General features: G+C 70.9%; 26 protein-coding genes, 1 tRNA gene and 1 pseudogene. 9 read left to right on the top strand and 19 right to left on the bottom strand.

The features are described 5' to 3' along the window. Nucleotides 1–842 (top strand): class I SAM-dependent methyltransferase (locus VF542_RS07665; RefSeq protein WP_408651103.1); only part of this gene is annotated, 842 nt, incomplete at its 5' end. Here the strand turns inward: VF542_RS07665 and VF542_RS07660 are convergent. Continuing rightward, nucleotides 823–1,773 (bottom strand): DUF3068 domain-containing protein, encoded by a 951-nt coding sequence (locus VF542_RS07660; protein WP_408651102.1) that lies wholly within the window; start codon nt 1,771–1,773, stop codon nt 823–825. The two genes, VF542_RS07665 and VF542_RS07660, sit on opposite strands and share 20 nt — an antisense overlap. A 214-nt stretch (nt 1,774–1,987) precedes the next feature. Here VF542_RS07660 and VF542_RS07655 point away from each other — a divergent pair, with 214 nt between their 5' ends. Together VF542_RS07655 and VF542_RS07650 are read left to right on the top strand one after the other, a co-directional pair. Beyond that, complete coding sequence (locus VF542_RS07655) at nt 1,988–3,898, top strand: hypothetical protein (protein WP_408651101.1); 1,911 nt, start codon at nt 1,988–1,990, stop codon at nt 3,896–3,898. Then, nucleotides 3,895–4,950 (top strand): annotated as a pseudogene (locus VF542_RS07650) (acyltransferase family protein); the annotation flags it as partial. The gene VF542_RS07655 and the pseudogene VF542_RS07650, both read left to right, overlap by 4 nt. Before the next feature lie 17 nt (nt 4,951–4,967). On the opposite strand, the gene VF542_RS07645 reads toward VF542_RS07650, so the two are convergent. Next, on the bottom strand, nt 4,968–9,200 hold the full coding sequence (locus VF542_RS07645; protein WP_408651100.1) for an alpha-(1->3)-arabinofuranosyltransferase domain-containing protein: 4,233 nt from the start codon (nt 9,198–9,200) through the stop codon (nt 4,968–4,970). Continuing rightward, nucleotides 9,197–9,883: a class I SAM-dependent methyltransferase gene (locus tag VF542_RS07640; protein ID WP_408651105.1), complete on the bottom strand. Its 687-nt coding sequence runs from the start codon at nt 9,881–9,883 to the stop codon at nt 9,197–9,199. The genes VF542_RS07645 and VF542_RS07640 overlap by 4 nt, the downstream gene beginning before the upstream one ends. A 185-nt stretch (nt 9,884–10,068) precedes the next feature. Here VF542_RS07640 and VF542_RS07635 point away from each other — a divergent pair, with 185 nt between their 5' ends. Then, entirely contained in the window at nt 10,069–11,199 is a 1,131-nt protein-coding gene (locus VF542_RS07635; RefSeq protein WP_408651099.1) for a glycosyltransferase family 4 protein, read from the top strand. On the opposite strand, the gene VF542_RS07630 is transcribed toward VF542_RS07635, so the two are convergent. Both VF542_RS07630 and VF542_RS07625 read right to left on the bottom strand, forming a co-directional pair. After that, on the bottom strand, nt 11,184–11,333 hold the full coding sequence (locus tag VF542_RS07630; RefSeq protein WP_408651098.1) for a DUF2613 family protein: 150 nt from the start codon (nt 11,331–11,333) through the stop codon (nt 11,184–11,186). The genes VF542_RS07635 and VF542_RS07630 overlap by 16 nt on opposite strands. Beyond that, complete coding sequence (locus VF542_RS07625) at nt 11,333–13,153, bottom strand: hypothetical protein (protein ID WP_408651097.1); 1,821 nt, start codon at nt 13,151–13,153, stop codon at nt 11,333–11,335. Before VF542_RS07625 ends, VF542_RS07630 begins: the two co-directional genes overlap by 1 nt. Nucleotides 13,154–13,259: 106 nt before the next feature. Here VF542_RS07625 and VF542_RS07620 point away from each other — a divergent pair, with 106 nt between their 5' ends. Continuing rightward, nucleotides 13,260–14,720, top strand: coding sequence for a hypothetical protein (locus VF542_RS07620; protein WP_408651096.1), 1,461 nt, complete (start codon nt 13,260–13,262; stop codon nt 14,718–14,720). On the opposite strand, the gene VF542_RS07615 is transcribed toward VF542_RS07620, so the two are convergent. Then, a complete protein-coding gene (locus VF542_RS07615; RefSeq protein WP_408651095.1) occupies nt 14,693–16,147 on the bottom strand; it encodes a hypothetical protein in 1,455 nt (484 codons plus the stop codon). The two genes, VF542_RS07620 and VF542_RS07615, sit on opposite strands and share 28 nt — an antisense overlap. Before the next feature lie 90 nt (nt 16,148–16,237). Between VF542_RS07615 and VF542_RS07610 the strand changes: the two genes are divergently transcribed. Beyond that, the gene (locus tag VF542_RS07610) at nt 16,238–16,981 is read left to right on the top strand and encodes a class I SAM-dependent methyltransferase (protein ID WP_408651094.1); all 744 of its coding nucleotides are present in this window, start codon (nt 16,238–16,240) and stop codon (nt 16,979–16,981) included. 57 nt (nt 16,982–17,038) lie between these two features. On the opposite strand, the gene polA is transcribed toward VF542_RS07610, so the two are convergent. The 9 genes from polA to VF542_RS07565 form a co-directional block, all read right to left on the bottom strand. Then, nucleotides 17,039–19,759 (bottom strand): DNA polymerase I, encoded by a 2,721-nt coding sequence (gene polA, locus VF542_RS07605; RefSeq protein WP_408651093.1) that lies wholly within the window; start codon nt 19,757–19,759, stop codon nt 17,039–17,041. Nucleotides 19,760–19,802: 43 nt separating this feature from the next. Continuing rightward, the gene (locus VF542_RS07600) at nt 19,803–20,255 is read right to left on the bottom strand and encodes a PaaI family thioesterase (RefSeq protein ID WP_408651092.1); all 453 of its coding nucleotides are present in this window, start codon (nt 20,253–20,255) and stop codon (nt 19,803–19,805) included. Beyond that, the gene (locus tag VF542_RS07595) at nt 20,252–20,836 is read right to left on the bottom strand and encodes a GNAT family N-acetyltransferase (protein WP_408651091.1); all 585 of its coding nucleotides are present in this window, start codon (nt 20,834–20,836) and stop codon (nt 20,252–20,254) included. Before VF542_RS07595 ends, VF542_RS07600 begins: the two co-directional genes overlap by 4 nt. A gap of 240 nt (nt 20,837–21,076) precedes the next feature. Further along, entirely contained in the window at nt 21,077–21,799 is a 723-nt protein-coding gene (locus tag VF542_RS07590) for an ABC transporter ATP-binding protein (protein ID WP_408651090.1), read from the bottom strand. Then, nucleotides 21,796–22,770, bottom strand: a complete 975-nt coding sequence (locus VF542_RS07585; RefSeq protein WP_408651089.1) for an ABC transporter ATP-binding protein — start codon at nt 22,768–22,770, stop codon at nt 21,796–21,798. Before VF542_RS07585 ends, VF542_RS07590 begins: the two co-directional genes overlap by 4 nt. A 1-nt stretch (nt 22,771) precedes the next feature. Next, on the bottom strand, nt 22,772–25,003 hold the full coding sequence (locus tag VF542_RS07580) for a branched-chain amino acid ABC transporter permease (protein ID WP_408651088.1): 2,232 nt from the start codon (nt 25,001–25,003) through the stop codon (nt 22,772–22,774). After that, on the bottom strand, nt 25,000–25,917 hold the full coding sequence (locus VF542_RS07575; RefSeq protein ID WP_408651104.1) for a branched-chain amino acid ABC transporter permease: 918 nt from the start codon (nt 25,915–25,917) through the stop codon (nt 25,000–25,002). The genes VF542_RS07580 and VF542_RS07575 overlap by 4 nt, the downstream gene beginning before the upstream one ends. A gap of 139 nt (nt 25,918–26,056) precedes the next feature. Continuing rightward, nucleotides 26,057–27,265 (bottom strand): branched-chain amino acid ABC transporter substrate-binding protein, encoded by a 1,209-nt coding sequence (locus VF542_RS07570; protein ID WP_408651087.1) that lies wholly within the window; start codon nt 27,263–27,265, stop codon nt 26,057–26,059. 271 nt (nt 27,266–27,536) lie between these two features. Then, on the bottom strand, nt 27,537–28,145 hold the full coding sequence (locus VF542_RS07565; RefSeq protein ID WP_408651086.1) for an ANTAR domain-containing response regulator: 609 nt from the start codon (nt 28,143–28,145) through the stop codon (nt 27,537–27,539). A gap of 96 nt (nt 28,146–28,241) precedes the next feature. Between VF542_RS07565 and VF542_RS07560 the strand changes: the two genes are divergently transcribed. From VF542_RS07560 to VF542_RS07550, 3 genes are all read left to right on the top strand, one after another. Further along, a tRNA-Leu gene (locus tag VF542_RS07560) sits at nt 28,242–28,322 on the top strand. A gap of 67 nt (nt 28,323–28,389) precedes the next feature. Continuing rightward, entirely contained in the window at nt 28,390–29,814 is a 1,425-nt protein-coding gene (locus VF542_RS07555) for an aminotransferase class V-fold PLP-dependent enzyme (protein ID WP_408651085.1), read from the top strand. Between the two features lie 150 nt (nt 29,815–29,964). Next, complete coding sequence (locus VF542_RS07550; protein ID WP_408651084.1) at nt 29,965–30,387, top strand: nuclear transport factor 2 family protein; 423 nt, start codon at nt 29,965–29,967, stop codon at nt 30,385–30,387. Between the two features lie 128 nt (nt 30,388–30,515). On the opposite strand, the gene tesB is transcribed toward VF542_RS07550, so the two are convergent. The 4 genes from tesB to gltB form a co-directional block, all read right to left on the bottom strand. Then, nucleotides 30,516–31,427: an acyl-CoA thioesterase II gene (gene tesB, locus VF542_RS07545; RefSeq protein WP_408651083.1), complete on the bottom strand. Its 912-nt coding sequence runs from the start codon at nt 31,425–31,427 to the stop codon at nt 30,516–30,518. Next, the gene (gene pyk / locus VF542_RS07540) at nt 31,417–32,847 is read right to left on the bottom strand and encodes a pyruvate kinase (RefSeq protein ID WP_408651082.1); all 1,431 of its coding nucleotides are present in this window, start codon (nt 32,845–32,847) and stop codon (nt 31,417–31,419) included. The genes tesB and pyk overlap by 11 nt, the downstream gene beginning before the upstream one ends. 82 nt (nt 32,848–32,929) lie before the next feature. Continuing rightward, complete coding sequence (locus tag VF542_RS07535) at nt 32,930–37,276, bottom strand: MSCRAMM family protein (protein WP_408651081.1); 4,347 nt, start codon at nt 37,274–37,276, stop codon at nt 32,930–32,932. 124 nt (nt 37,277–37,400) lie between these two features. Next, nucleotides 37,401–41,385 (bottom strand): glutamate synthase large subunit (gene gltB / locus VF542_RS07530; RefSeq protein WP_408651080.1); only part of this gene is annotated, 3,985 nt, incomplete at its 5' end.

The following is a 41,385-nucleotide window of genomic DNA, read 5'->3' as shown; positions in this document are numbered from 1 at the left end:
GGGCCAACCGGCGCTGGTGGGACGCCGACGCCGACAACTACCACGCCGAGCACGGCGACTTCCTGGGCACCTCGGACTTCGTCTGGTGCCCGGAGGGCTTGCGCGAGGAACAGGCCCGGCTGCTCGGCCCGGCCGGTTCGCTGGCCGGTGCCAGGGTGCTGGAGGTCGGCGCCGGCTCGGCGATGTGCTCGCGCTGGCTGGCCGGCCAGGGAGCGCGTCCGGTGGCCTTCGACGTCTCCGGCGGCATGCTGCGGCATGCCATCAAGGCCGGCACCGCGGTCGGAGCCGCGACCGGGACCGGGGCCGAGGCTGGCAGCGCGGTCGGGGCTGAGACCGGCACCGCGACCGGGACCGAGACCGCGGCCGACAGGGCGGTCGCGCTGGTGCAGGCCGACGCCCAGTGCATGCCGTTCCTGGACGGCTCCTTCGACCTGGCCTTCACCGCCTTCGGCGCGATCCCGTTCGTCGCCGACTCCGCAGCGGTGATGGCCGAGGTCGCCCGGGTGCTGCGTCCGGGTGGGCGCTGGGTGTTCTCCGTCAGCCACCCGATCCGGTGGGCCTTTCCCGACTCCCCCGGCCCGGACGGGCTCACCGCGACGATGTCCTACTTCGACCGCAGCCCGTACGTGGAGTTCGACTCGGCCGGGCAGGCCACCTACGTCGAGCAGCACCGGACCCTGGGCGACCGGATCCGGGAGCTGGTGGGCGCCGGCTTCCGGCTACTGGACCTGATCGAACCGGAATGGCCTCAAGACCTGGAGCGCGAGTGGGGCCAGTGGTCGCCGCTGCGGGGCCGGTTGTTGCCCGGCACCGCGATCTTCGTCAGCGAGGCGGCGCGGTAGCGCTGAACGACGGCTCACCGGCCCGGGCCCGGTGCCCGTCGCCGCCGGTGCGCCGCCGGTACAGCAGGAACGCGCCGGCGAAGGCCAGCAGCGCCACCAGCAGCAGGGTCAGCGGCCCGAACACGGTCAGCAGCCTGAGCTTGGACAGCCCGTCCTTGGCCAGCTTGGACTGGTGGTCGATGGTGGCATCGGTGAACGCCAGGTCGGCCTCGAACACCAGGGTCCCGGCGGTCGTGGTGCGCACCTGATGCTGGGTGCCCTTGACGATCGCGCCGGTCCTCGGCTCGACCCAGACCGTGCGGGTGTCGGAGTAGACGCCGGGAACACCGCCGGCGACCTCGAGCGGAACCTTGTCGATCACGGCCTCGTACTTGTAGGTGTTCAGGCCCTTGACCTTGTCGGTGCCGATGAAGCGGGCGTCGGCGGCCAGCTTGGAGTTCACGTCGAAGAACTTGTAGGTGGTCTTCTTGGAGTGGAAGGGGAACTTGTAGGTCAGGCCGACGTGCTTGATCGGCGCGCCGTCGATGTTCTCGCCGTACTTCGAGCCGTTGACCGCGAGGCCGGTCTTGCGGTCAGCGGGGGCCCGGTCGACGATGACCCGGACGATCCGGGGATCCTTCGGGCCGTCGCCGCAGAAGGGCGGGTCGTCGATCACCTTGACGATGCACAGCGTCACCTGCAGCACCGCAACCTTGGAGTCCGACGCGGCCGAGTCGGTCACCACCTGGCGGGTCGCCTTCAGCTGGACGTCTTCCAGCTTTCCGGCCTGGACGTTGTAGACCTTGGCGGGCCCGGTCGCGGCCTGCTGGGGGACCAGCAGGTCCAGCGGAGCCTTCTCCACCCGGGACGGGGCATAGAAACGCAGCAGTCCTGCGAGCACCAGGCTGAAGATGCCCAGCGCTACCAGGACCGGAACAAGGATCTTGCGCACAGCTAGATTCCCCTTCTGTCTGCGATCGGTTGGCCGGACGCTACCAGCGAGTAGGTCCGGTCCGTAACATCTGCGCGAAACAATCCAGCAACGTCGTTCTCGACCTCGGTCCTACACAGCTGGTCGAGACGGCTGGTCGACACAGCTGGTCGACATAACATTCACCGGCGCGGCCATCCGGAGGCGCCCGCGTACGAGCGGCAGAAAGGAGCGTATGAGCACGACGGCTCTACTCCCCGCGTCCGAGCACGCGGCCCTGCCGCGCTCGATCGGCTACCCGTCGGGCATCGGCCTGATCGTGCTCGCTCAGGCCGGCTGGTTCGGCTACCTGGCCAGCCGTGGCTGGTTCTACGGCGATGACCTGAGCTACCTGGGCGCCGCCAGCGGCGAGGACCTGGACTGGCAGTACCTGTCGGCTCCGGTGAACGACCACTTCGTCCCCGGCCTCCGGCTGCTCTTCTGGCTGATGAACCGCGGGACCGGCCTGAACTACGACATCACGATCGTCGTCCGGATGGCTCTGCAAGCGCTGGCGACCGTCCTGGTCTACCGGCTGATCGTGATGCTGGCCGGCCGGCGGCCGGGCGCGGTCGTGCTGACCGGCTGGTATGCCTTCGGGACCCTGCTGCTGCCCGGCTCGCTCTGGCTGACCACCTCGGTCGACCTGCTCTGCTCGCAGCTGCTGGTGATCCTCGCGATCGACCTGCACGTCCGCTACACCGTGACCGGCCGGATCCGGCTGGCGCTGGCGACCGCGATCGCCCTGCTCGGCGCGCTGTCGTTCTGGGAGCTGTCCGGGATCACCGCACTGCTGCTTGCGATCCTGTCGCTCGGATTCCTCCATACGGGCACCACCGGCCAACGCCTGCGGGCCGCGCTGCGGCGCTGGCCGGGCTGGCTGATCCTCGCTGGCGCCCTGGCCGGGTGGTTGGCCTACTTCCTGTCCGGCCCGTACGGCGGCGCCGCCCATACCCTCGATCCCGGTTCGGCGCTGCACGTGCTGGGAGTCGGCTGGCTGGACGCGCTGGGCCCGGCCCTGCTGGGCGGTCCGTGGCGGTGGTTCTACCGGGGCGAGGTGTACTTCCCGATCGCCGATCCGCCGTTGGCCGCGGTGCTGTTGGGCCAGGCCTGCATCCTCGCCGCCATCCTGGTGGCGTGGCGCCGATCCGGAATCAGGAGCCTGCTGGCCTGGTCGCTGCCCGTTCTGACCTTCGTCCTGGGCACCCTGGTGGTGGCGCTCGGCCGTTTCCAGGTGTTCGGCGACCTGACGCCCCGCTCGTTCAACTATGCCTTTCCGATCGCGGTGCCGCTGACGGTGGCGGCCGCGCTGGCGCTGCTGCCGAGCGCCGCGGCCGAGGTGGCGAACCGGGTCACCGGCCGCGGTCAGCCCGACGCCCAGGCCGCGGCGCCGGCGCGGTGGCGGCAGATGGCCGCGGCGCCGGCGCGGCGGCGGCAGATCGCCACGGCGACGCTCGGCACGCTGTTCCTGGTGTCCAGCGGGCTCTCTGCTGTCACCTTCACCCATCGCTGGGCGCAGAACCCGTCGGAGTCCTATGTCGACCGCCTCACCACCTCGGTACGCAACGCGGGACCCGAGGTCAACCTGTGGGACAGCCGGGTGCCACCTTCGGTGCTGGCCTTCTTCTCCGAGCACAACCACGTCTCGGACGTGCTGCGGCTGGCCCAGCTGCCCGCCCACTTCCAGGACGCGGCGACCGAGCCGATGCTGGTGAAGGATGACGGCAGCCTGGCGCCGGCCGCCCTGTTCCCGCTCGCCACCCAGATCGGGCAGGCCAAGGGCTCCTGCACCCGGCTGGTGCAGGGCCAGGGCAGCTGGACCATCCCGCTGTCGAAGAGGCTCGGCTCCAACGAGTACTTCCTCCAGATCAGCTATCTCCAGCAGAAGGGGTCGGTGCTCTACTTCTCGGTCCGCGACCAGGCCGGCAAGACGGTCGCACCCGAAGCGGGTCAGCGCCGGGAACTGCCCTACCAGCTGGCCAACCTCTACCTGCGGCTGCCGTTGACGACGGTGGAATCGTTGGTGTTACGGAGCGAGAGCTTGGACACCAACATCTGCATCGGCGCCATCGTGGTGGGCGTGCCCTATGCGTTGGCAGCGAAATGACCGGCCCGAGCACCGCCGGCCCGAGCGCCGCCGGCCCGAGCGCCGCCCGCACCGATCCGTCCCGGCACTTCGACGCGCTGGACGGGATGCGGGCCATCGCCTGCTACGCGGTCATCCTGACCCACGTCGGTTTCCAGTCCGGTCGGTCCTTCGGGACCGGACCGCAGGCACCCTGGCTGTCCCGGCTGGACACCGCGGTACCGATCTTCCTGATGCTGTCGGGGTTCCTGCTCTACCGACCGTTCGTGGCGCAGGCCTACCGCCGGTCGCCGGTCCCGCGAGCCGCCGGGTTCTACTGGCGACGGGCGGTGCGGGTGTTGCCGGCCTACTGGGTTACGGCCATCCTCACGTTGGGATGGCTGAGCAGCCGGCGGGCGAGCTTGGGCGACTGGCTCTCCTACCTCAGCCTGACCGAGATCTACAACGGTCACGACCTCGACCCGTCGCTGACCCATATCTGGACACTGGTCGCCGAGGTGTCGCTGTACGCGGCGGTTCCAGTGCTGGCGCTGTCCCTGCGTGGCCGCCGGAGCTCCGAACAGATCCTGGTAAGCCAGTGCGTGCTGGTGGGTGCGCTGCTGATCGCCAGCGTCACCTGGCAGATCGCCGCGTTCCACGTGCACTCCCTGGGCTACGTGGCGACCAAATGGCTGCCCGGCACGATCGATTGGTTCGCACTCGGCATGCTGCTTGCCGTGCTGTCCGCCGCGCCGGCCGGATCGACCGCCCTGCTCAGGACCCGCGAAGTGCTGAGCCAGTGGGCCGGATCTCCCGTGCTGTGCTGGACGCTGGCCGTGTTGTTGTACTGGTTCCTGACACTGCCACTGGCCGGCCCGATCGATCTGGCGGTGCCCGCCGCCGGTGAGCACCTGGCCAAGAACCTGCTGCAGGGCGCTGTGGTCTTCTTCCTGATGCTGCCGCTGACCCTCGGCGATGGCGGGGTGATCGGCCGGGTGCTGGGCAACCGGGTGTCGCGATTCCTGGGCCAGATCTCCTACGGCGTCTACCTGTGGCACCTACCGGTGCTGCTGTTCCTCCACCGGGGGCTGGACATCCCGATCTGGCAGGGTCACTTCTGGAAGCTGCTGGTGCTCACCACCGTGTCGTCGTCCGTGCTGGGGGCGCTGTCCTGGTACCTGCTGGAGCGGCCGCTGCTGCGCAGGTTCTCCCGCCCGTCCTGGCGCAACCTGGGCGAACCCAGCGCCGCCAGGCAGAGTCCGATCACGCAGAGCGCCTGAACCCCGGCCGACCCGGCCAGCGGGTGCGGACCACCGCTGGGCCGGATCGCTTCCGCGCAGCCCGCCAGCAGGATCGCCACCGCCGCGGCCCAGGCCGGCAGCCCGCCCCGCCACCGCCCGGCCGCCCAGCTGAGTGCGGCCACCCCTGCGGCCACTGCCAATCCGAGCACCCCGGCGAGCACGAAGGAGGCCGCCAGGCACAGCGGCACCGTCCAGTTCCGCGGCACCGACCGCTCACCGGCCGGCGGTGCGGCAGAGGGGCGCCGCGCCGTGCCGGCCAGCACGAGCAGCCCCACCACGGCAAGCAGCCCGAGCAGCAGGGCGGCCCGGAAACTTGTCTGCGGGGCATAGCGGAGTGACACCACTCCGGTGGCGCCGGCCGGCAGTTGCCAGGCCTGCTGCCAGCCGTCGAGCTGGACGGCCGGCAGCCGGTGACCGTTCAGGCTGGCCTGCCAGCCGGCGTTGAAGTTCTCCCGGACGACCAGCATCGCAGCTGCCGTGACGTCGACCCGGACCGTCCGGCTGGTGGCGTGCCAGCTCAGCGGCACGGCAGTCCCGGCGGGCGCAGCCCCGGCGGGCGCAGTCCCGGCGGGCAGCTCCAGGCCCGGCCGCCGCAGGGTCAGGCTCAGCGGGGTGGCCAGCGGGCTCGCCGCCAACCGGAGATGCTGAGGGCCCGCCTCCAAGGTGGTGGGCGCCGGATCACAGGTACGCGTCACCACCGGCTCGCCGGACAGCAGTTGCTCGCGGGTGGCCTCGGCCCGCAGCGGCAGCGGGATGCCGTCGATGAGAACCGCGAGTCCGGACGAGCAGCTGATCGCGACCGGATCTGTCGAGCGCCGGTTGGCCACCCCGTTGACGGCCACCTCGGTGATGCCCGCGGGCAGCAGCCGGGGCGCGCCGTAGCGGGTGCTGGTGGTGGAGCGGAGTTCGGCGCGCAGCACCGTGATCGTCAGGGTGCGGGTGAGCACCGGTGCCGGCAGCCTCAGGATGCCGTCGGCGGGCACCTCGAAGGTCCAGCTGCCCCGGTCCGCGGCGATGGCGACCTGCTGCGGCCGGGCCAGCGGCGTGTCCTGGTCGAGCTGGAGCCGCAGGGTGGACACCGCCCGCCGGTTCTTGAGATCCAGCGTCAGGACCGGCGCCCGATCACCTGGGGCAGCCACCCAGCTGGTTGTCGGGTCCCCGTCCACCGCCGCGCCGGGGCGCTCGCGCGGATCGGCGTCATCGACCGAGGACGCCGTCGTGGCGATCGCGGCACCGGCGTCCAGCAGCGCGTCCAGGGCCGCCCCGGGCCGGGACGCCACGGTGGCCGTGATGTCGTAGCGCTGGCCGGCCGGCATCGTAAAGGTCCGATCCAGCACGCCGTCGCTCTCCCCGCTGCTGGCGAAGGTCGCGTCGCAGGCGGCCCGGCCGGCCACCGTCAGGCAGCTGGACCGGCCGCCGAGCTCGGTGGCGAAACTCAGCACGTCCGGGGCCACCTCGGTGGTCGGCACCATCAGCGTGCGGGTCGGGGTGAGCCCGGCGATCGTGAACGTCGAGATGCCGACCGAGCTGGTGCCGGGCGAGGCATCCAGCACGGTGAGGCGCAGCTGCCGGGTCGGCCCGGGCGGCAGCGCCAGCTGCTGCGGGAACGGGCCCGGCGACACGTCGGAGTCACGCGTCCCCGAGTCGGTGGAGATCCGGACCCGGTTGGGGTAGCCGCCGAGAGTGGCGGCGAAGGCGACCTCGACCGCGGGCTGGGACGTCGGCACGGCCAGTGTCACTGACAGCCACTGGCCCTTCGCGCTGGCCAGCGCGCCGCTGCGCCAGGACGTCGCGGGGTCACCGTCCACCGCCGACCACGGCCCGTAGCCGGCGCCGCGGTTCACCAGCGCTCCGGCATCGGCCCCGGACGAGGACGCCCGGATGTCGGTGATACCACCGCCGTAGGCGACGGTGGAGAGCGTTCCCGGCGACGGCGGAAGGTAGTCCTGAGCCGCTCGGGACTGGTGATAGGGCTGGTTCGCGGTCAGGGTCGCCGAGGTCGCGCCGGTCTGGCCGATCGTCGCCTCCCGGCGCCTGATGCCGTCGGTGACCACGGTGACGCCGGCGGCGCCCCCCGCCCTGGCATCGGCCCCGAACAGCACCGGGGTGTCCGCACCGATCCCGGCCTCGACCAGCGATCCGAGCGAATCCGCCGATCCGGTGGCGAGCACCGTGCCCGAGGCAGGCAGCAGGCCTACCGCGCCGGACCACCCCGGCACCTGGTAGATCTCGATCGCCGGCCGGACGACGGTGGCGCCGACATCGACCAGCCGGCCCCGGTCGGAGGGGAACTGCGGGCTGCTGCCGAACGAGGTCACTGCCGAGAAGCCCGGCGTGGCTCGAAGCGTCGCATGCACGAAGGCCAGGTGGGTGGCCGCGGACGCTCTGGTGTCCAGGTCGTTGCGCACCACGAGGTAGCGGATCCCCGCGCGGGCCAGCAACGGCGCCAGCGCATCGTCGCGATGGCCCGAGGCGACCCGCAGCGACAGGTCGTCCAGCAGCCGGATGTACCCGGCGGGGGTCAGCGGGATCCCGTCCCGGACCGTCCACGGCGCGGTGGCCACCGGTTGCAGGGCGTCATCGACGGTGGCTCCCCAGACGTAGGTCGGCCGGGACGCGCCAGGGACCACCAGCGACCGGCCGGCGCCGGAGTGGCTGCCCAGCCAGGAACCGGCCTGGCGCCACCAGGGGGCCTCGGTCATCGATCGCGGTTGCGGAATCACGTCGTTCACGATCGCCGGAGCCGCGGCCAGGGCGCCGATGGTGACGGCCAGCGCCGCCGCCATCAACCGGGGGCGCAGGTCGAGGGTCAGGCCCAGCCAGCGCGGCTGCCAGCGCGCGGGCAGCCGCAGCCGGCTGAGCAGCCATCCGACCCCCAGTGCCAGCGGCAGCCGAATCAGCGGATCGAACTTGTGGACGTTGCGGAAGGCGTTGAGCGGCCCGTCCAACCAGGCTCGGAACCATCCCCCGGTCGGCGGCCCGGCCGGTGCGACGTAGCCCATCGTGACCAGCGCGAGCCCCAGCAGCAGGCAGCTGATCGCGAACAGCCGGTGGGGCTTGGCGCGCCGGCCCAACCCGGCCAGCCCCGCCGCGGCCACCGCGGTGGTGGCCAGCACCACGGCAGGAACGGCGACCAGGATCCAGCCGCCCGGCCAGATCGAGGCACCGAGATATGCCTGCCAGTGATCAGCCCCGCGCAGCGATGCGATCAGGCTGGTGATCCCGGTGGTGACGCTGCTCGGCTCGATCCAATCCAGGAAGGGTGGGCTGTACCGGCCGAGCAGTACCAGCGGCAGCAGCCACCAGGCGCTGGCCAGGATCACCGCCAGGCTGAACCACAGCATCAGCTCCCTGCGCCGGCGGCCGGGCTGGCGGGTGAGCAGCCACAGCGCGGGTGCGGGCAGTACCGCCAGGGTCGCCGAGGCGTTGACGCCACCAGCGAACAACAGGGCGAGCCCGGCAAGCGCCCCGGCGCGCCGGGTGGAACCGCGCTCGGCACCGATCACCAGCGGAATGAGAACCCACGGCAGGACCGCCATCGGCATCAGCTCGGAGGAGATCGAGCCCAGCTCGCTGAGCATCCTCGGAGCCAAGGCATAACTCAGACCCGCGGCGACCTTGGGCCAGAACCCGGTGGCACCCAGCAGCCTGGCCAGCCGCACCATGCCCAGGAAGGCCGCGACCACCAACGCCGACTCCCAGCCGCGCTGCACCACCCAGGCGGGCAGGCCCGCCAGCTTGCCCAGGACGAAGAACGGCCCCATCGGAAAGAGGTAGCCGTACGCCTGGTTCTGCAGCTGGCCAGCGGCTCCCAGCGGATCCCAGAGCGTCAGGGACCGGCGCAGGAACCGCACCGGGTTCACCACCAGGTCCAGCTTGGTGTCCGGAGCCGTCCGGCCGGCACTCTGCAGGAACACGAGCAGGATCAGCCCGAAGCAGAGGGTGATCAGGCGCAATCGCTGGACCGCCAGCGGTGGCGAGGGCGCACGGTCGGGCTGGTCAGCCGCCGCGCCACCCGTTCTTGCCCGCAACGTGGTCGTCATCGCTTGCGCAGCACCATCGCGAGATTCCAGAGTGCCACCTCTCGAAGGACCGGAACCCGGACCAGCCAGGATGCCCACCACGGATGGTAACGAGGAAAGGCGGCTACCAGCTCGGCATCCGGATGGCTGCGGGCCCAGGCCAGCGCCTGGCCGACCCGATAGTCGAACAGCGACTCCCCGAACACGTTCTTCGGCTGGCGGCCGGTCTTACTGACATACCGCCGCCGGGCATACCCGCCACCGAGAAAGTGCCACGGCGCCGTCTCATGCCCTCCCCAGGGCGAGAACCACGGCGTGAAGGAGAGGAAGACCGTGCCACCGGTCTTGGTGACCCGCAGCAACTCATCAGCCATCACCCAAGGCCGTCGGAGGTGTTCCACCACATTGGAGCTGTAGGCCACGTCGACCGACTGGGAACGGATCGGCAACGCCTCACCCGAGGCGCACAGCCCGATGATCTCGGCGGGCTGGTCGGTGGCGATGTCGAGTTCCACTCCGATGTAGCGGGCCCCGGCCTGCTGGAAGGCTCGTCCGAAGTACCCGGGCCCGCCGCCGACATCAAGCACCAGGGCCCCGGGCAACGCGACCCATTCGGCCAGCTGCCGAACCGCGTCCTCAGCCAGGGCTGAATAGAAGTCCGCTGGCCGGGTCTGTTCGACCAGGAACAGCCGGAACAGCCGGATCGAGCGGCTCAGGGTTGCCTGGCGGCCGCTGCGGTGGTGGGGGCGCACCGGCGAACCGTACCTGTCTCACCGGCGCCGCACGAGCCCGAAGCCCGACGGGGGGGTCATGGATCCGCCAATCGCCTTCTCGGCGCTCGGAGCATCGGCTACTCTCCAGTAACTATTCCAAGGTCGGTCGGGGAGCGATGGAGTTCTCAGCGACGCCACGCCGCATCACCTTCCTGGTGTGGCGCGACACTGCCCACCCCGACGGCGGCGGCTCCGAGGTCTACGTCGAGCACATGGCCCGCTGGCTGGCCGGCCGTGGCCACCAGGTGACCATCTGCTGCGCCGCGCACCCCAACGCCCCCGCCGACGAGGTGCGCGACGGCGTCCGGTTCCGCCGCCGCGGCGGCTGGCTCAGCGTCTACCCCCGCGGGCTGGCCTACCTGCTCAGCCCGGCGGGCCGGCGTTGCGACCTCGTCGTCGACGTCCACAACGGCATCCCGTTCGCCGCCCCGCTGGTCCGCCGCCGCCAGCTGCACGTGCTGGTGCACCACGTGCACCGCGAGCAGTGGCAGATCATCTACCCCGGTGTCCGGGGGCGGATCGGCTGGTGGGTGGAATCCTGGCTGGCGCCCCGGCTCTACCGGCGCAACCCCTACATCACGGTCTCGGAGTCCAGCAAGCACGACCTGGCCGGACTGGGCATCGCCGCCGAGCGGATCTCGGTGGTCCGCAACGGGATCGACGTCCCGCACCCGTCCCGGCTGCAGCCGCGCTCGCCGAGCCCGCGGATCTGCGTGCTGGGCCGGCTGGTGCCGCACAAGCAGTTCGAGCACGCCCTGCAGCTGATGGCCAGGCTGCGGGTGAGCATGCCTGAGCTGCGGCTGGACGTGATCGGTTCGGGATGGTGGTCGGCGGAGCTGGTCGCCGCGGCCGAGGAGCTCGGCGTCAGCGACCTGGTCACCTTCCACGGCCACGTCAGCGACACCGAGCGCGACGCCCTGCTCGATGCCAGCTGGCTGATGCTGGTGCCCTCGATCAAGGAGGGCTGGGGCATCGCCATCATGGAGGCGGCCGCGCGGTCGGTGCCGGCCATCGCCTACTCCTTCGCCGGCGGCGTGACCGAGTCGATCGTCGACGGCGAGACCGGCGTCCTGGTGGCCGACCTGGACGAGCTGGTCAGCCAGTGCCAGGCGCTGCTGAGCGACACCGAGGCACGGCTGGCGATGGGAAAGAAGGCTCGGACCCGTGCTCAGAGCTTCGGCTGGCAGCGCTCAGCGGAGGCCTTCGAGCAGCTGCTGATGGACCAGCAGGATCAGCGGTTGCCGTAAGGGATGACCTCGACGGTGTCGACCGGGTTCTTCTTCGGCGCCGCGGTGGTGGACGACACCACTCCCCAGACCGCCGTTCCGGCCAGCAACACGCCAATGACGCCGGCGACCGCGGCCGAGATGAGCTTGCCCACTAGGAACCCTCCGAGCTCGATGTTACCGGCGAGTGTAGCAACCCTGGCCGGGTAGACCGGGCCATCCCGGCAATCGCCACGACGGCGGCTGCCAGGATCAACGCGCTGACCAGGAGGTCCGCCAGCAGCACCGACCAGCGCCGGCCGGCCGGGTCCGCGGCGGCCCGGACCGGCCCGGGAACCCGGTACAGCTCGACGGCGCCGCCGGTCAGCACCGGCTGCAGGCCGGACAGGTCGGGCGCCGCCGGTCCCGGCGTGCCGGACTCCCGCAGCACCCAGCCGATCCCCTGGCCGGCCAACGCCTGCCCCAGCGCCGCCGGAGCGAGCCGGGAGTCCAGCAGCGCGGCCATCCGGCGGGCGACCGGGTCCTCGCCGCCCAGCACGGTGCCCGACACCGCCAACCGGTCATCGACCACCGTCTCGGCGGGCAACCAGCGTGGCGCCGGGTCCAGGACGGTGCGGCCCGGCGCCCAGCCGAAAGCGCGGTAGGAGCCGAACGGCAGCACCAGCACCGCCGAGTCCGAGCCGCGCAGCTGCTCGGCGGCCTGCCGCCACCCCGCCGGGTAGTGCACCGGGGTCAGTGGCGCCTTCAGGGTTGCCGGAGCGTCGGGCAGCAGCACCAGCGGCAGCGCCAGCGCGGCCAGCACCGCCGGCCAGCCCGGCAGCCGGCCGGTGAGCCGGTCGGTGAGCCGCTGCACGGCGGCGCCGGTGCTCAGCACCGCCAGCAGGACGAAGGGCATCAGCCACTTCTGGCCGTCCCGCAGCAGCCCGGCACCGGGCAGCTCCCGCACCGCCCAGCGCAGCAGCGCGTCCAGCCCGGGAACGGTGCCGGCCATCGCCAGCACCAGCCCGGTGAGCCCCAGCAGCACCAGCCGCCGGGTCAGCCCCCGGCCCAGCCGGGCGCGCAGTCCCGGCAGGCCGAACACCAGCGCGGCGAGCACCGCCGCGGTGCCCAGGTAACCGAGCAGGCCGGCGCGACTGGCCGGGGTGACGTCGGAGTTCCAGATGCCGCCGAGTCCCAGCAGGCTCGCCCAGGCGCCACCGGGGCGTTCCGAGCGGGCCGCGAAGGCCGCCACCCCGCGCGGATCGCTGGTGGCACCGGCGGCCGAGGTGAGGGCGGGCACCAGCCAGGGCAGCTGCACCAGGACGGCGGCGGCCAGCACCGGCGCCCACCGGCTCAGCTTGCGGGACCCGGCCACCGCGACCGCCACGCCGGCCCCGATCAGCGCCCCGGTGGGAGTGATCGCGCAGCACGCCAGCCAGCACAGCAGCGGCGCCGCCGGCCGGAGCCAGCCGTCCCGGCCGGCCCAGTGGCCCCAGCTGGCGCCGCGCGGCCCGCGGGCCGGCCGGTCGCGGAAGCGCCCGGCTGCCCGGACCAGCCAGGGCAACGCCCCGTAGGCCCACAGCAAGGCCCACTGCCCGAGCGCCAGCCGCTCGACGACGAACGGGTTCCAGACCGCGAAGCCGGCCACCGCGAGCATCGCGGGCAGCGAGCCGGGCTGCGGGCCGGGCAGTGTGCCGGCCCGCAGCAGCCGGGCGCAGCCGCAGCCGGCCAGCAGTAACGGCACCAGCAGCGCGATCCGGCCCAGCACCGTGCCGTCGATCACCCGGCTCGCCAAGCCCACCACGGCGTCCAGCGGCACCGCCCGGGGCGCGGACGTCCCCAGCCCCAGGGATTGCCGGGTGAGCGGCTGGTGGGGGGTGAAGACCATGTCGTGTCCCAGGCCGTACCCGGCCAGCCGCTGCGGCCACAGCAGCACGATGCTCAATCCGAGCACCCAGCAGTCGGCCAGCAGTACCGATCGGGTTCGCAGGCGCACGCCGCTCCTCTCGCCGGCCGGTCCGGGCCGTTAGGCTCGAACCCGGCTGACGCCGGGTCGTTGCGGGCCGAGCCAGACTGTAACTGTTAACTGTCGAGAAGGGCTGGTGAGCGTGGCCAAGCGGGTGCGGCCATTGCGGGCACTGCCCTTTCCGAGACTGCCCTTTCGAAGGCCTTCCTTTCGAGGACGGCCGTCTCGAGCGCTGCCGGGTCAGCCACTGCCGGGTCAGCCACTGCCAGTACAGCCACTGCCAGTACAGCCACTGCCGGGTCAGCCGTCGGTCACCGATGCCGATCCGGCACACCCGGAGGCAGCCGCCGAGCCGGGCTCCCCGCTGGCTCGCGGCCTGCTCGGGGTGACCGTGGCCGGCTGGCTGGGCAACGCGCTGAGCTACCTGCTGCTGCTGGCCGCCGCCCGCCGGCTGGGCACCGCCGACTACGCCGAGCTGGTCACGCTGCTCAACCTGTTGCTGATCGGTTCGGTGCCCTCGTTCGCGCTGCAGGCGGTCGCCGCTCGCCGGGTCGCCACCGGCTCGGCGGACGGCCTGCTCGAAGCCGGCGCCGTGATCGGGCTGGCGGCGGCGTTGCTGATCGCTGCCCTGTCCCCGGCGCTGGTGGCCTTCCTGCACCTGCCGGGGCTGACCGGTCCGCTGCTGGTGGCACTGTCCATGCCTGGAACCGCCGTGCAGGGACTGTGCCAGGGCGTCTGGCAGGGCGAGCAGCGGCTGACCGGACTTGCCGTGGCCACCTTCGTCGGGACCGCCGGACGATCCGGAGCGGGCCTGATCGGGCTGCTGGCCGGCGGCACCAGCACCTGGGCCGTCGCCGCCCTGGCGGTCGGGGTGAGCGTGCCGGCCGCCGGCTGCGTGCTGGCGCTGCCGGAGCTGCGCCGTGACGGGCGGCACGCGCTGCTGTCACTGGTCGCCGAGGCCGGCCATGCCTCGCACGCCTACGGGGTGTTCCTGCTGCTCAGTGTCAGCGACGTGCTGCTGGCCCGGCACGTGCTCAGCACCTCGGCCGCTGCCGTCTATGCCGCGGGCTCAGTGCTGACCAAGGCCAGCCTGTGGTTTCCGCAGTCGGTGGCCAACGTGCTGTTCGCGTCACTGACCGACGAGGACCGCCACCACCGGGTCTTCGCCCGGGCAGCCGCCGGGCTCGCCGCCCTGGGGCTGGTCGTGGTCACCGGCACCTGGCTGCTCAGCGCCCTGGTGACCGAGGTGGTCGGCGGCGGCCGGTATCCGCAACTGCGCGGCGATGCCTGGCTGTTCGCGCTGCTCGGCTGCTGCCTGGCCGTCCTGCAGTTCACCCTGGTCGCGGGGCTCGCCGTGCGCAGCCTGGCGGTCACCGTCCTGATCTGGGCCACCGTGGCCGGTGAGGCGGTGCTGGCGCTGAACCTGGGCCCGCACCCGTCGGTGCGGCTGGTGATCGGGCTGATGGCGGGACTGAACCTGCTGACAGCGACGGCCGGGGTGCTGTTGCGGCTGGCGCCCGGCTACCGGCGCGGACGGCGCGGGCCCGGGCGGCAGCCGGCAGCCGCGGCTCAGCTGGATTCAGCGACCGGCCACTGACCCGGCTGGTAGGCCGGGTCGACGCCCTCGCCGAGCTGGCCGGCCGAACCGGACGGGCTCGGAAAGATCGAGTGCCGCACCCAACCGTCCAGGACGTTGATCAGACCCAGCCGCTGGCCGTCGGAGAACCTGCAGTGCCCGGCGCCGTAGGGGGCCTTCTCGGTCTCGGAGTAGGTCTTGGGCGGCGCGATGTAGAACTGCACCAGCTTGGCCGAGCGCTTCGCGGCTGCCGCCCGGGCCGCGAACACGGTCTCGTTCTGCACCAGCACCAACGGGTCCTGCTCGGTGTGCATGGTCACCGTCGGGGCCGTCAGCTTGCCGGTCGGGTCACCGAGCTTCTCGAAGGCGGAGCGGGCGGTGGCGTCAGCGGTGATCGTCGACTCGGCTGCCAGCTGCTGCTGCAGCTTGTCGACGTTCCCGCCGACCGTGCTGATCAGGCTGGCCTCGGCGGTGTCGATCCGGCTGGCGTAGTCGGCGTTGGAGTTGTCCGAGGGATTTCCGCCGATCCGCTGCTCCAGCTCGTAGCGGCCGCTGGTGCCGAACGCCAGCGCGGTCAGTACCGCCTCGACCCGGGCCTTGACCTGGGACGGCAGGTCATGGCCGTCATAGGTCTGGGTCGCGGTCGGGGCGTCCACCAGCGAGCCGATGAACAGTGCCTTGGCGGTACCGCCACCGGCCACGTCGGCAGCAGCGGTCTGCACCGCCGCGGACGCGTGCTGCCAGTTGGCGCTGGCGTCCTCCTGACTCGTGTAGCCGGTCAGCTTCAGCTGCGGGTCGATGAGGGCCTTGACCGCGAAGGCGACGTCCAGGGCGGCGTCGAAGTTGTAGTTGGGCCCGGCCAGCACGCCGCACATCGGGGCGGCGCCGTCCACCCAGTCCGGATGGGCCTCGGCAAGCAGCTCGGTGACCAGCCCTCCCAGCGAATCACCCCACACATAGGTCCGCTTCGGGGTGCCGACCAGCTTCACGAACTGGGCGTGCAGGTCGGTGCCGGCCTTCACCCCGTCGGCCGCGGCCCAGCCGTTGGACTTGTAGGAGGATCCCGCCAGCGCGTAACCGGCCTCGAGCAGGTTGATGCTCAGCGGGTCCGAGCCGGTGCCGTCATTGTCGGTGGAACTGACCTGGGCATTGGTGTTCACCGGGTCGAAGTTCGGCGGCGCGGGGGCGGCGAACCGGTAGCCGTGCGAGTACAGCAGCAAGGTGCCGTTCCATTTCGCCGGCAGCTTGATGGCGTACTTGGCGCCGTCGAGCTCGCCGGTGCACTCGGAGGCGCAGTCGGTCATCTTGACGTTGCTGTCGGTCGAGCGCACGTTCTGCTGCCGGTCCGACAGCGCCGTGGAGGCGTCGCCGCAACCGGACAGCAGCAACGCCAGGGCGGCACCGGAGGCCACGACCGCGCCGCCGCGAGTGAGAGGGGGTACAGGCATGCCGGTTATCCAACACCACTGGCAGCCGACAGAGACACGCAATACCGGCACGTGGCTACATCGTGATCTGTCCTGCCGTACTGTCCAGCGGTGCCCACCCCACCGCAGCAGCCCGCCATGCCGGGCCACCCGGAGTTCCAGACGGCGTTCGGCCAGGCCCGCGAGATCGGCGGCTGGCTGACCGAGGCCCAGGCCCGGGCCTTGTGGGACGAGGCGCGCCAGGTACCCGACGGTGGGCTGATCGTGGAGATCGGCAGCCACCAGGGCCGCTCCACGGTGGTGCTGGCCGCCGCCGCGCCGCAGGCGAAGGTGGTCGCCGTCGATCCGTTCGTCGGCGGGGCGATGTTCGGCGGCCTGGCGACCCGGGAGAAGTTCCTGGCGAACCTGGTACGCGCGGAGCTGGTGGAACGGGTCGACCTGCGGCAGGCCAAGAGCACCGAGCTCCGGCCGTCCTGGACGGAGCCGATCAGCTTCCTCTACATCGACGGCAAGCACGACTACTGGACGCTGTCGGACGATCTGCGGTGGACGGAGTTCCTGCCCGAGGGCGCTCGGGTCTGCATCCACGACGCCTACTCCTCGATCGGCGTCACACTGGGGCTGTTGCGGCACGTGCTGCCCAGCCGGCGGCTGCGCTACCTGGACCGGACCGGTTCGCTGGCCCGGTTCGAGATCGCGGCGGCAGCCGCTCCGGTGTCGGCGGCCGACCGGCTGCGGATCCTGGCCGAGCTGCCGTGGTGGCTGCGCAACGTGGGCATCAAGGTGCTGCTGCGGCTGCGGCTCTACCCGCTGGCCCGGCTGGCCGGCCACCACGACCGGGCCGACCCGTACTGAGCCGACCCGTACTGAGCCGATTCACCGAGCCCGATCCCCCGTACTGAGCAAGTGCGCTCAGTGCGCGGCGGCATCCCAGTTCGGGCCCACCCCGACGCTGACGTCAAGTTCCACGGTGAGCTTCACCGCGCCCGCCATCTCGCGTCGTACCAGGGCCTCGACCTCGTCCCGCTCGCCGGTGGCGATCTCGAGGACCAGCTCGTCGTGCACCTGCAGCAGCAGCCGCGAGGACAGCCCGGCGTCGGCCAGCGAGCGCCGCACCCCCAGCATCGCCACCTTGATGATGTCGGCGGCGCTGCCCTGGATCGGGGCGTTGAGCGCCATCCGCTCGGCCATCTCACGGCGCTGCCGGTTGTCGGAGTTCAGGTCGGGCAGGTAACGCCGGCGTCCCATGATCGTCTCGGTGTAGCCGGTCCGGCGCGCCTCGTCGACCACCGAGTAGAGGTAGTCCCGAACGCCGCCGAACCGCGCGAAGTATGCCTCCATCTGGCCCTTGGCCTCGTCCGGGGTGATCTTGAGCTGCTGCGCCAGGCCGTAGGCCGACAGGCCGTAGGCCAGGCCGTAGCTCATCGCCTTCACCCGGCGGCGCAGGTCGGCGTCGACCGCCTCGGGCGGCACGTCGAAGGCGCGGGCGGCCACGAAGGTGTGCAGGTCCTCGCCGGAGCTGAACGCCTCGATCAGGCCGGCGTCACACGACAGGTGCGCCATGATGCGCATCTCGATCTGGCTGTAGTCGGCGGTCATCAGCGACTCGAACGCGCCGGGAGGGCGCTGCGCGACGATGAAGGCCTGCCGGATCCGGCGGCCCTCGGCAGTGCGGACCGGGATGTTCTGCAGGTTCGGGTCGACGCTGGACAGCCGGCCGGTGGCCGCGATCGTCTGGTTGAAGGTCGTGTGCACCCGGCCCAGCTCGTCGATCATCGGCAGCAGTGAGTCGACCACCGACTTCAACCTGGTGACCTCACGGTGGCGCAGCAGGAAGGGCAGCAGCGGGTTGTCGCTGGCCTCCGCCAGCCAGGCCAGGGCATCGGCGTCGGTGGTGTAGCCGGTCTTGGTCCGCTTCGTCTTGGGCAGGTTCAGCTCGTCGAACAGGATCTGCTGCAACTGCTTGGGCGAGCCGAGGTTGAACCGGCGGCCGACGAGCGCGTGCGCCTCGGCCTCCACGTCCTGAACGGCGGCGCCGAGTTCGGACTGCAGCTCGGTGAGGTGGTCGACGTCGACGGCGATTCCGGTCGCTTCGATGTCGGCCAGTACGAACGTCAACGGCAGCTCCAGGTCGCGCAGCAGGGCGACACCGCCCCGGTTGGCCAGCTCCGCGTCGAGCGCGTCCGCCAGGTCCCGGATCGCCGAGGCCCGGACCGCTTCGGCCTGCGCCCGGGCGTTGTCGGACTCCTCCAGCCCGCCGTCGAGGGTCAGCTGGCCGGTCTCGGGACCTGACTCGTCGCGCAGCTCGCGCTTGAGGTAGCGCAACGCCAGGTCGGCCAGGTCGAAGGCACGCTGGCCCGGCTGCACCAGGTAGGCGGCCAGTTGGGTGTCCGACGTGACGCCGGCCAGCCGCCAGCCCTGCTGGGCCAGCGCCAGCACCGGGCCCTTGATGTCATGGCAGGCCTTCGGACGCTCCGGGTCGGCCAGCCAGCCGGCCAGTGCCTTGTCGTCTGACTCGGTCAGCTCGGCGGCCTCGACCCAGCCGGCGGCGCCGTCGGCGCAGGCCAGCGTCACCGAGTTCAGGGTGCCGGTCCCCCGGCCCCAGGTGCCGCCGAAGGACAGCCCGACCCGGCGGCCGTCAGCGGCGTGCGCGGCGAGGAAGCCGGCCACCGCGTCCGGCCCCAACCGTTCCACGTTGACGTCGAAGCCCTCCGACGCCTCCGGCTCGGGAGCGGACAGGGTGGCGAACAGGCGCTCGCGCAGCACCCGGAACTCCAGGTTGTCGAACAGCTGGTGCACCTCGTCGCGGTCCCACTGCTGGCGGCTGAGCTCGCTGACGCCCAGGTCGAGGTCGAGGTCGCGCACCAGCCTGGTCAGCTTGGCATTGCGCAGCACCGACCCGAGGTTCTCCCGGAGCGCGTCGCCGACCTTGCCCTTGACCTCGTCGACCCGCTGCACCAGATCCTCCAGCGAGCCGAAGTCCCTGATCCACTTGGCGGCGGTCTTCTCCCCCACTCCGGCGATGCCGGGCAGGTTGTCGCTGGGGTCGCCCCGCAGCGCGGCGAAGTCGGGGTACTGGACCGGGCTCAGGTCGTACTTGGCCTGCACCTCCTCCGGGGTGAACCGGGTGAGCTCGGAGACGCCCTTCCTCGGGTACAGCACGGTGACCTGGGGATTGACCAGCTGCAGCGCGTCCCGGTCACCGGTGCAGATGAGCACCTGCATGCCGTGCTGGGCGGCCTCCTCGGTGAGGGTGGCGATCACGTCGTCGGCCTCGTAGCCGGGCACCGACAGCATCGGGATGCGCAGGGCCGTCAGCACCTCCTGGATCAGCGAGACCTGTCCCTGGAACGGCTGGGGGGTGCTGGTCCGGTTGGCCTTGTACTCGGGATAGGACTCGCTGCGAAAGGTCTGCCGGCTGACGTCGAAGGCGACCGCGAGGTGGGTGGGCTGCTCGTCGCGGAGCAGGTTGATCAGCATCGAGGTGAAGCCGAACACCGCGTTGGTGGGCTGGCCGGCCTTGGTGTTGAAGTTCTCGACCGGCAGCGCGTAGAAGGCCCGGTAGGCGATCGAATGGCCGTCGACGAGGAGCAGTTTGGGCGCGGTGTCGATAGCGGTGTCAGTGGCTGTCACGGTGGCTCAGTCTAGGCCCAGGGTCAGACAGCTCCGCCTGCGCTCAGGTGGTGCTGGACAGGCCGGCATGGTGGGCCGGCCGGATGGCACAGGTCAGCCGCGCGGTGCAGGTCCGGCGGCCCTTCTCATCCGTGATCACGATCTCGAACATCGAGAGGGTGCGCCCGACGTGGATCGGTGTGCAGACGGCGGTGACCACGCCCTGGCTGGCCGAGCGGCTGTGGCTGCAGCTGAGTTCGATGCCGACCGCGATGTGGTCCGGCCCGGCCAGCAGCGCCGCCGAGTACGAGCCGACGGTCTCGGCCAGGACCGCCGACGCGCCGCCGTGCAACAGCCCGTACGGCTGGCGGTTACCGGTCACCGGCATCGTCGCGACGAGGTGGTTCGGGTCGTTGTCGACGATCTCGATGCCCATCCGGTCGGCAAGTTGCTCGCCGGTGCCGTCCCAGCGTGCGCGCAGATCGTCCAGAATGGCCTGTTGTGCCGGTGTGATCATGCCCCTCTGCCTACCACACGGCTCGGGATCACCCCGCGCACGGTGCGGCGGCGGCGCAGCGCGACCCGGTCCATGGTGTCGATGATTCCCAGGCTGCGGCGCAGTGCGGCGACCGAGGCGATCCGGCGGACCACCAGCGGCGCGAAGCCCAACCGGGCCAGGTAACGGTTGGCGTCGCGGGCACCGGCCTGCACCCCGACCACCAGATGGCTGATCTCGCGGTCCTCGGCGTGCCGGACCGCTCCGGTGAGCAGCGCCCGGCCGGCACCGCGCCTGCGGAAGGAGGGCGCGACCAGGAGGTGGGAGATGTAGAGCGTGTTGGTGGGCGCCAGCACCCCGATGTGCTCCTCGAGCAGCACCGCGAAGCCGACCAGTTGCTGGCTGGCCTCGTCGACCGCGACCAGCACCAACCGGTCAAGGTCGGACAGCAGCGAGCGGTAACGGTCGGCGAGGGAGTTCGGATCCCCCTTGCGGGCCCGGCGCCCGATGTGCTCGGTGACGCCGTTGTCGACGGTGAGGGAGATCAATTCGTTGACGTCGGAGGTCACGGCCGGCCTGACCCGCAGGTTGCCCTTCGACACATCCGCTCCCGACTTCGACGTGATTACCGACGTGGGGCCGGCTTGTTCAGTTGTCCGACCCAAGAACGCACCCTAGCGTGCGCGAGCCCAGCACGACAGGGCAATACCGGGTATTGCCCGCTACGAAACTGCCTGTCACCGAGGGCGTTACCGACGGTGATCAGACCAGTCTGTGAGCAGCCACTAGCGGCCTGCCGAGTGGTGGTAGCGGGTGATTATGACGGACGGTTCAGCCCGGGTCTAGACCGCGATCTCCTCACCGAGGTAGGCGGCCCGCACCCGGTCGTCGGCCAGCAACTCGTGGCCGGTGCCGGTGAGCACGATCTCACCGGTCTCCAGGACGTAGCCGCGGTTGGCCAGCGCCAGCGCCTGCGCCGCGTTCTGCTCGACGATCAACACCGTCACCCCGCTGGTGTTGATCTCGCGGACGATGTCGAAGATCTGCTTCACGATCAGCGGGGCCAGGCCCATCGAGGGCTCGTCCAGCAGCAGCAGCCGGGGCTTGCCCATCAACGCGCGGCCGATCGCCAGCATCTGCTGCTCACCGCCGGACAGCGTGCCGGCCTGCTGCTTGATCCGCTCGCGCAGCCGCGGGAAGAGTTCCAGGACGTGCTCGAGCAGCTGCAGGTCCGGCCGCTTGAACCGGAACGCGCCCATCTCCAGGTTCTCGTGCACCGTCATCCGCGGGAAGACCCGGCGGCCCTCGGGCACGTGGCAGATTCCCATGCTGATCAGCCGGTGGGCGGGTATGCCGTCGATCCGCTCGCCGTCGAACACGATCTGCCCGATCGCCGGTTGCAGCATGCCCGACACCGTCTTCTGGGTGGTCGTCTTGCCGGCCCCGTTGGCGCCGAGCAGGGCGACCACCTCGCCCTCGTGGACTTCGAAGCTGACGCCCTTGAGCGCCCTGATCGCGCCGTAGCGCACCTCGATGTCCTCGACCTGCAGCAGCGCCTCGCTCATCTGGGCGTCCCTCCGTCGTGTTCGGTGGCCCCGTGCTCAGCCTCGCTCGACTGCCCGACCAGCTCGTCCAGCGATACCCCGGTGTCGATCCGGTGCAGTTCGGGCTGGCTCAGGTCGAGGTCGGCGACCTCGTCGGCCGGCGTCCCCAGGTAGGCCGCGACCACCTCCGGGTTGCGCTGGATCTGCTCAGGGGTGCCCTCGGCGATCTTCTGCCCGAAGTTGAGCACGATGATCCGGTGCGCGATCGACATCACCAGCTTCATGTCGTGTTCGATCAGCAGCACGCTGACACCGTCGTCGACGTTGATGCTCTGGATCAGGGTCGCCAGCTCGCGCTTCTCCACCGGGTTGGTACCGGCGGCCGGCTCGTCCAGCAGGATCACCCCGGGCGAGGTCCCGAGTGCCCGGGCGATCTCGAGCCGGCGCTGCTCGCCGTAGGCCAGCGAGCCCGCGATGTCGTTGGCCCGCCGTTCCAGGCCGACCCGGTGCAGCAGCTGGTACGCGGCCTCGGTGCTCTCCCGCTCCTCCCGGCGCTGGCGCGGCAGCCCCAGCATCGCTGAGATCGGCCCGGCCTTCTGGCGGGTCTCGATGCCGACCTTGACGTTCTCCAGCGCGGTCAGCGCCGGGAACAGCCGGATGTTCTGGAAGGTGCGGGCCACTCCCAGCCGGTTCACCACGTGCGTCTTCAGACCGATCACGCTGGTCGGTGAGTCACCGGCCCGGGCCCGGACCTCGATGCTGCCCTCCTGCGGTGTGTAGACACCGGTCAGGGAGTTGAACAGCGAGGTCTTGCCCGCCCCGTTCGGCCCGATCACGGCCAGGATCTCGCCGCGGTACATCTGCAGCGAGACGTTGTTGAGGCTGGTGACGCCACCGAAGCGCAGCGTCACGTCCCGGACGTCGAAGACCGTGTCCCCGCCGCCGGTGATCGGATGCTCGGAGGTGGCCGAGTCGTTCAGCGTGGAGGTCATCTCACATCCCCTCCCCGGCCGGCACAGCCACCGGTTCCAGCCTGGTGCTCCTGGGTTGCAGCCCGGCCAGCTCCACCGCCCGGCGCCGGGCCGGCAGCAGGCCGCCGGGACGGAAGATCATCATGGCCAGCACCACGGCGCCGATCCACATCTGCCGGTCCGCCGCGGGCACCTGGTCCTTGAGGAACTCCGGCATCCAGGTCAGCAGCGCCGCGCCCGCGATGGCGCCGGGCAGCGAGCCCATGCCGCCGAAGACCACGTAGGCCACCACCAGGATCGAGTTGTTCAGCACGAAGTTGTCCGGGGTGAAGAACCCGACCTGGCTGGCGAAGAACACCCCGGCCACGCCGGAGGTCGAGGCGCCGATCGCGAAGGCCAGCAGCTTGACCCGGAAGGTGTTGATCCCGGTTGCCTGCGCGGCCACCTCGTCCTCGCGGATCGCGGCCCAGGACCGGCCGATCCGGGAGTCCTCCAGCCGCCGGAACGCCAGCAGCACCACCAACACGAACACCAGCAGCAGGTACCAGTACTGCAACTGGTTCAGGCCCCAGGTGATCGACACCGGCCCCAGGTCGATGACCGGGTGCGGCACCTGGGTCGACGGGCCCTGGCTGCCGTTGGTCACCTGGTCGGCGTTGACGGCGACGATCCGGATGATCTCACCGAAGCCGAGGGTCACGATCGCCAGGTAGTCACCGCGCAACCTCAGCGTCGGCGCGCCCAGCGCGAGACCGGCCAGCAGGCAGATCAGCACCGCGAACGGGATCGCCAGCAGCGGGCTCATCTGCAGCCAGGACGGCGGCTTCACCGGCAGCGAGCCCACCAGGTAGGCGGTGGTGTAGGAGCCGATGGCGTAGAAGGCGATGAACCCGAGGTCCAGCAGGCCGGCCCAGCCGACCACCACGTTCAGGCCGACCGCCAGCAGCACGTAGATGCCGATCTCGGACACCAGCACCGACTGCCAGAAGCCGTTGGCGGTCGGCGGGTAGAACAGGGCCACCGCGATCGCGATCATGATGCCGCTGCGCGCCGCGCCCGGTGCGGTGAGGAAGGCCGAGCTTGCCGACCGGCCGGAGGCCACCGCGTCGGAATCGGTCTCGGCCGTGCGCTCGGCGTAGCGCGGGGCGATGGCGGCGATGTAACCGCCGGAGCCGATCAGGAACAGTGCCGCGCAGGCCATCCAGCCGCCCGCGCCGAGGTTCTGCCACGGCCCGGTGGCCGCGTCCTGGCCCTTGTCGGCGCCGAGGTCGCTGATCCGGTACAGGGTCAGCACGGTCAGCAGCACGCCCAGCCAGCCCACCGCGGCGCCGGCCCAGCCCAGCGGCCGGATCCGCCGGTAGCTGGCGACCCCGCTGAGCACCACGCTGACCGCGAGCAGTGCCCAGCCGAGCCACGCCAGGTACTGCACGGCTATGGGTGCCAACCCGGTTCCCCGGAACCGGGAGCGGGTGTCGGCCAGGGTGGAGTTCAGGTTCGCCGGTGAGAACCAGGTCGAGGAAGCCATCGCGATGATGCCGAGCACCGCGCCGATGACCACCAGCGGCAGGCCCGGACGCCAGCCGAGCGCCCGGTTGACCGCCAGCCGGGTGTTGGCCACCTGCTGGTGCGACATCGCCGTCACCAGGCCCGCGACCAGAAGTACCAGGTACCCGATGATGCAGACGTACACGCCCAGCGAGTGGTCCGGGCCCAGGTACCGGGCCTTGTCCGCCACGGCGGCGTGCGCGAGGTAGGCGATCACGGCGGCGACGACGCTGAGCGCCGCGGCGGCCCAGCCGAAGTTGCGCAGCCCGCCGATGACCGCGGTGCCGACCAGCAGGATGATCACGACCAGCTGCGCCCAGCACAGCCCACCGAAGAAGGCCGAGGCCACCGGCGATATGCCGTTGGTGTCGGCCACCGCGCTGGCCACGGTGCCGAACTTGGCGTCGCCGAGCTGATCGGCCCAGTGCATCAGGGTCTGGGACGCGATCACCGTCAGGGTGCCGGCCGCCAGTGGCCAGACGCCCGGCCGGGTCAGGTACGGAATCACCTTCGGCCAGAACGTCATCGCCAGGAACACGACCACGCCGAGCGCCAGGAACACCAGCACCCGGGGTCTGAAGATCGACTGGTTGATGGCGAACCAGAAGTCGCCGAAGTTGCCTTCCTGGGGCCCCCACATCAGGGCTACCACCAGGGCACCGCCCAGGCACGCCAACAACCTGCCCAGCAGGTCCGACGGGCGGGTCATGCCGCACGCCCCAGGCGCTCGCCGAGGATGCCGGTCGGCCGGAACATCAGGACCAGCACGAGTACCACGAATGCCACCACGTCAGTCCACCTCGTATCGATGTTGACCACCGGCACCAGGTTCTCGACGATACCCAGCAGCAGGCCACCGATCATGGCCCCCCGGATATTGCCGATCCCGCCTAGGACGGCGGCGGCGAATGCCTTGACGCCCGGGATGAACCCCATCGTGTTGCCGAAGCTGAAGTTCAGCCCGAACAGGAAGCCGGCGGCGCCGCCGAGCAGGCCGCCGATGACGAAGGTGCGCGAGATGGTCTTGTCGATGTCGATGCCCATCAGCGCCGCGGTCGGGGCGTCCTCGGAGATCGCCCGGATGCTGCGACCGAGCTTGGTGACCGAGACCAGCCGGTCGAGGAAGATCATCATGGCCACCGCGGAGACGATGATGACCAGTTGCAGGATTCGGACCTCGGCGCCGAAAGGCTTGAACACCACGGCGTTCTGTTCCCAGAATGCCGGGAAGCTGTTGGAGGTCAACCGGCCGAACAGCTTGCCGGCCAGTTGGGAGAGGAAGAACGACGCCCCGATCGCGCTGATCAGGAACGCCAGCTTCGGTGCGCCCCGCTTGCGCAGCGGCCGGTACGCCACCCGCTCCAGCCCCCAGGCGATGACCGCGGCGGTGAGCGCACCGGACACGATTCCCGCGATCAGGATGAACGGCACCGCCCAGGACGGGGTTGCCTTGCCGTCGCCCACGAGCAGATGGACGATCGCGTAACTGCCGAAGGCGCCCGACATGAACACCTCGCTGTGCGCGAAGTTGATCAGTTGCAGCACTCCGTACACCAGCGTGTAGCCCAGCGCGATGAGGGCGTACATCGATCCGCGGGTGAGTCCGAGGATCAGGTAGTTCATGAAGTCGGTCACGCTTCATACCTTCCGACAGGACGACGGGACGAATCGTGCGAACTCACAGATGAGGGGCGCGCCTTCCGGCAGGGCCGGAACTCTCGCGCCCCTCATCCGGGGTCACTGCTTCACAGGGCTAGCTGGTTCAGGGCTGGTCCTGGATCTTGCCGAGCATGACGATCTTGCCTTCCTTCTGCTGGTACAGGTTCACCGTCGCGTTGGCAACCTCGCCGTTGGGGGCGAACTTGACCTGGGTGGTGATGCCCTTGTAGTCGAGGGCGTTGATGGCCTCGGCCACGCTCTGCCGGGTCGGGGTACCCTTGGCCGCCGCGGCCTTGATCGCCTCGATCATCGCGTTGGTGGCGTCGAAGCACTCCGGGGAGTAGGTCGAGGGCGGGGTGTTGAACTTCTTCTGGTAGGCGTCGGCGAAGTCCTTGGCCTCGGGAGCGGTGGTGGCGTCCTGGCAGCCGCAGGAGAAGTACCAGCCGTTACCGGCAGCGCCGGCGCCGCTGGTGAACACCGAGGACTTGCCACCGTTGCCGGTCATCTTCAGGCCCTTGAAGCCGGAAGCGACCAGGGCCTTGGCGAACAGCGCCGCCTGAGCGTCGTAACCACCGTAGAACAGCGCCTGGGCACCGGAGGCGGTCACCTTCTGGGCGATCGCGCCGTAGTCCTGGGTGTTCTGCGGAACACTCTGGCGGATCACGGTGCTGCCCTTGGCCTTGATCTCCTTGTCGACGACGTCGCCGACACCCTTGCCGTAGGTGGTGGTGTCATCGACGACGAAGATCTTCTTGAACTTCTTGGCCAGCCAGTCCGCGGCCTGGGTGCCTTCCACGCCGTCAGTCGGGACGACCCGGTGGAAGGTGGTGAAGCCGGAGGAGGTCAGGGTGGCGTTGGTGGCCGAGCCGCTGATCATGCCCATGTTGGCGGCGGCGTAGGTCTTGCCGGTGGCCGAGGTGGGGCCGGAGAAGGCCGGGCCGATCACGCCGAGGATTGCGGGATCCTGGAGCAACTTCGCGGCGGCGGCAGGAGCCTTCGCGGCGTCACCACCGTCATCGGACTCCACCAGCACCAGCTTGAAGCCGAGATCGCCCTTGGCATTGGCCTGCTCGACCGCCAGCTTCGAGCCGTTGATCTCGTTGATGCCGAGCTGCTGGTTGTCACCCGACAGCGGGCCCTGCCAGCCGATCTTGTACGTCTTGTTGGCGTTGTTGTTGCTGGCCGAGCCACTGCCACCGTTGCCGATGCCGTTGCCGCTCTTGTTGTCATTGCTGTCGTTGGAGCAGGCACTGAGTGCCATGACCCCCACTACGCCGATAACGGCGACCTTCGCCAGGGAACTGGTCCGCACTGACGTCTCCTCCTCATTCCTCGTGCCTCGATTAGGCCGTGATGTGTTCGTCTGGACCTTTCGAACCCGAATACAACGCCAGGCGCGCTGTGGTAGTACAGGCCCGTGACGCTGCACGCTAGCCTGAGTTTTATCGCCGATGGATGGCATCGGGATTAACAGCGGTAGGTCGTAATCAAATCGCGTCCCGGCGGGTTCCAGCATTCAACGAAACTTCGGACATTCGCCACGGGCCCCTGACAGACCGGCCATACGCCAACCGCCGCGCCGGTCAGCGGTGCCCGGTCTCGGTCAGTACCACTTCCGCGACGGTGCGCATCGAGGTGCGCTTGTCCATCGCGGCCCGCTGGATCCAGCGGAAGGCCTCCGGCTCGGACAGCCGGTGCTCGGCCATCAGGACGCCCTTGGCCCGCTCGATCAGCTTGCGCGCCTCCAGCCGGTCCTGCAGCCCGGAAACCTCGGCCTCCAGGGCCTTGATCTCGGCGAACCGGCTGGTGGCCATCTCGATCGCGGGCAGCAGGTCGCGCTTGTGGAAGGGCTTGACCAGGTAGGCCATCGCCCCGGCGTCGCGGGCCCGCTCGATCAGGTCGCGCTGGCTGAAGGCGGTGAGGATGACCACCGGGGCGATCCGGGCGGCGGCGATCTGGCCGGCGGCGGTGATGCCGTCCATCTTCGGCATCTTGACGTCGCAGATCACCACGTCCGGACGCAGTTCGGTGGCCAGCTGCACCGCCTTCTCGCCGTCGGCGGCCTCCCCGACGACGTCGAAGCCCTCTTCCTGCAGCATCTCGCGCAGGTCGAGCCGGATCAGCGCCTCGTCCTCGGCGATCAGCACCCGGCGGGCGCCGGGCTGTTCACGCGGTGGTGCCTGCTCGCTCACGACAAACGTCCAACCTTCCCACCGGTTCGCCCCAGGCAGCCGCCGCCGCGGCTGCACAGTGCTGAGCCTATCCGGCTAGACTTCCGTCCGGCTCAAGCCCCTGTGATGGAATGGCAGACATGGTGGACTCAAAATCCATTGCCGCAAGGCGTGTGGGTTCAAATCCCACCGGGGGCACCGATCCGCGGCCCGGTTCAGGTCGCCGCAGCAGGTCTGGCCGGGTACCCGCCCGGTGACCGGGCACATGAGCCCGGAGCAGTTCCGCCGGCACGGCCGCGAGGTGATCGACTGGATCGCCGACTACTACGAGCGGCTGGAATCCCTGCCGGTGCTTTCCCGGGTCGCCCCGGGTGAGGTCCGCGGCGGGCTGCCCGCCGAGCCGCCGGCGGTGGGCCAGGGCTTCGACGGGGTGCTTGCCGACCTGGACCGGGTGATCGTGCCGGGGCTGACGCACTGGCAGCACCCGTCCTTCTTCGCCTTCTTCCCGGCCAGCGCCACCGGCCCCTCGATCCTGGGAGACCTGCTGGCCTCCGGCCTGGGTGTGCAGGGCATGCTGTGGGCGACCTCGCCGGCCGCCACCGAGCTCGAGACCCAGATGATGGACTGGCTGGCGCAGCTCCTGGACCTCCCGGCGGGCTTCCGGTCGGACTCGGCCGGCGGCGGCGTTCTCCAGCACTCGGCCTCCGATGCCGCGCTGGTCGCCCTGGTGGCCGCCCTGCACCGGGTCAGCGGCGGCGCCACCGAGACCGCGGGGGTCGCGACCGGGCAGTTCTGCGTCTACACCTCCGGCCAGACCCATTCCTCGGTCGAGAAGGCCTGCCGGATCGCCGGCATCGGCACCGCGGCGCTGCGCAAGCTCGACGTCGACCCGCACACCCAGGCCGCCCGGCCGGCCCACCTGGCCGAGCTGCTGGCCGCCGACGTCGCGGCCGGCCGGACACCGGCGCTGGTGGTGGCCTCGGTCGGAGCCACCGGCACCGGCGCGCTGGACCCGGTCGCCGAACTGGCGGAGTTGGCGCACCGCTACGGCGCCTGGCTGCACGTCGACGCGGCCTGGGCCGGGGTGGCCGCGGTCTGTGCGGAGCTGCGCTGGATCAACGCCGGCGTCGAACAGGCCGATTCCTACTGCACAAACCCGCACAAGTGGCTGCTGACCAACTTCGACTGCACCGCGTTCTGGGTCGCCGACCGGGCCGCCCTGATCGGGGCGTTGTCGATCCTGCCGGAATACCTGCGCAACACCGCCACCGAGTCCGGAGAGGTGTTCGACTACCGCGACTGGCAGGTTCCGCTCGGCCGGCGGTTCCGCGCGCTGAAGCTCTGGACGGTGCTGCGCTGGTACGGCGCGGAGGGCCTGCAGGCCCACATCCGCGGCCACGTGGAGCTGGCGCGGGAGTTCGCGTCCTGGGTGGCGGCCGACGACCGGTTCGAGCTGCTGGCCCCGCACCCGCTGGCGCTGGTCACCTTCACGTTGCGCGCCGGTGACGATGCCGACAGCGCCACCCGGGAGCTGCTGGCGGCGGTGAACGCCTCCGGCGCGGCGTACCTGACCCACACCCTGGTCAACGGACGGTTCGCGATCCGGATGGCGATCGGCTCGGTGCTCACCGAGCGCCGGCACGTCCGGGCGGCCTGGCAGTTGATCTGCGAGCAGCTGCCCGAGGCCTGAGAAATCGCTGCGAACAGGGCCGGGAGTGGTCCTCCCGCAGCCGCCCCATAGTGTTGGTTCACGCCGACCCGCGAGTCCAGGCCGCCGTCCCGAAGGGGTGACGCTGCGGCAGCGACCGACCGTCCAGTTCCACCTGAGAGGACATCCGCCATGGTGACCCCCGAGATCATCGCCGTCCGCGAGAAGACGCTTGCCGCACACCTGGATGGCGAGAGCCGCAAGGATGTCGACGCGGTCCTGGCCACCTTCAGCGGCGTGCCCCGGTACGAGCTCATGAGCGTGGACAAGGTCATCGACGGCCACGACGAGGTGCGCAGGTTCCTGCAGGTGTTCTTCGACTCGATGGGCCCGAACGAGCACATCGGTGAGGCCTTCTACCACTCACCCAGCGCGACGGCCGTGGAAGTACTGACCGTCTTCCCCCATGGTTTCGACGGCAACCAGACGGGTCAGGTCATCAGGGTCCGCTCCGTCGGCGTCTTCACGTTCGAGGGCGACAAGATGCTCGCGGAGAAGCTCTACGCCGACGTCTCGCCGCTCGTGCCGTTCATGCCCTGGCTCGCCGACGCGTAGTCCGCGGAACGCGACCAACCTGGGTCGGGGCGACGAACCTGGAGTCGGGGCGACGAACCTGGGGTCGGGGCGACGAACCTGGGGTCGGGACAGCGCGAAAACGGTCTCCGGGTCGGGCAGGAGACGGCTCAGCCGTTCGGCAGCCGGATCATGCCTTCCTGGGTGACGCTGGCCACCAGCCGGCCGTCCCGGGAGTAGAACTGCCCGGTGGCCAGTCCGCGACCACCGGAGGCCGACGGCGAGGACGAGACGTAGAGCAGCCAGTCATCGGCGCGGAACGGGCGGTGGAACCACATCGCGTGATCCAGTGACGCCATGCTGATCGGGTCCAGCCGGGCGGCCAGGCCATGGTGGATGAGCACCGAGTCCAGCAGGTTCATGTCCGAGGCGAAGGTCACCGTGCAGATGTGCAGCAGCGGGTCGTCGGGCAGCTTGCCGTCGGCCTTGAGCCAGATCCGGTGCGGCTGGTTCTCCCGTGGCCCCTGCGCCCGCTGCACCCACGGCGGGTCATCGACGTAGCGGACGTCGAAGGCCTGCGGGATCTGGCGCATCACCGACCACAGGTCCTCGAACCCCTCGTAGCGTTCGGCCAGCGTCGGCAGCGAATCCGGCGGTGGCACCGGTGGCATCCCGGCCTGGTGGTCGATGCCGCCCTGGGGCAGCTGGAAGGAGGCCGACAGCGTGAAGATCGGCTCGCCGTGCTGGATGGCCAGCACCCGGCGCACCGAGAAGGACCGGCCGTCCCGGATCCGCTCGACGGTGTAGATGATCGGGATCGAGGGATCACCGGGCCGGATGAAGTACGAGTGCAGCGAGTGCACCAGCCGGTCACTGTCGACGGTCCGGCCGGCGGCGACCAGCGCCTGGCCGGCCACCTGACCGCCGAAGACCCGCTGCATCGCCACCTTCGGGCTGACGCCGCGGAAGATGTTGGTCTCGATGGCCTCCAGGTCGAGCAGGCCGACTAGGCCATCCACCACCGGCTGGCCGTGCAACCAGTCCGTGCCGAGGGCAACCTCGAGCTCAGGCTCAGCGGTCACGTTGCAGGATGCCTCCGATGTGATGGACCCGGATGGTGTTGGTGGTTCCCGGCGTCGACGGCGGGGTACCGGCGACGATCACGACCAGGTCGTCGGGACGGCAGACCCGCTGGGCCAGCAACGCCGAGTCGACCTGGCGGACCATCTCGTCGGTCGTCTGCACCGTCCACACCAGGTGTGCCTGGACGCCCCAGGACAGCGCCAGTTGCCGGCGCACCGTCTCCTCCGGGGTGAAGACCAGCACCGCGCAGCGGGCGTGCAGCCGGGCCAGCCGGCGAGCGGTGTCCCCGCTCTGGGTGAAGGCCACCAGGGCGGTGGCGCCGAGGGACTCGCCGATCTCCTTGGCGGCCTTGGCGATCACGCCGCCGGGGGTGCGCGGGTCGTGCAGCAGGGCCGCCACCTCGACGGTGGACTGCTCCACCGAGGTGATGATCCGCGACATGGTGGCCACCGCCTGCACCGGGTAGGTGCCGACGCTGGTCTCGCCGGAGAGCATCACCGCATCGGCGCCGTCCAGCACGGCGTTGGCCACGTCCGAGGCCTCGGCACGGGTCGGGCGCGAGTGGCTGATCATCGATTCCAGCATCTGGGTCGCCACGATCACCGGCTTGGCGTTGTCGCGGCAGATCGCGATGGCCCGCTTCTGCACCATCGGCACCTGCTCCAGCGGCAGCTCCACCCCCAGGTCGCCGCGGGCCACCATCACGCCGTCGAAGGCCAGCGCGATCTCGACCAGCCGCTCGACGGCCTCGGGCTTCTCGATCTTGGCGATCACCGGGCGGCGCATTCCGACCCGGTCCATCACCTCGTGCACCAGCTTGATGTCATCCGGGGACCGGACGAAGGACAGCGCCACCCAGTCCACGCCGAGTGACAGCGCGAACTCCAGGTCCTCGATGTCCTTCTCGCTCAGCGCCGGCACGCTGACCGCGACCCCGGGCAGCGACAGTCCCTTGTTGTTGCTGACCATGCCGCCTTCGCTGACGTCGCACACGACGTCGGTGCCGTTCTCGATGGCGACCGCGACGAGCGCGACGTTGCCGTCGTCGACCAGCAGCTTGTCACCGGGACGGATGTCGGCGGCCAGTTGCTTGTAGGTGGTCGACACCCGGTCGTGGTCGCCCTCGACGTCCTCGACCGTGATCCGGACCCGCTCACCGGTCGCCCACATCACCGGGCCGTCGGCGAACCTGCCCAGCCGGATCTTGGGTCCCTGCAGGTCGGCCAGGGTGGCGACGTTGCGCCCGGCCGCCTTGGCCGCCTCGCGGACGCCGTGGAACCGGCCGGCATGATCGCGGTGCTCGCCGTGGCTGAAGTTCAGCCGTGCCACGTCCATGCCGGCCTCCACCAGGGCCCGCATCCGTTCCGGCAGGTCGGTGGCGGGGCCCAGGGTGCAGACGATCTTCGCGCGGCGTGTCACCCCACAACCTTAATCGTTACCGGCCGGTCGCGATAAGGCAGCCATTGCCCGGCACCCTGGCAGCGCGCCCCCGCGCGCGGGATCAGCCGGCCCGCGGCAGCACCTGGTCGATGCCGCTGACCCGGGTCTCGGCCGGCACCGGCACCGGCGTCGGGGTGCCGTCGGGCAGCACGTCGTGGTAGTAGCGGTTCTGGTAGTTCTGGTCGGCCCCCTCGAACAGCACGGTGTACGTGCCGGCGGCCAGGCCGCTGAACTCGTACCCCCCGCTGGCGAAGTCGGGCATCACGGTGGTCACCAGGGCGCCGTCGCGGAACAGCTCGACCGGCACGAACACCGGCTGCCCGGCGCTGTCGGTGACCCGCCCGGCGATCGCCGACGGGGCGGCCAGGCTGAGATCCACGGTGTGCCGCTCGCCGGCCGCCACCGCGATCGGGGTCGGGGTCGCGCCGGGGGGCAGCCCGTCGAAGCAGCCGGGTGCGTAGCCGGTCGGGCTCGGACCGGTGCCGTAGTAGGACTGGTAGCACACCGTGTAGTTGCCGGCCGGGATGCCGTCCTGCCGCCAGGTCCCGTCCTCGCCGGTGTACAACAGGAACGAGCTGCCGCCGGGCCCGGTGACCATGATCTGCTCGGAGCTGACCGGAGTGCCGTGGGTGTCGGTGACGGTGCCGCCCAGGCTGGCCAGTTGCTCCAAGGTGAAATCGATTGTGCGGGCCTGGCCGGCGGTCACCGTGACCGGCGTGGCGCCGGCCTCGTCCGGGGAGTCGAGGTAGCACTGCCGGGCGTAGCCCAGCCCGTTCGGCGACGGGCTCTGCCAGGACGGATAGGCGCACAGCAGGTACCCGGAGCCGGGCGGCAGCGAGTTGATCCGGTAGTGGCCCTCGGCATCGCTGTAGCCAGGCCCGCCGACCGCGATGCCGTCCTTGGACACCGACACCTGCACCTCGGGCACCGGACTGCCGGTGCGGTCGGTCAGGGTGCCGACGATCCCGGCGGCGGTGGCGAGGCTGGCGTCGGCCCGGCTGAGGGTTCCCGCGCTGACCTGCAGTTGGGTGGGCGCGTCCGGCGTGCTGTCGTCGTAGCACTCGTTGAGGTACCCGGTGCTGGAGTCGCCCCCGGACACCGGCACCGGATAGGTCTGGCCGGCGTCGAAGCAGACGCTGAAGGGCGCGCTCTCCTGCCGCGTCAGGGAGAAGTTGCCGTCGGCGTCGGTGCGGAGGAAGTTCGGCTGGTAGAAGCCGTCGCGCCGGGTGATGGTGACCGCGACGTTCTGCAGCGGGTGGCCGGCATGGTCGGTCACCGTGCCGCCGATGGCTCCCATCGGGTTCAGCGTCATGGTCAGCTCGGTGATCTGGCCGACCTGGACGTCGACGTCCACCGGCGGGTCGTCGCCATTCAGGGTGCACCGATCGCGGTAACCGCCGTTCGAGTCGCCACCGCTCACCCCGGCGCCGTTGCCGTCGGTGCCGCCGGCGTCCAGGCAGATCCGGTATTTCCCGGTGACCAGCCGGCCGAGGACGAGATGCCCGGCGGCGTCGGTGCGCTCCGCCGGCCGAGCACCGGAGCCGGACCCGACCGGGGTGGCGCTGGCGGCGATGCCTTGCACCGGGTGCCCCGCGGCGTCGGTGACGGTGAGCCGCACGCCGCCGGCCTCAGGCAGCTGCTCGGTGATCGAGGTGAGGCCGCCGGTGGTGATGCTGACCTGGCTCGCCTGGGCAGGGTCGCTCTGGTGCAGGTAGCAGTCGTCGAGGTATCCCGCCGCCGAACTGCCCCCGGTGGCCTGGCTGGCGTCGAAGCAGACCTCATGCTTGCCGGCTTCCAGCCTGTCCACCTGGACGATGCCGTCGTCCGAGGTGACCCCCGCGACCCCGTTGCCCCAGCGGGCGTCCAACGTGACGGCCACACCGCCGAGCGGGTGGCCGGCCGGGTCGGTCAGGGTGACCCGCAGCGACCCGCCGAGGTTGAGGTGGGCGTCGATGTTGCTCAGCACGTGGCCGGCGCTCAGCGTCAGGTTCAGCGCCCCGACCGGGTATTCCTGGTGGTAGCACTGCCGGACATAACTCTGGGCCGGTTCAGGCGCGGTGGGGCTGAGGTAGGGAAAGAAGCAGATCGCATACGCACCGGGTGGCAGGGCGCTGATCTGGTAGCTGCCGTCGGCCCGGCTGGTGGTGCTGGTGAACAGGTACGAGTCGGGGTAGGCGTCCACCACGATTCCCGGCACCGGGTGACCGGCCGGATCGGTGACCCGGCCGGTCACCGCCGCGCCCGGGTGGAGCCGGCCGTCCACCCCGGTGGTGGTGTGGTCGGCGGTCACCGCGACGGGAGTGCCGTCCTGGGAGTACGGCTGGGTGTAGGTGGCGTCGGTGTTCAGGTAGCACTGGTGCAGGAAGCCGCCGGGTGCCGGGCCGGCGTACCCGGTGGCGTCGAAGCAGACCTTCCAGCTGTCCTCGGTCAAGCCTGCCAGCCGGTAGCTGCCGGTGGCCCCGGTCCGCACGCCGCTGTCCCAGACGCCGTTCCCGCCGTAGGCGACCTGCACCACGATGCCGGCCAGCGGGTGCCCGGCGCTGTCGGTGACCCGGCCGGTGATCGCACCGCCGTGGCCGAGCTGGGCGTCGATGCCGGTACTGACCAGCCCGGCGGTCACCGGGACGTACTCGCCCTGGCAGAACAGCAGGTAACCGGTGCTCGAGCTGCCGCCGGTGGTCCGGGGCAGGCCCGGCTGGTCGGCCTGGTAGCAGACGTACCAACTGTCCTCGTGCAGTGCCGGCAGGAAGTAGTGCCCGGACGGGTCGGTGAGCACCTGCACCTGGTTGTAGGTGCTGTCCGACGCCGACACCAGCACGTTGGCCAGCGGCTTGCCACCGGTCTCGGTGACCAGCCCGGTGATCGCCCCGGTGCTGTCCGAGGTCGGCTCGTCGAGGAAGTACCCGCTGACGTCGGCCACCACCTGCACCGCGCCGGTGCTGCCGTTGCGGATCCAGACGTCACCGGCGGAGCCGACCCGCACCAGCACGAGCGCCGCGACATTGCGGCCGGCGGTGAAGTTGAGGTCGGACGAGCCCGGCTGGGCGGTGCCGCCCGGGTAGCTGGTCAGGTAGCCGCCGGCCACCGGTGCCACCGCCGTCACGGTCAGCACGACTGCCGACACTCCGGTGGCCGGCACCCCCGCCCGGCCGGTGACCTGCAGGTGCAGGGTGGCGTTGCCCGCCAGCGCCGCCTTGGCCGCCCCGGTTCCGGTACGGGTGTCGAGCAGTCGCTGGCTGGGCAGCGCGGTGAAGGCGCCGGGGCTGGCCGGGGTGCCGTCGCGGTAGTAGCCGGCCACGTCGGCGACCAGCTCGATCGTGCCGGTCGAGCCGTTGTAGAGATCGATCCGGCCGCCGGCACCGAGCCGGGTCACCGTCAGGTTCGCCACGCTGAGGCCGGCGGAGAAGACCAGGTTGGACGAGCCGGGCCGGGCGGTGCCGGTGCCGTAGGCGGTCAGGTAGCCGTCGCGGGACGGGCTGACCACCGTCAGGTTCAGCACCACCGCCGACACCCCGGTGGACGGCACCCCGCCACGGCCGGTCACCTGCAGGCTGAGGGTGTGGCCACCGGCCAGCGCTGCCTTCGGCGCGCCCACACCGCTGCGGGTGTCGAGCAACCGCTGGCCGGCCAGCGGCGTGAACGTCCCGGGCGCGCCGGCGGTGCCGGAGAGGTAGTAGCCGGCGACGTCGGCCAGCAGCTGGATCGTCCCGGAGGAGCCGTTGTAGTAGCTGATCCGGCCACCGGTGCCGAGCTGGGTCATGGTCAGGTTCGCGGTGTTGTACCCGGGATGGAAGTTGAGGTTGGACGAGGTCGGGCGGGCCGTGCCGGTGCTGTAGCCGGTCAGGTAGCCCTCCCGGGACGGGCTGACCACCGTCACGTTCAGCACCACCGCCGACACCCCGGTGGCCGGCACCCCGCCACGGCCGGCCACCTGCAGGGTGAGGGTGGCGTGGCCGGCCAGTGCCGCCTTCGGCGCGCCGGCTCCGGCGCGGGTGTCGAGCAGCCGGACCGGGGTGAGCGCGTGGTAGCCGCCCGGCGGGACGGCGGTGGCCGCCAGCGAGGTGCTTGCCTTGCGGGTGCGGGTCGGACGCTTCGCCCCCGCCGGGCCGGTGGCCGGCGCCGGCTTACCGGCCTTGGCCGGCGCGCCGGGCTGGGGCAACCCGTTGGGCTGGGGTGGCACGGGGGGCTTGGCCGATCCGCTGGGCTGGGCCGATCCGCTGGGCTGGGCCGATCCGCTGGGCTTGGCCGGGGCAGTGAACTGGGCTGGCGCGATGGGCTTGGTCGGCGACGCACCGGACACGCTTCTGGCAGCCGGCGCGCTCGGTGCCGCGGGCTCAGCGCCGGCCGGGTCGACGCCGGCCAAGGCGATCACCAGGCAACTGAGAAGCGCGGTGGTACGCAACAGCATCGCGGGGCTCTTTCCGCCGTCCAGAACTCATGGGCGAATAGACCCTAGCTGTGTATACATTTCCTAATCGGAGGATTGGGAAAACTCGTCAGCGGCAGTAGGTCAGCGGCAGCCCAGCGGCGCGTCAGCTGCGAGCGGCTGCCATCACCGCCTCGTCGACGTCCGTGCCGGCTGCCCGGGCCTGGCTGGTGGCCTGCAGGACCCGCTTGTAGTCCCGGGGCATGATCACCGAGAACCGGCCCAGCGCGCGGCCGAAGTCCACCAGCAGCCGTTGCGCGACCGCCGATCCGGTCAGCCGCAGGTGCTCGGCCAGGATCGCCGACAGCGCACCGGCATGCTGGGCGGTCATCGGCTCGACATCCACCAGTTCGGTATTGACCCTGCTCGGGTCCAGGTCGAGCACGAAGCCGATGCCACCGGACATCCCGGCGGCGAGGTTGCGCCCGGTCGGGCCGAGGATCACCGCGGTGCCGCCGGTCATGTACTCCAGCGCGTGGTCACCGGCTCCCTCGGCCACCGCGGTCGCCCCGGAGTTGCGCACGCAGAACCGCTCGCCGACGACGCCGCGCAGGAACAGCTGCCCTGAGGTGGCCCCGTAGCCGATCACGTTGCCCGCGATCACGTTCCGCTCGGCCACCAGCGAGGCCCGCTCGTCCGGCCGCAGCGCCAGCACGCCACCGGACAGGCCCTTGCCCACGTAGTCATTGGCATCGCCGAACAGCACGATCTGCACCCCGGCGGGCAGGAACGCCCCCAGCGACTGGCCGGCCGAGCCGCGCAGCGTGATGTCGATGGTGCCCGGCGGCAGGCCCTCGGCGCCGTAGCGGCGGGTCACCAGCGAGCCGAGCATGGTGCCGACCGTCCGGTTGACGTTGCGCACCGGCAGCTCCAGCTTCACCGGCCGCCCGTCCAGCAGCGCCCCCTCGCAGAGCTGGATCAGGGTGTTGTCCAGGGCCGCGTCCAGGCCGTGATCCTGCTCGACCCGCTTGGTGAGCGCGGTTCCGTGGAAGGGCTCGGGCACCATCAGCAACGGCGTCAGGTCCAGCCCGTCGGCCTTCCAGTGCTCGATCGCCGCCCGGGTGTCCAGCAGTTCGGCGTGCCCGATGACCTCCTCCAGCGTCCGGTAACCGAGCTCGGCCAGCAGCTCGCGGACCTGCTCGGCGATGTACTCGAAGAAGGTGACCACGAATTCCGGCTTGCCGGTGAACCTGGCCCGCAGCTCCGGGTTCTGGGTCGCGACCCCGACCGGGCAGGTGTCCAGGTGGCAGACCCGCATCATGATGCAGCCGGAGACCACCAGCGGCGCGGTGGCGAAGCCGTACTCCTCCGCGCCGAGCAGCGCGGCGATCAGCACGTCCCGGCCGGTCTTCATCGCGCCGTCGACCTGGACGGTGATCCGGTCCCGCAGGCCGTTGAGCAGCAGGGTCTGCTGGGTCTCGGCCAGCCCCAGCTCCCACGGCATGCCGGCGTGCTTGAGCGAGGTCAGCGGCGCGGCGCCGGTGCCGCCGTCGTGGCCGGAGATCAGCACCACGTCGGCGTGCGCCTTGGCCACCCCGGCGGCCACCGTGCCGACGCCGGCCTCGGCGACCAGCTTGACGTGCACCCGGGCCGCGGAGTTGGCGTTCTTCAGGTCGTGGATCAGCTGCGCCAGGTCCTCGATCGAGTAGATGTCGTGGTGCGGCGGCGGCGAGATCAGGCCGACGCCCGGGGTGGAGTGCCGGGTGCGGGCGATCCACGGGTAGACCTTGTAGCCGGGCAGCTGGCCGCCCTCGCCGGGCTTGGCGCCCTGGGCGATCTTGATCTGCAGGTCGTCGGCGTTGACCAGGTAGTGCGAGGTGACCCCGAACCGCCCGGAGGCCACCTGCTTGATGGCCGACCGGCGCAGGTCGCCGTTCGGGTCCGGGAGGTAGCGGTCGGCGTCCTCGCCGCCCTCACCGGAGTTGGACCGGGCACCGATCCGGTTCATCGCGATCGCCAGCGTCTGGTGGGCCTCGGCCGAGATCGAGCCGTAGGACATCGCCCCGGTCGCGAACCGCTTGACTATGGACTCGACCCCTTCGACTTCAGAGATCGGCACCGGCGGGCGCTCACCGGTACGCAGCTCGAACAGCCCGCGGAGGGTGCCGCCCTGCCGGCTCAGCCGGTCGATCTCGGCGGTGTACTCGGCGAAGCGGTCGTAGCGGCGGGCCCGGGTGGCGTGCTGCAGCTTGAACACCGTCTCGGGGTTGAACAGGTGGATCTCGCCCTCGCGGCGCCAGGCGTACTCGCCGCCCACCTCCAGCCGGCGGTGCGCGCGGGCGACCGGGTTCTGCGGGAACGCGCGGGCGTGCCGGGCGGCGACCTCGTCGGCGATGGTGTCCAGGCCGATGCCGCCGAGGTTGCTGCGGGTGCCGGTGAAGTAGCTGTCGATCACCTCATCCGACAGCCCGAAGGCCTGGAACACCTGGGCGCCGGTGTAGGAGGCGACCGTCGAGATGCCCATCTTCGACATCACCTTCAGCACGCCCTTGGACAGCGACTTGATGTAGCGCTGGATGGCGGTGGCGGAGTCGATCCCGGTGATCACGCCGGTCCCGATCAGGTCGTCGATGGTCTCGAAGGCCAGGTACGGGTTCACCGCGGCGGCGCCGTAGCCGATCAGCAGCGCCACGTGGTGCACCTCGCGGGCCTCGCCGGTCTCGACCACCAGGCCGGCCTTGGTGCGCTGGCCGGTGCGCACCAGGTGCCCGTGCACGGCCGAGGTCAGCAGCAGCGCCGGGATCGGCGCGTGGTCGGCGTCGCAGTCCCGGTCGGACAGGATCAGGATCCGGGCCCCGGCGGCGACCGCTGCCGAGCACTCGTCCTGCACCCGGCGCAGCGCCGCGGTCAGCGCCGGGCCGCCGCCGTGCACCCGGTACCGGCCGTCGATCAGCGCGCACTGGAAGCCGGGCAGGTCACCGTCGGCGTTGACGTGCCAGATCTTGGCCAGGTCGTCGTTGTCGATCACCGGCCGGGGCAGCACGATCTGCCGGCAGGAGGCCGGGGTCGGGTCGAGCACGTTCTGCTCCGGGCCGATCGTCGAGGACAGTGAGGTCACCATCTCCTCCCGGATGGCGTCCAGCGGCGGGTTGGTGACCTGGGCGAAGAGTTCGCTGAAGTAGTCGAAGAGCAAACGCGGCCGGGTGCTGAGCACCGCCAGCGGGGTGTCGGTGCCCATCGAGCCGAGCGGCTCGGCGCCGGTGCCCGCCATCGGCTTGAGGATGACCCGCAGCTCCTCCTCGGTGTAGCCGAACAGCTGCTGGCGCCGGGTCACCGACTCGTGGGTGTGCACCACGTGCTCACGGTCGGGCAGGGTGTCCAGGTGCAGCAGCCCGGTGTCGAGCCAGTCGCCGTAGGGATGCTCGGCGGCCAGCGCCGACTTGATCTCCTCGTCGTCGCGGATCTCACCGGCCGCGGTGTCCACCAGGAACATCCGGCCCGGCTGCAACCGGCCCTTGGCGACCACCGTCGCCGGATCGAGCTCGATCACGCCGGCCTCGCTGGCCAGGATCACCAGGTCATCGCTGGTACGCCACCAGCGGCCCGGGCGCAGGCCGTTGCGGTCGAGCACCGCCCCGATCACCGTGCCGTCGGTGAAGCTGACGCAGGCCGGGCCGTCCCACGGCTCCATCAGCGTGGAGTGGAAGGCGTAGAAGTCCCGGCGGGCCGGGTCCATGTAGCCGGCGTTCTCCCACGCCTCCGGGATCATCATCAGCACCGCGTGCGGCAGGCTGCGCCCGCCCAGGTGCAGCAGCTCCAGCACCTCGTCGAAGGACGCGGAGTCCGAGCCGCCCGGGGTGCAGATCGGGAACAGCCGGGACAGCGAGCGGTCAGGGTCGGCCAGCAGGTCGGAGGCCAGCAGCGCCTGCCGGGCCGTCATCCAGTTGCGGTTGCCGCCGATGGTGTTGATCTCGCCGTTGTGGGCGATCAGCCGGAACGGCTGGGCCAGCGGCCAGGACGGGAAGGTGTTGGTCGAGAACCGGCTGTGCACCAGCGCGACGGCGCTGGCGAACCGCTCGTCGTGCAGGTCGGGGTAGAAGGTGGCCAGCTGCGCCGTGGTCAGCATGCCCTTGTAGATCATGGTCCGCGCG

This window comes from Jatrophihabitans sp. (assembly GCF_036389215.1).
GTDB lineage: Bacteria > Actinomycetota > Actinomycetes > Mycobacteriales > Jatrophihabitantaceae > Jatrophihabitans_A.
This window is presented reverse-complemented; position numbering and strand designations above follow the sequence as displayed.

What these genes read in the sequence shown, in the direction of transcription:
- VF542_RS07655 (WP_408651101.1), top strand. Translation starts at nt 1,988, where the DNA reads ATGAGCACGACGGCTCTACTCCCCGCGTCCGAGCACGCGGCCCTGCCG.
- VF542_RS07645 (WP_408651100.1), bottom strand. Translation starts at nt 9,200, where the DNA reads ATGACGACCACGTTGCGGGCAAGAACGGGTGGCGCGGCGGCTGACCAG.
- VF542_RS07635 (WP_408651099.1), top strand. Translation starts at nt 10,069, where the DNA reads ATGGAGTTCTCAGCGACGCCACGCCGCATCACCTTCCTGGTGTGGCGC.
- VF542_RS07615 (WP_408651095.1), bottom strand. Translation starts at nt 16,147, where the DNA reads ATGCCTGTACCCCCTCTCACTCGCGGCGGCGCGGTCGTGGCCTCCGGT.
- VF542_RS07600 (WP_408651092.1), bottom strand. Translation starts at nt 20,255, where the DNA reads ATGATCACACCGGCACAACAGGCCATTCTGGACGATCTGCGCGCACGC.
- VF542_RS07590 (WP_408651090.1), bottom strand. Translation starts at nt 21,799, where the DNA reads ATGAGCGAGGCGCTGCTGCAGGTCGAGGACATCGAGGTGCGCTACGGC.
- VF542_RS07585 (WP_408651089.1), bottom strand. Translation starts at nt 22,770, where the DNA reads ATGACCTCCACGCTGAACGACTCGGCCACCTCCGAGCATCCGATCACC.
- VF542_RS07580 (WP_408651088.1), bottom strand. Translation starts at nt 25,003, where the DNA reads ATGACCCGCCCGTCGGACCTGCTGGGCAGGTTGTTGGCGTGCCTGGGC.
- VF542_RS07575 (WP_408651104.1), bottom strand. Translation starts at nt 25,917, where the DNA reads ATGAACTACCTGATCCTCGGACTCACCCGCGGATCGATGTACGCCCTC.
- VF542_RS07555 (WP_408651085.1), top strand. Translation starts at nt 28,390, where the DNA reads ATGAGCCCGGAGCAGTTCCGCCGGCACGGCCGCGAGGTGATCGACTGG.
- VF542_RS07550 (WP_408651084.1), top strand. Translation starts at nt 29,965, where the DNA reads ATGGTGACCCCCGAGATCATCGCCGTCCGCGAGAAGACGCTTGCCGCA.
- VF542_RS07535 (WP_408651081.1), bottom strand. Translation starts at nt 37,276, where the DNA reads ATGCTGTTGCGTACCACCGCGCTTCTCAGTTGCCTGGTGATCGCCTTG.